We start from the raw sequence: 56,514 nt of genomic DNA, 5'->3' as shown, positions 1-56,514 counted from the left end.
GCCCGCAGGTCCGAGATCGACGTGGTGGGCTTGCGGGACGTCGGCCGGCTGCCGATGTTCAGCGCGCCGATCTCGCTGACGGGCGTGGACGCCTTGAAGTACTCGACGAAGCCCTCGGTGTCGTGCACCAGTTCGCCGTAGGCGCGCTGCGCACGGGCCGCGAGGTCGTCGAGCACCTCGTAGGCGGGTTCGGCGGTGTCGCCGAGTCCCTCGACGTCGAGCAGGGTGGACTCCAGCGTCGCCGCGAGCAGCGTCTCGAGGTTGCGGTGCGCGATCCTGGGTTCGGCGTACTTGGCGGCGATGATCTCGCCCTGCTCGGTGATCCGCAGGGACCCGCGCACCGCGCCGGGCGGCTGCGCGAGGATCGCGTCGTAGCTGGGGCCGCCGCCACGGCCGACGGTGCCGCCGCGACCGTGGAAGAGCCGCAGCCGGATGCCCGTCGTGCGGGCGCTCTCGACGAGGTCGAGTTCGGCCCGGTACAGCGCCCAGTTCGCCGCCAGGTACCCGCCGTCCTTGTTGGAGTCGGAGTACCCGAGCATCACCTCCTGCTGCTCCCCGCGGGCGGTGACCAGCGACCGGTACAGCGGCAGGTCCAGCACCGCCTCGAGGATCGCCGAGCCGCGCTGCAGGTCGTCGATGGTCTCGAACAGCGGCACGATGCCCACCGGGGCGTACGGCCGGTCACCCGACGCGTCGATCAGCCCCACCTCCTTGAGCAGGATGGCCGCCTCGAGCATGTCCGACACCGACTGGCACATCGAGATGATGTAGTTCGGCACGGCGTTCGGGCCGAACACCGTGACCGCGCGGGCGCCGGCGGCGACGATGTCGAGTTCCTTGCGGGCGAGGTCGGACAGCTCCGCGCCCGGGCCCACCAGCGGACGCCGGGTGGCCAGTTCGCCGGCCAGCAGCTCGACGCGCTCGTCCTCGGGCAGCGACGCATAGTCGGGGTGCACGCCCGCCCACGCCAGCAGCTCGGCGACGACCTCCTCGTGCACGTCGGAGTTCTGCCGCATGTCGAGGCCGGAGAGGTGGAAGCCGAAGACGTGCACGGCCTCCCGCAGCCGGGCCAGCCGGTCGTCGGCCACGACCGCGCTGCCGTTGGCGCGCAGCGACGCGTCGACGACGTCGAGGTCGGCGAGCAGCTCGTCGGGGGTCTCGTACCGTTCGAGACCCAGGTCGAGGATGCGTTCGGGCTGGCGGTCGAGGATCTCCCGGGCCGTGGCGGTGAGCCTGCCGTGGATGCCGCGCAGCGCCCGCCGGTACGGCTCGTCGGCGCGGGCGGGCTCGGCGCAGATCTCGGCCAGCGCGGCGAGGTCGTCGGTGACCGTTACCAGCCGCGCCGACATGGACAGCTCCTCCTCGAGCGTGCTGATCTCGGCGAAGTAGTGGTCGAGCGCGGTGAAGGCGGCGCTGCCGGTCGCGAGGCGCACCACCTCGGCGGTGACGTTCGGGTTGCCGTCGCGGTCGCCGCCGATCCACGAGCCGGGCCGCAGGATGGGCTCGGTGAGCACGTGGGCGTCGGGCCACCGCGCCTGCAGCGCGGTGCGGACCTCGGCGTTGACGCGCGGGATCACGTCGAAGAACGCCGACGGGTAGTAGCGCAGCCCGGTCTCGATCTCGTCCTGGATCTTCAGCCGCGACAACCGGATCAGCGCGGTCTGCCACAGCGTGAGGATGTGCCTGCGCAGTTCGAGTTCGATGCTGCGGCCGTCGTCGGTGGTGTCGTGGCCGTGGGCGCGCAGCCGCATCAGCTCGGTGATCCGGTGCTGGGTGTCGAACACGGTGCGGCGGCGGGTCTCGGTGGGGTGTGCGGTGATCACCGGCGACACCAGCGCGCCGGTCAGCGCGTCGGCGACGGTCGCCGAATCCAGTTCGGCCGATTCGAGTTTGAGGTAGGTGGCGGCCAGGCTGCTCGCCTGCGGGGGCTCCCCCGCCGCGACGTGCACGGCGCGGCGGCGTTCGCGGTGGATGTCCTCGGCCACGTTGGCCAGCAGGGCGAAGTGGGTGAAGGCACGGATGACGGGGATGGCCTGGCGGGCGTCGATGCCGTCGAACAGGCGGGAGACCTCCGCGCGCTCGATCTCGGAGCGGCGTACCCGGAACGATTCGACGCGGGCGTTCTCGACGAGTTCGAAGACCTCGTCACCGCTCTGCTCGCGGACGGTGTCGCCGAGGATCGTGCCGAGGAGGCGGATGTCCTCGCGCATCGGTTCGGTGGCCTCGCGGCCACCCTGGGTGCGGCGCACCGAGCCAATGGGTTCCAGCGCGGTGTCGGATGCGTCTGCCATGCCACCAGTATCGACGTGCGGTCACCGGCACGCAGGGTGAGGCGGCGGGTGTGCCCGCCGAAGCGCTAGACGCCGTACTTGATCTGCAGCGCGATGCCGATGATCGACACCAGCCAGATGCCCGTGATGAAGTACGTGAGGCGGTCGAGGTTCTTCTCGACGACCGTCGATCCGGAGAGGCTGGACTGCACACCGCCGCCGAACAGGGTGGACAGGCCGCCACCCTTCGCGCGGTGCAGCAACACCAACAGGACCACCAGGAGGCTGGTGACGATGAGGGTGATCTGCAGAGCCAGGAACATGGCGACCAGACTACCGTGCAGCAGCGGCGATCCCCGCCACGGGTCAGCCCGGGATCAGGGCAGCGGACCGCCCGCGGCGATGGCCGACAGGGTCGCGAACTGCTCGCCGTCCAGGGACGCTCCACCGACCAGCGCACCGTCCACGTCGTTCTGGCCGACGATCTCGCCGACGTTCTTCGCGTTCACCGATCCGCCGTAGAGCACCCGGACCGCGGCGGCGACGTCGATGGACGCCAGCTCGGCCAGCTCCGACCGGATCGCCGCGCACACCTCCTGCGCGTCGGCGGCACTGGCGACGCGGCCGGTGCCGATGGCCCACACCGGCTCGTAGGCGATGACCACCCGCGAGATCTGCTCGGCCGACAGGCCGGCCAGGGAGCCCCGCAGCGAGTTGACGTTGTACGCGACGTGATCGCCCGCCTCACGGACCTCCAGTGCCTCGCCGATGCACACGATCGGGGTGAGCCCGTGCTTGAGCGCCGCCGCCGCCTTCGCCGCGACCAGGGCATCGTCCTCGGCGTGGTACGTGCGGCGCTCGGAGTGACCCACGACGGCGAACGTGCAGCCGAGCTTGGCCAGGAACGTGCCACTGATCTCGCCGGTGTAGGCCCCCGAGTCGTGCTGGGAGACGTCCTGCGCGCCGTACGTCAGCCGCAGCTTGTCGCCGTCCACCAGCGTCTGCACGCTGCGCAGATCGGTGAAGGGCGGGATGACGGTGACGTCCACGTGGTCGAAGTACTTGTCCGGCAACGAGAATGCGATCTTCTGCACCAGGGCGATGGCCTCGAAGTGGTTGAGGTTCATCTTCCAGTTGCCGGCGATGAGCGGCTTGCGTGCCACGGGAGGGCTCCTAGCTCGAGGGACTGTCGGACGAGATGATCTGGATGCCGGGCAGCGTCTTGCCCTCGAGGTACTCCAGCGACGCTCCGCCGCCGGTCGAGATGTGCGAGAAGCCGTCCTCCGCCAGACCCAGCTGACGGACCGCGGCGGCCGAGTCGCCACCACCGACGACGCTGAACGCGCCCTTCGCGGTGGCGCCGATGATCGCCTCGGCGACGCCCTTGGTGCCCGCGGCGAACTCGGGGAACTCGAACACGCCCATCGGGCCGTTCCAGAACACCGTCTTCGCGTTCGACAGCAGCGCGGTGAAGCGCTTGACCGACTCGGGACCGATGTCGAGTCCCATGGTGCCGTCGGGGATGTCGGTGGCGGCCACCGTGCTGGGCGGCGAGTCGGCGGCGAACTTCTCGGCCACCACGATGTCGACCGGCAGGTGGATCACGTCGCCGTAGTCCTCCAGCAGCTTCCTACAGGTGTCGATCATCTCCTCCTGCAGCAGCGAGTTCCCGACCGAGACCCCTTGCGCGGCAAGGAAGGTGAAGCACATGCCGCCGCCGATGATCAGGCTGTCGGCCTTGGTGGCGAGGTTCTCGATGACCGCGAGCTTGTCGGAGACCTTGGACCCGCCGAGCACCACCGCGTACGGCTTCTCGGTGGAACTCGTCAGCTGCTGGAGGACCTCGACCTCGGCGGCCACCAGCGTGCCCGCGTAATGCGGGAGCAGCGTGGCGACGTCGTAGACCGACGCCTGCTTGCGGTGCACGACGCCGAAGCCGTCGGAGACGAATGCGCCGTCGTCACCGACGAGTTCGACGAGGGCCTTGGCCAGGGCGAGGCGTTCGCCGTCGTCCTTGCTGGTCTCGCGCGGCTCGAACCGGATGTTCTCCAGCAGCAGCACGTCGCCGTCGGTCAGTCCCTCGGCGCGCGCGAGCGCGTCGGTGCCCACGACGTCGCCGGCCAGCTGGACGTGCCTGCCCAGCTTCTCGCCGAGCGCGGCCGCGACCGGCGCCAGCGAGAGCTTCGGGTCGGGCCCGTCCTTCGGCCGACCGAGGTGGGCGGTGACGATCACCTTCGCGCCGGCCTCGGCGAGCGCCTTCAGCGTCGGCACCGAGGCGATGATGCGGCCCGGGTCCGAGATCTTCCCGTCGTCGTCGAGCGGGACGTTCAGGTCGGAGCGCACCAGCACGCCCCGACCCTCGACGCCGTCGGCCAGCAGATCTTCGAGCGTCTTGACAGCCATCGTCTTACAGCGACTTGCCCACCAGGGCGACCAGGTCGACGAGGCGGTTGCTGTAACCCCACTCGTTGTCGTACCAGGACACGACCTTCGCCTGATCGTCGATGACCTTGGTCAGGCCGGAGTCGAACAGCGAGCTGTGCGGGTCGGTGACGATGTCGCTCGAGACGATCGGGGCGTCGTAGTACTTGAGGATGCCCTTGAGCTTGCCCTCGGCCGCGGCCTTGAACGCGGCGTTGATGTCGGCGGCGCTGGCCGACTTCGCGAGGTGCGCGGTGAGGTCGGTGACCGAACCCGTGGGGATCGGCACCCGCAGCGCGTAGCCGTCGAGCTTGCCCTTCAGCTCCGGGAGCACCAGGCCGATCGCCTTGGCGGCACCCGTCGAGGTGGGGACGATGTTGATCGCGGCGGCGCGGGCGCGACGCAGGTCGCTGTGCGGGCCGTCCTGCAGGTTCTGATCCTGCGTGTACGCGTGGATCGTGGTCATCAGGCCCTTGACGATGCCGAACTCGTCGTTGAGGACCTTGGCCAGCGGGCCGAGGCAGTTCGTGGTGCACGACGCGTTGGAGATGATGTTCTGGCTGCCGTCGTACTTGTCGTCGTTGACGCCGAGCACGATGGTGATGTCCTCGTCGGTGGCCGGCGCGGAGATGATGACCTTCTTGGCGCCCGAGTCCAGGTGACCCTGGGCCTTGTCGCGCTTGGTGAAGATGCCGGTGGACTCGACGACCACGTCGACGCCCAGGTCGCCCCAGGGCAGTGCCGACGGGCCTTCCTTGACCGCGAGGGCCTTGATCTTGTGGTCGCCGACGACGATGGTGTCCTCGCCCTCGAGGCTCACCTCGTAGGGCAGGCGGCCGAGGATGGAGTCGAACTTCAGCAGGTGCGCCAGGGTCGCGTTGTCGGTCAGGTCGTTGACCGCGACGATCTCGATGTCCTGGTTGTTGCCTGCGGCCTTCTGCGCGTCGAGCGCCCGGAAGAAGTTTCGTCCGATTCGACCGAAGCCGTTCACGCCTACGCGGATGGTCACGCCATGTCTCCTTTAGTCGGTTGGACTAGCCGGTTTGAACACTCGCGACCAGCCTAGTGCCGCAGCGTCGCGCCGGTGCAGCCTGGTCAGGACACCCCGCGACGGGACCGGCCCGACCTTAGGCGTCGTCGAGCAGATCCGGGGTGACCGCCGACTCCGTGTCGGGAATCCCGTCCTGCTTGGCCTTGCGGTCGGCCATCGACAGCAGCCTCCGGATGCGTCCTGCCACCGCGTCTTTCGTCATCGGCGGGTCGGCGAGGCGGCCGAGTTCCTCGAGGCTGGCCTGCCGGTGCTCGACCCGCAGCCGGCCCGCGTTGGACAGATGGTCGGGCACGGTGTCGCCCAGGATGTGCAGCGCCCGCTCGACGCGTGCCGCGGCCGCGACGGCGGCGCGCGCCGACCGTCGCAGGTTCGCGTCGTCGAAGTTCGCGAGACGGTTCGCCGTGGCGCGCACCTCGCGCCGCATCCGGCGCTCCTCCCAGGTCAGTCGGGTGTCCTGCGCGCCCATCCGGGTGAGCAGCGCGCCGATGGCCTCGCCGTCGCGCACCACCACCCGGTCCGCGCCGCGGACCTCGCGCGCCTTCGCGCTGACGCCGAGCCGCCGTGCGGCGCCGACGAGTGCGAGCGCCGCCTCGGGTCCCGGGCAGCTCACCTCGAGCGCCGACGAGCGCCCCGGCTCGGTGAGCGAGCCGTGCGCCAGAAATGCTCCGCGCCAAGCGGCTTCGGCATCTCCGACACTGCCGCCGACCACCTGTGCGGGCAAGCCGCGCACCGGCCTGCCGCGCACGTCGAGCAGTCCGGTCTGACGTGCCAGTGCCTCGCCGTCCTGGGCCACCCGCACCACGTAGCGCGTGCTCTTGCGGATGCCGGTCGCCGACATCACGTGCACCACCGCGTTGTAGCCGTACAGGTCGTGGATGTCCTTGCGCAGTCGGCGCGCGATGATGCCCAGATCGACCTCGGCCTCGACGACCACGCGGCCCGCCACGATGTGCAGGCCACCCGCGAAACGCAGCAGCGATGCCACCTCGGCACGCCGCGCGCTCACGGAGTTGATCACCAGTCGGCTCAGTTCGTCCTTGACCTCGGCAGTCATCGCCACGTGATCGTCACCTCTCGTCGACCGACCGGAAGGCAGGCGTGGGGGTCGTCGGCTGGTGCGCGGGGCCTGCGGGTGCAGTCCCCCGCAGTCGCACCCGCTCCAGAGCCGCGGCCAGGCGCGCCGGGTCATGTAATGGTGTACCAGGTCGCGACACGTCAGCAAACTCGACCGATGCCTCGAGAGTGCCTGCCGTGCGCCTCAGTTGTTCGCGTTCGCGTTCGCTGGGAACGCTGGCCGCGTCGACGACGATGTCGTGCACCGTGAAGCCCGGTGCGTGTTGCGCGAGCACGTGCAGATGCCGCTCGGCGGAGAACCCGGCGGTCTCCCCCGGCTCGGAGACGAGGTTGAGGACGACCGCCCGCCGCGCGGTCGTCGCCTTCAGCGCCGCAGCGAGCTGCGGCACCAGGACGTGCGGGATCACGCTGGTGAACCAGGACCCCGGGCCGAGCACCACCAGGTCGGCCGCCATGATCGCGTCGACGGCCTGCCGGGTGGCCGGCGGGTTGCCCGGCAGCAGCCGCACGCGCCGCACCTTGCCGACGGTGGTGGCGATGCCGACCTGGCCGCGGATGACCCGGCTCATGCGCGGGTCCGACTCGAGGCCGCCCACGTCGGCCTCGATCTGCAGCGCGATCGGGCACATCGGCAGCACCCGGCCCTTGAGGCCGAGGACGCGGCCGAGTTCGTCGAGCGCAGCCACCGGGTCGGCGAGCACCTCGTTGAGGCCGGCCAGCAGGAGGTTGCCGATCGGGTGGCCCGCCAGCGCGCCGCTGCCGCCGAAGCGGTGCTGGATGATCGTGGCCCACAGCTGTCCGTGCGGGCTGTCGGCGGCCAACGCCGCCAACGCCATTCGCAGGTCACCCGGTGGCACCACGTCGAGTTCGTTGCGCAACCGGCCCGACGAGCCGCCGTCGTCGGCGACGGTCACCACCGCCGTCACGTGCGGGGTGAGCCGGCGCGCGGCCGACAGGGTCGCATACAGGCCGTGGCCGCCGCCGAGCGCGACGATGCGGGCACTCATTCGCGTCCCATGTCCCGGTGCAGCACCCGAACCGTGAGTTCGTCGGCCCCGCCGTCGAGGCGGGCGGCCAGCGCCTCGGCCATGGCGACGCTGCGGTGTTTGCCGCCGGTGCAGCCGATGGCGACGGTCATGTAGCGCTTCCCCTCCCGGCGGTATCCGTCGATGACGACCTCGAGAAGGCGATGGTAGGTGTCCAGGAAGTCCTCCGCGCCGGGTTGGCCGAGGACGTAGTCGCGGACCGCGGGGTGCTGGCCGGTGTGCCGCCGCAGTTCGTCGACCCAGTGCGGGTTCGGCAGGAACCGGACGTCCATCACGGTGTCGGCGTCCATGGGCAGCCCGTACTTGTAGCCGAACGACTCGACGGTGACGCTGGTGTGGGCCTTCGTCTCGCTGCTGAACGCGCGTTCGATGCTGGCCCGCAGGTCGTGCACGGACAGCTTCGAGGTGTCGATCACCAGGTCGGCCGCGGCGCGCACCGGGGCGAGCAGCGAGCGCTCGGCCGCGATGCCCTCCGCCAGGGTGTGATTGCCCTGCAGCGGGTGACTGCGGCGGTTCTGCTCGTAGCGGCGGACCAGGATGTCGTCGGACGCCTCGAGGAACAGCACGCGCGGCGCGATGTTGCGGGTGGCCAGGTCGCTGCGCACCCAGTCGAGGTCGCCGGTGAATCCGCGCGAGCGCACGTCCATGACCACCGCCAGCCGGGTGATCCGCGATCCGGCGGCCAGGCCGAGTTCGACCATCCGCGCGATCAGTTCCGGCGGGAGGTTGTCGGCGACGTACCAGCCGAGGTCCTCGAGGACCTTGGCGGCGGTGCCGCGACCGGCCCCGGACAGCCCCGTGACGAGGACGACGTCGATGCCGTCCCCCGACTCGCCGACCACTTCGCTCTGCACGTCCTCGCCCGTCATCCCGATGCCCGACTTGAATCATGGTCGATCAGCGCCTCGCCCGCGTCCGGTTCGACGGGTGCGCCCAGTGCGGCGAGGACCGCCTTGGCCGTCGCGACGCCGATTCCGGGTACCGAGGTGATCTCCTCGACGCTGGCGTCCTTGAGCTTCGCGACGCTGCCGAAGTGGGTGACCAGCGCCTTGCGCCGGTGCTCGCCGAGCCCACGCACCGAGTCCAGCGCCGAGGCGGTCATCCGCTTGGACCGCTTGCTGCGGTGGTAGCTGATCGCGAACCGATGCGCCTCGTCACGCACCCGCTGCAGCAGGTACAGCCCTTCGCTGTTGCGCGGCATGATCACGGGGTCGGCCTCGCCGGGCACCCAGACCTCCTCGAGGCGCTTGGCCAGCCCGATGATCGCGACGTCGGTGACGCCGAGGTCCTCGAGCACGTCGGCGGCGGCGTTGACCTGCGGGGCGCCACCGTCGACCACGAACAGGTTCGGCGGGTACGCGAAGCGGCGGGCCTTGCCGTCCTCGAGCAGCGGACGGTCGGCGTCGCTGACGTGGCGCAGGAACCGCCTGCGGGTGATCTCGGCGATCGACGCGACGTCGTCGGAGCGGCCGTCGCCCGCGGCCTCCCGGATCGCGTAGTGCCGGTAGTCGGACTTGCGGGGCAGCCCGTCCTCGAACACCACCAGCGATGCGACGACGTCGGTGCCCTGCACGTGGCTGATGTCGATGCACTCGATGCGCAGCGGCGCCTCGGCCAGCCCGAGGAACTCCTGGATGTTCTGCAGCGCAGCGGATCTCGCGTTGAAGTCGCCCGCACGCTTGAGCTTGTGCTGGGCCAGCGACTCCTTGGCGTTGCGGTGCACCGTCTCGGCCAGGGCACGCTTGTCGCCGCGGACCGGCACCCGCACCCGCACCCGGGACCCGCGCAGCGCCGTCAGCCACTCTGCGAGTTCGTCGACGTTGTCGGGCAGCACCGGCACCAGCACCTCACGGGGCACCGCGGCCGTGGCCTCGTCGGCCGAACCGCCGAGTTCGGCCTGATCGCCGTAGAACTGGGTGAGGAACTGCTCGACGAGGTGCTCCTGGCCGGATTCACCCGGCTCGCCGGACTTCTCGACCACCCAGCCGCGCTGGCCGCGGACCCGGCCGCCGCGGACGTGGAACACCTGTACCGCCGCCTCCAGGTCGTCGTCGGCGAAGGCCACGACGTCGGCGTCGGTGCCGTCGCCGAACACCACGGTCTGCTTCTCGAGTGCGCGCTTGAGTGCGCCGACGTCGTCGCGCAGCCGTGCGGCCCGCTCGAAGTCGAGGTCCTCGGCCGCCGCGGTCATCTGCTTCTCCATGTCGCGGACCAGACGGTCGGTCTTGCCGGCGAGGAAGTCGCAGAAGTCCTCGACGATCGCCCGGTGCTCGGCGGCGCTGACCTTGCCGACGCACGGCGCCGAGCACTTGTCGATGTATCCCAGCAGGCAGGGCCGGCCGATCTGGTTGTGCCGCTTGAGCACGCCGGCCGAGCAGGTGCGCGACGGGAACACCCGCAGCAGCAGGTCGAGGGTCTCGCGGATGGCCCACGCGTGCGAGTACGGACCGAAGTAGCGCACGCCCTTGCGGCGCGGCCCGCGGTAGACGAACAGCCGCGGGAACTCCTCGTTGAGGGTGACGGCCAGCACGGGGTAGGACTTGTCGTCGCGGTAGCGGATGTTGAACCGCGGGTCGAATTCCTTGATCCAGTTGTACTCGAGCTGCAGCGCCTCCACCTCGGTGGTGACGACGGTCCACTCGACGCTGCCCGCGGTGGTGACCATCTGCCGCGTTCGGGGGGCCAGCGCGGACAGGTCGGAGAAGTAGGAGTTCAGCCTGCTGCGCAGGCTCTTGGCCTTGCCGACGTAGATGACGCGGCCGCGGGGATCCCGGAATCGGTAGACGCCCGGCTCGACCGGGATGGACCCGACGGCGGGTCGGTACGTCTGCGGATCGGGCACGGGTTCCAGGTTAGTTCGCGGGTGAGACGGACCCCGGGGGGCCATCGGTGCCGGAACCCAGTGCGTCGATGAACGTGCAGTACGCCGCGCCCTTGGCGACGTAGTTGGCGAACAGGTCGTAACTCGCCGCGCCGGGTGAGAGCAGCACCACGTCGACACCGGGCACCGCGCCGGCGACCCGCACCGCCTCCTCGAGGCTGCCTGCCACGTGCGTGCGGTCCGGGTGGGCGGCCGCGAAGCGCGTGCCGATCCGGACGCCGTTGCTCGGCGACTGCACCAGCGTGACGTCCCGTTCACCGCTGCACAGGTAGTCGTCCACCTGGCCGTAGTCGAGGTGGCGGTCCATGCCGCCGACGATCAGCGCGACGGTCTCGTCGGTGCCGGTGGAGCGCAGCGCGGCCACCACGCTCTCCCCCGTGGTGGCCAACGTGTCGTCGACCCAGCGGACCGGCCTGCCGTCGACGTCGGTGACGCGGACGGTCTGCAGCCGGTGCGGCAGTCCCTCGAACGCCGCGGCGGCCGCGGCGACGACGTCGTCGCCCACGGTGCGGCCCGTGGCCTCCGCGGCGGCGGCGATGGCGAGTGCGGCGTTGACGGCGTTGTGCGCGAACGACATCACCGAGTCGCCCGGCAGGTCGGGGACATCCGCCGGGTCCACCAGGTGCAGCGCCGGCGGGAGGTCGGTCACGCCGATCGACGCGAGGCGCGCGACCACGTCGGGTGTGCACACCAGCGTGCGGGACCCGTGCCGGAAGACGTTGGCCTTCGCCGCGTAGTAGGAGGCGGTGTCGCCGTGCCAGTCGAGGTGGTCCTCGTAGAGGTTGGTGATCACGGCCACGGCGGGCGAGGCCGTCAGCAGTGCGGCCTGCTGGCTGGACAGCTCGGCGACCACGATCTCGGCGGGGCCAGGTGAGAGATCCGACAGCGGGGTGCCGATGTTGCCCGCGACCACGACGTCGACGCCCAACGCGGACAACACCTTTCCCAGGAACGACGCGGTGGTCGACTTGCCCTTGGTGCCGGTGACCCCGATGGTCTGCGCGGCGAACCGGGTGACGAACCAGTCGGCGGCACTGGAGATCCGCACGCCCGAGGACCGCAGGTCCTCGAAGGTCGGCTGATGCCATGGCACGCCGGGGCTGACGAACACGACGTCGCAGTCCCGCAGCCGCCCGAGGTGCTCGGGGCCGCGGTAGACCTCGAGCCGGTCGATTCCGTCGGGCGTCTCGTAGGGCAGCCGGCCGGCATCGTCGACCGCCTCGACGCGCAGAGCGCCTGCGGCCGAGGCCATCCGGGCCATCGAGATGCCCTCGCGGCCGAATCCCCAGATGCCCACCACCCGACCGTCGAGGTCGGGCTGTCGAGACTCGGTCACCGGGTGCTCACGGGCGCCGGATCAGTTCAGCACGCGGGAGTAGCGGGCGGGTACGTAGTTCACGGCGCCCGCGCCGCCGTCGTCGGTGCCCGCGACGGCGGTCAGCTCGTCGCGACGCGCCCGCACCGCCTCGACGACCGCGAGCCCCTGCCAGGCCGGGTCGTCGAGGATGGCGAGCATCGACTCGGCGGCCTCGTAGTACTCACCGACGCACTCGAACGGCTTGTGCGCGCCGAGCCCGACGATGTCCTCCACGCAGGCACGGTTCGCGTCGTCGTCGAGCGGGTCGCGGCCGAAGATCCCCTCCAGGCGGGGCCGGCCGAGGCGCGGTCCCATGAGCAGGAATACGAACAGGCACTTCGGGCAGTGTCCGCACCACGACGCCGCGCGGCGGGCCGGGTCGAGGGCGAACGGGCGGTTGCAGCTGATGAAGTCGTCGAAGTACTGCGGGCAGTCCCGGAAGCGGTCGGCGATCTCGGACTCCGACAGTGCGCGCAGCAGCGAGAAGTAGCGGTCGGGGTCGAGGCCGTATCCCGCGAGCGTGTCCCGCAGCAGCGTCTCGTAGCCGATGCTCTTGGACCACTGGTGGTTCACGTCGCGACCCATCCAGTGCACGTTGCCGACGTTGGACGACCGCTCGTTGGAGAACACGACCGGTCCGAGCCCGAGGGCGTCGGCGACGATCAGGCCGATCACGCTGTTGATGGCGGTGACGGGGACGTGGCCGTTGTGCGCGCCGAGGGCGTTGACCTCGATCAGCGTGCGGGAGATGGTCCGCCGCACCCGCGTGCTGGCCAGGCCGCTGATCGCGATGCACCGGTCGATCGGCGTGAACTCGTTGACGCTGAACAACATCGGATCGAAGCCGTGCCGCTTGAGCAGCTCGATGGTGACCACCGAGTCCTTGCCGCCGCCGACCGGCACCAGCGGCTCGGCCTCGGGGTCGAAGCGGTCGGGTGGGCGCGGCGGCGCGCCGTCGGCGGACGGTCCGGACACCTCCGGGGTGAGCGCCGCGGGCAGCCCGTTGGTGTAGGCGAACTCGCCGAGGCCGCCGGCGAGCAGTTCGCGCAGGTAGTCCTTCTCGAATTCGCCAGTGGGGAAATCGATCTCGATGCGGGCGGGCGCGGCGGCCTTGTAGTAGCTCGGCGAACACGTCAGCGCCAGCAGCCGCAGCAGCCGGTCGTCGACGGGTCCGGGCAGTTCGCGCCCGAAGTCGACGACCTCGGCGAACGTCACGTCGTCGGCGGGGTCGTCGCCCCGCAGCGTGTACTGGGCGGTGAACCTGCCCTCCGCGAACTCGTAGCCGTCGATGCCGAAGGCGCGGTACGCGGCCGGGTCGAACCGGTCGATCATGGGTGCTCCAGGAACGTCTGGGCGGCGGTCTCGTACGGGGTGCCGCCGATGTCCGCCACGGGATGCGTCTCGAAGCCCGGCGAGATCCACCAGGCCGCGGTGGCGTCGGCCGGACGGTGCTCGACCCGGGTGACGCCGACGACGAGGCCGACGGCCCCGAGTTGATCGAGGATCGACGCGGGCTCGAGGCGATCGAGACCCATCAGGCCGGTCGGGGTGCAGAAGACCAGCGCGCCGAGGTGGGGTGCGCCGGTCGGCGGGACGGCGTCGACGCAGCCGAGGTCGGCGAGCCGCCGGCCGAGGTGGTCGGTGCGGCCACGGCTGGTGGTGCGCGCGGCCATCCGCCGCCAGTGCGGTGCGTCGGCATCCGGCCGGTCGACGGGTGCGTCGAGGACCGCGATCCGCACCGGCTCGGGCCGCGACGGCCGGACGGCGTCCGCGCGCACGTGGACGAGCGTGGCCCGGCCCGCCACGGCGAACAGCGTGACCGTGACGGCGTGGACGTCGGACGGGCCGGACCCGCGGAGGCGCTCGGCCAGCGCCCCGCCCAGGTCGTCGCGGCTGGGCATCGGCACGCCGAAGAAGTCCGCGGGCTCGCTCAGGTGGCGCCAGACGACCTCGACGTCCGGTGCCGCCGCGCCCATAACGGGGACGACGAGCGTCGGATTGGTGCCCGGGTGGGCGATGAGTTGCGTCACCGGCAGAAGCGGAGTATCGATTTCGAGTATCCCGGGTGCCGAGGACACCGGGTCCGCGGTCTGCGTACTACGAAAATCGGTCACTGTCAGCAGATTCTATCGCACGCGACGCGAGGGGCAGACGGACACGGCATGAGCCCGACGACGGTGGTCCGACTGGCCGAGACCGACTGGCGCGCCTTCGCGACGCTGCGGTTGCGGGCCCTGCGAGACACCCTCGGCACCGACGATCTCCAGTACCGGACGGAGGTGGCGTTCACCGCCGCGCGGTGGCGCCGCCGGCTGCGCACGCACGCCCAGTTCGCCGCCGTGGTCGACGAGCGGATGGTCGGACTGATCGGCGCCCAGCGGGAGACCTCCGACACCGTCTACCTCTACTCGCTGTGGCTGGAGCCGTCCGCGCGGCGGCGCGGCCTGGCCCGGGAGCTGGTGACGTCGGCGGTCGGGTGGGCGCGCAGCGAGCGGGCCCGGTCGGTGACGCTGCGGGTGGAGGCGGCGAACGTGGCGGCGCTGGGCGTCTACGAGGGACTCGGCTTCACCCTCGACGGCGCCGCGACCTCCGGTCGGCCGCACGAGGTGACGATGCGGCTGAACGTCAGCTGACGTCGGTGCGGTAGCGGGTCACGAGGGCGCGCACCCGCTCCATCGCGTCGACGGCACGTTCCTTGTCGACGGCCTGGATGGCCATGGCCGGCACGTACTCGTAGTCGGGCAGGTCGACGCGGGCCCACCGGGCGCCCTTCGGGAACGAGACGTCGACGACGTCCCGCCACGGGATCACCTTCTCGACGACCAGGTTCCGCACGGCGATGCCCTCGGGCCCGACGCGCAGCCGGGGCCGCGCGAACAGCAGCACCAGGCCGCCGATGATGATGCCGAGGCATGCGATGGCCACCTGGTCGGCGGTCTGGAAGATGACGCCGCTCGACCCGACCTTGAGCAGGAAGCCGACCGCGATGTGGGCCGCGGCGATGAGGAAGGCCGCGGCGAACGCGAAGTACGGCGTGAGGTGCGGACGCACCTCGAGGTCCCAGCGGGTCTGGTCGGTCACGATGCGTTGATGTCGCGCAACGTCAGCGCCGTCGACAGCGCGGCGGCGGCGGCCTGGGCGCCCTTGTCCTCCGACGATCCCGGCAGACCCGCCCGGTCGAAGGCCTGCGCCTCGTCGTTGACGGTCAACACGCCGTTCGCCACCGGCGTCGACTCGTCGAGCGAGACGCGGGTGAGGCCCTGGGTCACCGCGTCGCACACGTAGTCGAAGTGCGGGGTCTGGCCGCGGATCACCACGCCGAGCGCGACGACGGCATCGTGCTTGGCGGCCAAAGCCTGTGCGACGACCGGGATCTCGATGGCACCGAGCACGCGGACCACCGTCGGCTCGGTGACGCCGCTGTCCTTGGCGGTGCGCAGGGCGCCGTCGAGCAGGGCGTTGCACACCTCGTCGTGCCACGTGCTCGCCACGATCGCCAGGCTCACCGTTGACGCGTCGACGACGGGCAGGTCCGGTACCCCGTGGCCGCTCACGGTGCCGCGCTCCCCGACTCGCCCGCGGTCGGCGGCAGCCGGTCCCCGAGGAGGTAGACGGCCTCGTCGTAGCCGTCCATGTCGACCGACTCGGCGTAGTCGTCGAGGCCGGTCAGGTCGTGACCCATGCGGTCGCGCTTGGTCATCAGGTAGCGGATGTTCTCCGAGTTGGCCCGCACCGGGAGCGGCACGCGCTCGATGATGTGCAGTCCGTAGCCATCGAGGCCGACGCGCTTGGCGGGGTTGTTGGTGAGCAGCCGCATCGACCGGATGCCGAGGTCGACGAGGATCTGCGCCCCGATGCCGTAGTCGCGGGCGTCGGCGGGCAGGCCCAGCTTCAGGTTGGCGTCGACGGTGTCGGCCCCGGCGTCCTGCAGCTGGTAGGCCTGCAGCTTGTGCAGCAGCCCGATGCCGCGACCCTCGTGGCCGCGCATGTAGAGCACCACGCCGCGTCCCTCCCGGGCCACCATCGCCAGCGCGGCGTCCAGCTGCGGGCCGCAGTCGCAGCGCCGCGAGCCGAACACGTCGCCGGTCAGGCACTCCGAGTGCACGCGCACCAGCACGTCGTGGCCGTCGCCGTCGGGTCCGGGGATGTCGCCGCGCACCAGTGCGACGTGCTCGACGTCGTCGTAGATGCTGGTGTAGCCGACGGCGCGGAACTCGCCGTAGCGGGTGGGGATGCGGGCCTCGGCGATCCGCTCGATGTGGCGTTCGTGCTTGCGGCGCCACTCGATGAGGTCGGCGATGGAGATCAGCGCCAGGTCGTGGTCGTCGGCGAAGACGCGCAGCTCGTCGGTCTGCGCCATCGAGCCCTCGTCCTTCTGGCTGACGATCTCGCAGATGGCGCCCGCGGGCTGCAGTCCGGCCAGTCGGGCCAGGTCGACCGCCGCCTCGGTGTGTCCGGGCCTGCGCAGCACGCCGCCATCCTTGGCGCGCAGCGGCACGACGTGCCCGGGCTTGGTGAAGTCATCGCTGACGACCGTCGGGTCGGCCAGGAGGCGCATCGTGGTGGCGCGGTCGGACGCCGAGATGCCGGTGCCGACACCCCGCCGCGCGTCGACCGTCACGGTGTAGGCGGTCTGGTGCTTGTCCTGGTTGACCGCGTACATCGGCAGCAGGCCGAGCCGGTCGCAGATCTCGCCCGACAGCGGCACGCAGAGGTAGCCGGAGGTGTAGCGCACCATGAACGCCACCAGTTCGGGCGTGGCCTTCTCCGCGGCGAAGATGAGGTCGCCCTCGTTCTCCCGGTCCTCGTCGTCGATGACGACGACGGCCTTGCCCGCCGCAATGTCGGCTATCGCCCGTTCGACGGAATCAAGCCTCGTCATCTCAGTCACCTACTTCGAAGGGGCGTGCTGCCCGGGACCATCACTCGACTTCAGTATGAACCACCGGCGGCCACGAGTTATTGCCGCTACCGACCGGTGGGTGGGTCAGCCGTCCCCCCGGGCGCCGAGGAGGCGCTCGACGTACTTGGCGATCACGTCCACCTCGAGGTTGACCGGCGTCCCGACCGGCGCGGTGCCGAGCGTGGTGAGCTGCAGCGTGGTGGGGATCAGCGACACCTCGAACCAGTCCGGTCCCAGCCCCGACACCGTCAGCGAGATGCCGTCGACGGTGATCGAGCCCTTCTCCACGACGTAGCGGGCGACCGCGTCCGGCAGCGCGATCCGCACCACCTCCCAGTTCTCCGAGGGGGTGCGCGCGATCACGTGTCCGGTGCCGTCGACGTGGCCCTGCACGATGTGCCCGCCGAGGCGGCTGTTGATCGCCGCCGCGCGCTCGAGGTTCACCCGGCTGCCGACGCCGACGCCGGCCAGGCTCGACCGGTCGAGCGTCTCGGCCATCACGTCCGCGGAGAAGGCGCCGTCGGCGAGCACCTCGACGACGGTCAGACAGACGCCGTTGACGGCGATCGAGTCGCCGTGGCCCGCGTCGCTGGTGACCACCGGACCCCGGATCACGAACCGGGCGGCGTCCACCAGGTCCTCCTTGGCGACGACCTCACCCAGTTCTTCGACGATTCCCGTGAACACCCGATCCAGGCTAGTCAGAGATGCTTCTCGCCGAAGAAGGTGGCCACGGGGTTGGCGTTGAAGTTGCCCACCTCGGCGTACCCCCGGGCGAGGTACATTCGCCGGGCGCCGTCCTGCCGGGGGCCGGTGTCCAGGCGGGCCACGGCGTAGCCGAGGGCGCGCGCCTCGTCCTCGAGCGCGTCCAGCAGCACCCGGGCGACTCCCCTGCCGCGGTGCTCGGGCACCACGTACATGCGCTTGATCTCGCAGGCGCCGTCGGGCAGGCGCTTGAGGCCGCCGCCGCACACCGCGGCCCCGTCGCGATATCCGACGAGGAAGACGCCGTGCGGCGGGCCGAGTTCGGCGGGCCCGGCCTTCGGCATGTCCGGGGCGTCGAGGTCCAGTCCGCCCGAGCCGGCGGCGGGACCGACGTCCCAGTACAGCTCGCGCATCTCGGCGACCATCGCCGAGACCAGCCGCAACGCGTCACCCTCGTCGACCTTTACCCGGCGAAACTCCAGCTCACGCGGCACGAGTCCACTTCTACCGGGTGCCCGGGGCATCCGTCCACCGGTCCGTACCCTCTACGATGCAAACATGCAGACGCGCCCCCGGCTTGCCGTCCTCTCCCTGTTCACCGCTCTCCTGACCGCCACCGTGCTGGTCGCCGGATGCTCGTCGTCCGAGAAGACGTCCGACGCACCGCTGCCCGAGGCGTCCACGTTGCTGACCGACTCCACCGCGACCACCAAGTCGAAGCAGAGCGTGCACCTGGAGCTGGCCGTCACCGGCACGATCGCCGAACTCCCCATCGAGACGCTGAGCGGTGACCTCACCAACGTCCCCGCCGTCGCCGCGCAGGGCAAGGCCAGCATCATCGCCTTCGGCCAGACCTTCAAGGACGTCGACTTCGTGGTCGCCGACGGCAACCTCTACGGCGCGCTGACGCCCGGCAGCTTCACCAACTTCGGCCCCGCCGCCGACATCTACGACGTGTCGAAGATCCTCAGCCCCGACGCCGGGCTGGCGAACCTGCTGGCCAACTTCACCCAGTCCAAGGCCGAGGGCCGCGAGAACGTCGGCGGCGTCGACACCGTCAAGATCACCGGCACGGTCAGCGCCGAGGCGGTCAACGGGCTCGTCCAGATCGGCGCCACCGGGGACGTCCCCGCGACCGCGTGGATCAAGGAGGACGGCGATCACGAACTGGTGCAGGCCAAGCTCGATCCCAGCGAGGGCAACAGCGTGCAGATGACGTTGAGCGAGTGGGGCAAGACCGTCAACGTCACCAAGCCCGCCGCGTGATGGCGGGGGCCCACGGCGCGGTCGAGCCGAAGGCGACCAACCGGCGGATCGCGATCAGCGCGGGCGGGCTCGCCGTGCTGCTCGGCGCACTCGACACCTATGTCGTCATCACGATCATCAACGACATCATGCGCGACATCGGAATCTCGCTGAATCAAATTCAGCGCGTCACCCCGATCATCACCATGTATCTGCTCGGCTACATCGCCGCGATGCCGCTGCTGGGCCGCGCATCCGACCGCTTCGGCCGCAAGCTGGTGCTGCAGGTGAGCCTCGCCGGCTTCGCCGCCGGCTCCGTGGTGACCGCGCTGTCCGACGACCTGTTCACGATGGTCATCGGCCGACTCATCCAGGGCACCGCCAGCGGCGCCCTGCTGCCCGTGACGCTCGCCCTGGCCGCCGACCTGTGGGCCGCGAAGAGCCGGGCCACCGTGCTCGGCGGCATCGGCGCCGCGCAGGAACTCGGCGCCGTCCTGGGCCCGCTCTACGGCGTGGCCGTGGTCTGGGCGTTGAGTTCGTGGCGCGACGTGTTCTGGATCAACGTGCCGCTCGCGATCATCGCGATGGTGATGATCCACTTCAGCCTGCCGTCCAAGGACAAGGACGCGCCGCGGGAGAAGATCGACGTCGTGGGCGGACTGCTGCTCGCCGTCGCCCTCGGCCTGATGGTCTTCGGCATGTACAACCCGTCGCCCGACGGCAAGCAGGTCTTCCCGAGCTGGGGACTGCCGGTCCTCGGTGCGGCGCTCGCGGCGGCGATCGCGTTCTTCGTGTGGGAGAAGTTCGCCAAGACCCGCCTGATCGACCCGGCCGGCGTGCGGTTCCGGCCGTTCCTCGCCGCCCTCGGCGCATCGCTGTGCACCGGCGCCGCGCTGATGGTCACGCTGGTCAACGTCGAACTGTTCGGCCAGGGCGTGCTCGGCAAGGAGCAGAACGAGACCGTGCTCCTGCTGCTGTGGTTCCTCGGCGCGCTGCCGATCGGCGCGGTGCTCGGCGGCTGGATCGCCACCCGTGTCGGCGATCGCATCGTCGCGTTCGTGGGCCTGCTGATCGCCGGGTTCGGCTACTGGCTGGTGTCGCACTGGACCGTCGACGTCCTGTCCGCACGCCACGACCTCGGGCTGTTCTCGCTCCCGGCGTTCGACACCGACCTGGTGCTCGCCGGCATCGGGCTCGGCCTCGTCATCGGGCCGCTGACCTCGGCGACGCTGCGGACCGTTCCGGGCGCCCAGCACGGCATCGCGTCCGCGTCGGTGGTCGTGGCACGCATGATCGGCATGCTCATCGGCCTGGCGTCGCTGAGCGCGTGGGGACTGTACAAGTTCAACCAGTACCTCGCCGAGATGCCGAAGCCCACCGGCACCAACCTGCTCGAGATCGGTGCGCAACTCGCCGCCAACGTGCGGGCCGCCTACACCATGCAGTACGGGCAGATCTTCTTCATCACGATGGTCGTGTGCGTCGTCGGTGCGTTCCTCGGACTGCTGATCGCCGGCAAGGACGAGCGCGCCGAGGAGCCGGACGTGGCGACCGAGACGGTCGGCGCCCAGAACTAGCCGAACGCGGGACCGGCGTCGGGCGTCAGCAGCGCTCGATGCCGGGACGCTGCAGCGTGAACTCCAGCGGTGCCAGATCGGCGCCGGTGCGCCGGCCCGCCGTGGCGGGGGTGGCGAGGACCGCGCGGAACGGGCGGCACACCATGTCCCGGATCCCCTGGTCGACTGGTTTGAGGGTGAGCCAGTCCTGCAGTGCAGTCATGCTCGATCGTCCTTTGCTCGTGCTTACCCGCGCAGACGTCGTCGGTAAGGCGCGATGTGGGCGGTCGGGTCGTGCGACCCGAACATGTCTTCGATTCTACGGGCGTGGATCAGCCCGGCGCGGGCCACGAGACCGCTTCGGGGTCTCGAACCGGTAACGAGTGGCCCAACTCCCGGTGGCCCGAGTGACGCCAATCACTCTGCGGCACAGGTGAGATCAGTTCGGCACCAGACTGAGCCGGAGGTCCGGCCCCAGGCGCTCGCTGCCGTCGAAGCGCCAGCGCATGGCCTGCGCGATGCTCAGCACGCCCACGTCGTCGACCGCCGTCACCGGTCCGCCCAGCAGGATCGGGGCCACGTAGGCGAGGATCCGGTCGATCGCACCGGCGCGCAGGAACGCCCCCGCGAGCGTGGGACCGCCCTCGATCAGCACGTCGGTGCGGTCGGACAGGGCGCGCACCACCTCGTGCGGGTCGCGGGTGCGGATCACCATCGTGCGCGAGTCGTCGTTGAGCACGCGCGCATCCGAGGAGATCTCGCGCTCGCCGACCACCACCCGCAGCGGCTGCCGGTCGGCGAGGCTGCCGTCGGGGAGCCGGGCGGTCAGGGCGGGGTCGTCGGCGAACACCGTGCCCGTGCCCACCACGATGGCGTCGATCACCGCGCGCCGCCGGTGCACGTCGGCACGCGCGGCCTCGCCGGTGATCCACTGGCTGGTGCCGTCGGCCGCGGCGCTGCGACCGTCGATGCTGGCGGCGTACTTCCACGTGACGTGCGGCCTGCCGGTGCGCTGCTTGTGCAGCCACTCGCGCAGCGGCCCGCCCGACACGTCGTCGGCCAGCAGCCCGCTCTCGACCGACACGCCACCGTCGGCGAGCCGCGCGGAGCCGCCCGCCGCGACCGGGTTGGGGTCGGCGACGGCGTACCGGACGGCCGCGACGCCGGCGGCGAGGAGCGCGTCCACGCAGGGCGGGGTGCGGCCGTGGTGGTTGCAGGGTTCGAGGGTGACCACGGCGGTGCCACCGACCGCCCGCTCCCCCGCCCGCCGCAGTGCGAGCACCTCGGCGTGCGGCCCGCCCACGGGTTCGGTGGCGCCGACGCCCGCGATCTCGCCGTCGCGGTCCAGGATGACGGCCCCCACCGGCGGATTGGGGTAGGTGGTGCCCTTGACCCGGTCGGACAGCTCGACGGCGCGCCGCATGGCGGCCTCGAGCGACGTCACGACAGGTGCGGGGAGGCCGCGGCCGCCTGCCTGCGCAGCGACGCGACCGCCTCGGCGGGGTCGGCGGTGCTGTAGACGGCGGACCCTGCGACGAAGCAGTCGACACCGGCCTCGGCGGCGGCCTCGATCGTGTCGGCATTGATGCCGCCGTCGATCTCCACCACCACGGTCAGCTCACCGGCGTCGACGAGCCGGCGGACGGCCGCGACCTTGGCGAGGACCTCGGGCATGAACTTCTGCCCGCCGAATCCCGGCTCGACCGACATCACCAGCAGCGTGTCGAAGTCCCGCAGGATCTCCAGATACGGCTCGATCGGGGTACCCGGCTTCACGCTGAGGCCCGCGCGCGCCCCCGCGGCCCTGATGTCACGGGCCACCGCGCGCGGATCGTCGGCGGCCTCGGCGTGGAAGGTGACGTTGTAGGCGCCGGCCTCGGCGTACGGCGGCGCCCACCGTGCCGGGTCCTCGATCATGAGGTGACAGTCCATCGGGATGTCGGTGACCTTCAGGAGGCTCTCCACCACGGGCAGCCCGAGCGTCAGGTTCGGCACGAAGTGGTTGTCCATCACGTCGACGTGGAGCCAGTCGGCGCCGTGCACGGCGGCGGTCTCGTCGGCCAGCCGGGCGAAGTCCGCGGAGAGGATGGACGGCGCGATCAGAGGGGCCGAAGCGACGGGAGAGTGGCCTGCCATGGCGGTCACCCTACTTGCAGGGCCGCGGCGAACATCGCGTCCGTCCCGTGCCTGTGCGGCCACAGTTGGACGTGCGGACCGGAACCGGCGGGCACGGGATCGAACAGCGGCCAGGTGTCGAGCGCGGTGACGGGCTGCCTGCGCAGCGCGTCGGCCACCACGCCGACCGTCTCGGCGAGGTGCGGTGAGCACGTGGCGTACAGCACGACGCCGCCCGGCCGGGTGAGGGCGATGGCCGAGGCGAGGAGTTCGCGCTGCAGCTTCGCCAACGGCGGCACGTCACCGGGGACGCGCCGCCAGCGCGCCTCGGGCCGGCGCCGCAGCGCGCCGAGGCCGGTGCACGGGGCGTCGACGAGGACACGGTCGAACGACGCCGCGGGCAGCCCGGTGTCGCGACCGTCGACGCGCAGCACGTCGACGTCGAGGCCGCGCACGTTCCGTTCGACCAGGTCGGCCCGGTGCGGGGTCGGTTCGACGGCGGTCACCTTCCCGCCGGACGACGCCGCGATCGAGGCCAGCAGCGCCGTCTTGCCGCCCGGACCCGCGCACAGGTCCAGCCAGCGGCCGCCGTCGTCGGCGACCGGCGCCAGGGTCAGCGCGCGGGCGACCAGCTGGCTGCCCTCGTCCTGCACCTGCGCGGCGCCGTCGCGCAGCGGCACCAGGTCGCCGGGATCGCCGCCGGACAGGTACACCGCGTACGGCGAGTAGCGGCCGGGTGTGCCGTCGACCGCGGCGGCGAGGTCGTCGGCGGTCATCGCCCCCGGCCGGGCCGCCAGATGCACCAGCGGCCGGGAGTCGTCACTGGTGAGCAGCGCGCCGAGTTCACCGGCGTCGGTGCCGAGTGCGTCGGAGAAGGCCTGCGCGATCCACCGGGGATGGGAGTGCGTGAACGCGAGGTGGCCCACCGGATCGGCGGTGGCCGACGGCGCCAATTCCGCGACCCAGGCCGCCTCGTCGCGGCCCGAGATGGTCCGCAGTACGCCGTTGACAAATCCCGCACGCGGAGTGTCGAATTCGAGACCCGCCTGCTCGACGGTGGTGTCCACCGCGGCGTGCGCGTCGACGCGCGTCCGCAGCAGCTGGTAGGCCCCGAGCCGCAGCAGGTCCAGGAGCACGGCGTCGATCTGGTCCACCGGGCGGTTCGCCGCGCGGGCGATGACGGCGTCGAGCAGGCCAAGACTGCGACAGGTGCCGTAGGCGAGTTCGGTCGCGAACGCCGCGTCGCGGCCGGTGATCCCGCGTTCGCGCAGCAGCGCCGGCAACGTCAGGTTGGCGTAGGCGTCGCGCTCAGCGACCGCGCGCAGGACGTCGAAGGCGGCCCGACGCGCCGGGTCCAGCGGCGTCCGGCGGGGCTGCGGCCGGCGCGGCCGGTTGCCGTGGGGCCGGTCGCCACCGCGGGGACGGGTCACGATGCGCTCGCCGTCTCGTCGAGGCGGGCGCCGCGGGCCCAGTCCGACGCGGCCATCGGCTTCTTGCCCGGCGGTTGGATCCAGCCGAGCGTCACGGGTGCGGTCGCGGTGCCGACGCGGACGCCGTCGCGATCGGCGGCGATCCTGCCCTGGGGCAGCGCCTCCCCGTCCGACACCGTCACCGGTCCCAGCTTCACCCGCAGGTCCCCGATCATCGTCCAGGCGCCGGGGTTGGGCGTGACCGCGCGGATCCGCCGGTCCACCACGTGGGCCGGCAGGTCCCACCGCACGCGCGCCTCCTCGACGGTGATCTTGGGGGCCACGGTGACGCCCTCGGCGGGTTGGGGCACCGCGGTCAGGGACCCGTCGGCGATGCCGTCGAGCGTGCTCTCCAGCAGTAGCGCCCCCGACGCCGACAGCCGCCCGAGCAGGTCGCCGGCGGTGTCGTCCGGACGGATCCGCTCGGTCACCACGCCGTACACCGGCCCGGAGTCGAGGCTGGGCTCGATCAGGAACGTCGTGGCGCCGGTCACCTCGTCGCCCGCGGCGATGGCGGCCTGCACGGGCGCGGCGCCCCGCCAGGCCGGCAGCAGCGAGAAGTGCAGGTTGATCCACCCTGCGGGCGGCACGGCGAGCAGTCCGTCGCGCAGCAGCGCGCCGTAGGCGACCACCGCGCAGCAGTCGGGCGCCAGCGCGGCCAGCTCGGCGACGAACTCCTCGCCGTTGGGGCGATCGGGCCGCAGCACGGGGATGCCCGCGTCGAGGGCCAGCGCGGCGACCGGGGAGGGCGACGGCCTGCCACGCCGCCCGGACGCGGCGTCCGGCCGGGTGAGCACGGCGATCACCTCGTGCTCGGTGGAGTCGACGAGGCGCTGCAGGGAGGGCAGGGCGGGCTCGGGTGTGCCCGCGAAGACGATGCGCATGATCCTGTCCAGGGGTTGGCCTACTGGGGAAGCTGGTAGTACTCCCGCTCGGGCACCCCGGCGAGCGGGGCGACGAACATCCACGGGATGGTGCCGACCACCCTATTCAATGTCGCGACGGCGTCGTTGTAGTACTGCCGGGCGAACGCGAGCTTGTCCTCGGTGTCGGCCAGGTTGTCCTGCAGGTCGAGGAAGTTGCGCGACGAGGCGAGTTGGGGGTGGTCCCGGCCGAGTTCCAGCACCCGTCCCAGCGCGCCGTCCAGGTCGCGCTCGGCGGCGCTGCGCTGGGCGACCGATCCGCCCGCGGTCGCCGACGTCAGCGCGCCGCGCGCCTGGTCGACGCGATCCAGGACTGCCCTCTCGTGCGCCGCGAACGTCGCCACGACGTGCATCAGCGACGCGCGCCGGGTCAGCTCGACGTCGATGCCGGCCAACGCCTCGGACACGCGCACGTCGGCGGAGCGAATCTTGTTGTAGCCCACCACGAAACCGACCAGCACCAGTACCAGGAGCACCAGCACCAAGACCAAGACCGCCGTCACCACGAACCTCCTCCTCCGCCACCGCCGCCGCCACCACCGCCGCCGCTGGATCCGCCACTGCTGCTACTGCTGCTCGATGACGACGACTGCGACGCGGTGTACGCGCCGATCGACGACGACAGCGCCGACTCGAAGCCGTCGAAGTCCGGCCCCGACGAGCCGCCGCCGCCATACCCCGAGTTCGACGTCGACGAGGACTGGTACCAGTCGGGTTGCGGCGCAACGTCACCCGTCTCGTCGCGGTACTTCTTGGCCCACAGCGCCGCGGTGCCCGCGGCGACCGCGAACGGCACGTAGGCGGTGTAGAGGTCCTTGCGGGCCGCGAAGTCGAACCGCGTCTCCGCCGACTCGGTGGCGAGCATGCGGTGAAATCCCCCGGCCTGCGACCACAGGCGGCGGCCGGCGTCGGTGCGCCTGGTGCCGACGCCGTCGGCCCACGAGCCGATCGTGACGACGAAGACGGCGGCGAACGGCAGACCCCACATCGTCGCCGGGAAGCCCCAGCGGAAGAAGCCGCACACCGCGAGGATCGCGGCGAGCGCGTTGGCCGAGCGCACCCACAGTTCCTTGCGGCGCGTCACGATCAGGCCCTCGTCGACGGCCCACTTCTTGACCGCGGCGGCCATGTCGGTCTTCGCCGACGTCAGCTTCTTGCCCGCGCCGACCGACTTCTTGGCCGCGAACTCCCGGCCGGGCCCCGTCACGCCGAGCGCGGAGCCCACGGCGGCGCTCACCGGGTCCACGTCGATCCACGCCTTGCGTTCGGCGGTGCCGGTGACGTTCCACTGGTCGTCGTTCACCTGGCGCAGGTCCACCAGCTTGCGCTCGGCGAGGTAGAACAGCGTCGCGGTCAGGCCGTCCCTGGGCACGCTCTCGGTGCGCACGTACTCCGTCTGCACGGGGCCGAGCCCGGGGGGCGGCGCGTACTGCACGGGGAAGCCTGGCTCGGGTTCGACGGTGGTCCGGTAGTAGGCATACGCGAGCGCGCCCGCCGCCACGGTGAGCCCGAGCGCCCACACGACGCCGATCACCGACTGGCCGGCGATGCGGTCCCAGTGCTGCGCCCACGGCAGCGTCGCCCGCGGTGGCGTCGGCACGTCCACCCCGGCGCGCAGCGTCACCGGCGTGCGCGGCGGCAGGTCGGCCGCCGCGAGTTCGATCGTGTCGCCGGTGACCGTCAGACCGGTGCACGCGGATCCGACGCCGACCCCCACCGAACACTGCGCACCGGTGACGGCGTCGGGCAGCGTGACCCGCACGCGGACGCGGTCGATGCGGTTGTTCCACGACGGCGCGATCACGTTCCAGTAGAACGCCGACGTCGAGTTCGGGTCGCCGACCTGGCTCGCGAACCGGCGGTCCGCGCCGGTGGCGCCGGGGTCGAGCACGCCGGGGATCGAGTAGCGGAGTTCATAGGTGTGCGATCCCGTCCACAGCGTGCTGTCGGGGTCGCCGATCTTGGCCACGCGGAACCGGCCGCCGTCCTCGGAGAGCAGCTCGTACGGGACCGGTTCCCCGTCGAGCAGGATCGAGGTGACCTCGGGGCGCTGTCGCACGCCGGGGCTGTTGCGGTTGGCGACGTCCCAGTACCGGAAGATGCCGTGCCGGCCGGGCGGGAACTCACCGGTGATGGTCTCGACGGCGTCGAGGGTGCCGTCGGGTGACACGGTGAGGTCGGCGCGGTAGTCGGTGATGACGACGGGGTCCTCGGCCGTGCCTCCGCCCGAGGTGCCGGAGAACATCAGCGGCCACAGCAGACCGGCGGCGACCAGCCCGATCAAGATCAACCACTTCAGGGCCCGTCGCACGTCACCCTCCTGCTCGAGCACGTCGCGCCCCCGACGAGGGCAGACCTACCCTATGTGCAACGGGTCGATCTGGACGCGAACCGGCTCGTGATCATGACGCGCGCTGAGCGAACCGGTGGCCCTGCGCAGCGCGGCCGCGAGGTCCAGCCCGCTCTCGCGCGGCACCCGCACCAGCATCCGCAGCACCGGCTCGCCCGTCGGCTCGCCCGCGGGCCTGCGGGCACCCGGCGGCAGGTCCACCGGCCCCAGCACCTCGGCGCCCTCGGGCAGCGCGGCGGCGTCGATCAGCGCGGCCGCCGCCTCCGGTGCGCCGTCGATCGCCGCCATGTGCGCGGCCGGCGGGAGGCCGACCTCCGTGCGGGCGTCCAGTTCCGACTCGGCGTGCGCCACCGGATCCCACCGGATGAGCGCCTGCACCGTGGGAATCGCCGACTCGGCGACCACCGCGACCACCCCGCCGTCGGCCTGCGGCCGGACCAGCGCGGTGGCGGCCATCCAGCGGCGCAGCGCGTCCTCGGCGGCGCGCAGGTCCTGCCTGCCGAGCAGCGCCCACCCGTCGAGCAGCAACGCGGCGCCGTAGCCGCCGTCGGCGACCGGCTCCGCACCCGGCGTCGACACCACCAGCGCCGCCGACCCCGGCACCGTCCCCAGCACGCCCTCCCCGCTCGAGGTCAGCACGCTGACGCCGGGGAACGCGCGGCCGATCTCCTCGGCGGTGCGCCGTGCGCCGACCACCACCGCGCGCACGGTGTCCGAACCGCAGCGGGAGCAGCGCAGCGCGGCCTCGTGCCTGCCGCACCACCGGCAGACCGCGCCGGCGGTGTCGCGGTCGGGCAGCGACAGCGGCCCCGTGCAGTGCCTGCATCGGGCGATCGCGCGGCACCGCCCGCAGGCCAGCGCGGGCACGTAGCCGCGGCGCGGCACCTGGACCAGCACCGGGGTGTCGGCGGCCAGGGCGCGTCGCGCGGCGTCGAGCGCCATCGACGGCAGCCGTGCCGTGCGGGCGGCCGGGTCGCGCTCCTGGGTGAAGGCGCTGTCGTCGATCGCGATGACGCGGGCGGCCCGGGAGCGCACGACGGGGCGGGTGGCCACCAGGTCGTGCGCCCACCGCGACCGGACCAGCGCCTGCGCCTCGGCGGTGCGCGCGTACCCGCCGATGATCGCCGCGCACCGCATCTGGTGGGCGCGCAGCATCGCCACCTCCCGGGCGTGCGGGTAGGGCGAGCGCGGTTCGGCCAGGGAGTCGTCGCCGTCGTCCCACACCACCACCAGACCGAGGTCGGCCACGGGCGCGAATACCGCACTGCGCGTACCGATCACCACGCGTGCGTCGCCCCGCAGCACCGCGAGCCACCGGCGGTACCGCTCGGCGGGGCCCAGGCCCGCGGACAGCGCGACCACCCGGTCGGCCTGGACGTGGCGGACAGCCGCAGCGTGCACCGCGTCCACGTCGCGCTGGTCGGGCACGACGGCCAGCACCGAGCGCCCGGCGTTCACCACCACCGCCGCGGCCTCGGCCAGCCGGTCGGCCCACGCCTCCCCCGGCAACGCCTGCCACACGGCCCGGGCGGCGCGGCCCTCGGCGAGCGCGCCGAGGAACCCCGCGGCGCCGCGGTAGGTGTCCCACGCGGCGGGGTCGACGTCGATCGGGGTCAGCGGTGCGACGTCGGGCGGCGGCTTCTTCTCGACATTGGCGTGGCGCGGCGGGACCGCCAGCCGCAGCACGTCGGGCCGCGTGCCGGCGTACCGCGACGCGACGGCCTCGACCAGGCGGCGGACGTCGCCGGTGAGCACCGGCTCCGGCGACACCACCCGGTCGAGCCAGCCCAGCTTGCCGACGTGGTCGGTGTCGGAGCGGCGCTCGAGGATGAACGCGTCGACGAGCCTGCCGTGGAAGCGCACCCGCGCCCGGACGCCGGGCTGCGCGTCGTTGGACTGTTCGGCCGTGACCAGGTAGTCGAACTCGCGGTCGAGGTGTGGGACCGACAGCATCGGCAGCACGCGCGCGATCGGCTCGTGGTCCGGAGCCTTGCGCTGGATGACGGTCACGTCGCCGGTGTAGCAGCGCCCACCGACGCCGCGGGCCCGCGACCGAAGAGGAAGCCCGCGGTGATCAACAGGATCGAGGCCGCGTACGCCCACCAGATCGGTACGGCGAGCACCTCGGACCGCAGGACGAACGTGCCGATGCCGATCATGCCGTCGGACACCGCGAAGCACACCGCGCCGAGCGCCGTCCACGGCGTGGGCAGGTCGGCGAGCAGCGCGGCGCACGCCATCGCACCGAGTACCGCGATGTAGACGGTCACCGGCAGCGCCATGCCGTCGGACACCAGCCGGGGCCACATCCAGACGAGCAGGCCCGCGCAGACGACGACGAGGACCCCGCACGCGACCACCCGCGACGTGCGCCGCCGGACCAGCGGCACCAGGGCGGTCAGGAAGCAGAGGTGGGCGATCAGGAACGCGGCCAGGCCCAGCACGAAGGACGGTTCCCACCACGGCAGCGCGAGCAGCACGTCACCGGCGGCCGAGAAGACCAGCGCGCCCACCAGCCAGCGGCGCTCGCGGGCAATCGGGTGGCCGAGCACGGCCACGGCGAGCAGCACCGCCGTCAACGCCTTCGCCGCAGGTTGCAGCGCGAACCGGCCGGTCAGTTCGGCACCGGCGGGCAGTCCCGCCGCGGTGACGATCAGGAACGTCCCGTACGCCGCGCCCGCCACGGCGGCGGCCACCCAGGGAGCGCGGACGGCCGTCCCCGTGACGTGGTCCGCGGTCGTCGCCATCTGAGAGAACGTACTAGACGCCGCCGCGGCCGTCGGCGGCCAAATCCGCTCCGCCTGGGCGTCGTTGGCCACGGTCATACCCGCACCCCGGCCGGCCGGTCCGGCTGCGTACCGTCGGGGCATGTCCGACAGTGATGCACGGCCCGGTCTCGATCCGATCCTCGAGAAGGTCCTCGAGGCGGTCCCGTTCAAGTTGACCGTCGACGGCGGCGCCGAGGCGGCGCGGCAACGATTCCGCGACCTGCCGCGCGGCGAGGTCCACCCCGAGGTGCGCACCGAGGACCGCACGATCGACGGACCCGGCGGCGCCATCCCCATCCGGCTGTACTGGCCCGCCGAACCGCTCGACGACCCGCCGCCGGTCGTGATCTTCCTGCACGGCGGCGGCTGGGTGGTCGGCGACCTCGACACCTATGACGGCACCGCCCGCAACCACGCGGTCCACACCGGCGCCCTGGTGGTCGCCGTCGACTACCGGCTCGCCCCCGAGCACCCGTATCCCGCCGCGGTCGACGACGTGTGGGCCGCCACGCAGTGGGTGGGCACCCACGCCGCCGAACTCGGCGCCGACCCGGACCGGATCGCGGTCGCAGGTGACTCCGCGGGCGGCAACCTGGCCGCGGTGGTCGCCCTGCTGGCCCGCGACGCCGGCGCCCCGGCCCTGCGGTTCCAGCTGCTCTGGTATCCCGCCACGACGTGGGACATGTCGCTGCCCTCCTTCACCGAGAACGCCGACGCGCCGATCCTGGACACCGCCTGCGTCAAGGGCTTCTCGCGCTGGTACGCCGGGCACGTCGACCTGTCGGCGGCGCCGGCCACCCTGATCCCCGGTCGGGCCGAGTCCTTCGAGGGGTTGCCGCCGGCGTACGTGGCCGTCGCGGGTCACGATCCGCTGCGCGACGACGGCATCCGCTACGGCGAGCTGCTCGCCGCGGCGGGAGTGCCCGTCGAGGTGCACAACGCGGAGACGCTCGTCCACGGGTACCTCGGCTACACCGACATCGTCCCCGCCGCCACCGAGGCCGTCCGGACCGCCCTCGCGGCGTTGCGCGCCGCGCTAACGTGACCGGCATGGCGGACACCTCCTCCACCCGGCCCGGCATCGACCCCGCGCTCAAGGCGCTCCTCGATCTGGTCCCGCTCAAGTTCACCGTCGACGACGGCGTCGAGGTGGCGCGGGAGAAGTTCCGTGCGGTCACACCGCCGCCGGAGATGTTGCCCGCCATGCGGATCGAGGACCGGACCGTCGGCCACGGCGCGGTCACCGACGTCCCCGTCCGGGTGTACTGGCCGCCGGTCGACCGGCACGACGACCTGCCGATCGTGGTGTATTACCACGGCGGCGGCTGGTGCATCGGCGACCTCGACACCCACGATCACGTCGCCCGGGCGCACGCCGTCGGCGCCGAGGCCATCGTCGTCTCGGTCGACTACCGGCTGGCACCCGAACACCCCTTCCCCGCGGGCGTCGAGGACGCCTGGGCGGCACTGCTGTGGGTGGGCGAGCACGCCGCCGAACTCGGCGGCGACCCGACCCGCATCGCGGTCGCGGGCGACTCGGCCGGCGGCAACCTGTCGGCCGTCGTGGCGCTGCGGGCCCGCGACGCCGGCGGTCCCCCGCTGGTCTTCCAACTGCTCTGGTACCCGTGCGTCATCGGCGACATGACGGCACCGTCGTTCACCGAGAACGCGCACGCGCCGATCCTCGATCCGGACGTGATGTCCGCGTTCCTGGCCTGGTACGCGCCGGGCACCAGCGTGGCCGACCCGCGGACGCTGCCCACCGACTTCGCCCCCGCCAACGCCGAGACGCTCGCCGGGCTGCCGCCCGCGTTCATCGGCACCGCCGAACACGATCCGCTGCGCGACGACGGCGGTCGGTACGCCGAGATGCTCGCCGAGGCAGGGGTTCCCGTCCAGCTGAGCAACGAGCCCACGATGGTCCACGGGTACGTCAGCCTCGCCCTCGCGTCCCCCGTGGCCGCGGCGGCCACCGACTCGGGCATCGCCGCACTCCGGGCCGCCCTGCACCCCGGTGCGGTCGCGTGACGGCCCCGCAGCACCACACCGTCGTCATCGGAGCCGGCTTCTCGGGCATCGGCGCCGCGATCCAGCTGGACCGCGCCGGTCTGCGCGACTACGTGATCCTCGAGGCCGGCGACGAGCCCGGCGGCACCTGGTACTGGAACACCTATCCCGGCATCGCCGTGGACATCCCGTCGTTCTCCTACCAGTTCTCGTTCGAGCAGAGCACCGACTGGTCCCGCACCTACGCCAAGGGCCGCGAACTCAAGGGCTACGCCGACCGCTGCGTCGCGAAGTACGGCCTGCGCGACCGGATCCGGTTCGGCACCCAGGTGACCGCCGCGACGTTCGACGACGACACCAGCACGTGGCGGATCGACCTCGCCTCCGGCGAGTCGTTGACGGCGCGGTTCGTGGTCAACGCCAGCGGCGTGCTCACCGTGCCCAAGCCGCCCGACATCGCCGGCGTCGAGGACTTCGCCGGCGTCACGATGCACACCGCCCGGTGGGACCACGACCAGGACCTGACCGGCAAGCGCGTCGCGATCGTCGGCACCGGCGCATCGGCGGTGCAGGTGATCCCCGAGATCGCCCCGATCGTCGAGCGCCTCACCGTGTTTCAGCGCACTGCGATCTGGTGTCTGCCGAAGTTCGACGTCCCGCTGCCCACCGTCGCCCGCTGGGCCATGCGCATCCCGGGCGGCCGGACACTGCACCGGCTGCTCAGCCAGGCCTACGTCGAGCTGACCTTTCCCATCTCCGCGCACTACTACACCACCCTGCCGCTCGCCGACCGCGCCGAGAAGCTGGGGCGGGCGTTCCTCGAGCGCGAGGTCCGCGATCCGGTGGTGCGGGACAAGCTGACCCCGCGCTACGCGGTGGGGTGCAAGCGGCCCGGCTTCCACAACACCTACCTGTCGACGTACAACCGCGAGAACGTCGACCTGGTCACCGAACCCATCGAGCGGGTCACCGCGTCGGGTGTCGTCACCGCCGACGGCGTCGCCCACGACGTCGACGTGCTCATCCTCGCCACGGGATTCAAGGTGATGGACGTCGACGCGGTCACGTTCGACGTGACGGGCAGCGGCGGCCTTGCCCTCGCGGACTTCTGGGAGAGCAACCGCATGCAGGCCTACGAGGGCGTGAGCGTGCCGGGGTTCCCGAACTTCTTCTCCGTCATGGGGCCGTACGGCTACGTGGGGTCGTCGTACTTCGCGCTGATCGAGGCGCAGACCCACCACATCGTCCGCTGCCTCACCCAGGCCGGCGAACGGGACGCGGCCCGCGTCGAGGTGTCCGCCGAGGCCAACGACCGCTACTTCGCGGAGATGATGCGCAAGCGGCATCGTCAGATCTTCTGGCAGGACAGCTGCAGCCTGGCCAACAGCTACTACTTCGACCGCAACGGCGACGTCCCGCTACGGCCCGGCACGACGTTCGAGGTGTACCTGCGGAGTCGCCGATTCCCGTTGCGCGACTACGAGTTCACCGGCTGACGTCAGAACTGGACGCCGCGCGTGAGCGCTCCGTCGACGAGCAGGTTGGTGCCGGTGATGAAGCTGGCCGCGCCGCTGCTGAGGAACACGACGGCGTTGGCGACCTCCTGGGCGGTGGCCATGCGCCCCGTCGGGTTGAGGCCCAGCGCCGTCGCGAACAGCTCGGGGTCGTTCTGCTCGATGGACGGCCACACCCCGCCGGGAAAGTAGGTGTTGCCGGGGCTGACGGTGTTGGCGCGCACGCCCTTGCCGGCCAGCTGGTACGCCAGCCCCTGGGTGTAGTGGATGATCGCGGCCTTCATGGTGCCGTACGGCCCTGCGGCGAAGTCGATCTCGCGTCCGGAGACACTCGATATCGTCACGATGGACCCGGCGTCGGCCTCGAGGAGGTGGGGCAGCGCCGCCTCCACCAGGCCCACGGTGCCCATCAGGTCGACGTCGAAGCTGCTGCGCCAGTTCTCCTGGCTCTCGGGGATGGCCAGCGCGCTCACGTTGGCGACCACGCCGTCGATCCCGCCAAGGGCGGTCGCGCTGGCCGCCACCCACGCCGCGAGCGCGCCGGCGTCACCGACGTCGACCGCGGTGCCGATCGCGGTGGCTCCGGCCGCGGTCAGCTCGCCCTGCGCCGCGGTGACCGCGTCCTGGGTGCGGGCGCAGTAGGCGACGGCCGCGCCCTCGGCGAGCAGTCCCTCGACCACCGCCCTGCCGATGCCGCGGGTCCCGCCCGAGACCAGGAAGCGCTTGCCCTGCAGTCCGAGTTCCATGGTGTCCGTTCGTCAGTAGCCGATGGTGCCGAGTGATCGTGCGGCGCTGCGCATCCGGTCGTGCATGCCACCGAAGACCGATGCGGCGGGCAGCAGTCGCTTGTCGACCTTGGTGACGGCGCTGTAGTTGGTGTCGACCACGTTGGCGATCGGCACCTCGGAGATCTGGCTGAGCAATTGGTAGGCGTCGAGGCGGTCGAGCCCGTACAGCTCCCCCAGCCAGTCGATCATCTCGACCTGACCGGCCCGCCACGCCTCCTCCAGCGGACGGCCCGACCCGATGCACATCAGGTGGGTGTCGGACTCGATGCGCGGCCAGGCCGGCGCGGCGCCGCCCTTGACCAGGTCGACGATGGCCGTCACGTTCATCGCGCCCTCGACCGCCGTGCCACACGACTCGCCCTCACCCTGCCGGTAGTGGCCGTCGCCGAGCGAGAACAGCGCACCCTCGACGTTGACGCGCAGGAAACACGTTGCGCCCGTCGTCATCTCGGGGGTGTCCATGTTGCCGCCGAAGTAGTCGGGCACCAGGGACGTGCGGACCTCGCGGTGGGCGGGTGCGACGCCGACGGTGCCGAGCATCGGGTTGGCCGGCAGCCGCAGCTCGAAGTCGCTGGCGTGGGCCGAGAAGCCGACGGTGTGGGTGCCGGCGTCGTAGTCGTAGATGTACGTGCGCTCGGGCAGCGGGTCCTGCAGCGTGGGGCTGGCCGGGATGCTGGTGAGGCCGCCGAAGAACGGGATCAGCGTCGACGCGCCCCACGTGCGGGACGGCGTGAGGTCGACGAGGTGCACGGCGAGCGTGTCACCGGGCTGGGCACCCTCGATCCAGAACGGCCCGGTCTGCGGGTTGAGGTCCTCGGTGTCGAGCGAGGTGGTCGCCACGTCGTCGCGGCTCGTGATCCGTCCGCCGTAGGCGTCCTCGGTCCACAGCGTCAGCGCGGTGCCGGGCCGGATGCGCATCACGGGGTCCGCCCCGCCGAACGTGTAGTTCATCTGGTCGACCGTCGGAACGAACGTGACGTGGTCCATGCGTCCATCCTGCTGGATGCACGCCGTCCCCGCGACCAGACGCAAACGTGCGACCGGACCCGACTCGCGAACAGACGCGAAATCCCCTGTTTCGCGGGGAAACAGGGGACTTGGCGTCTTCTCGCCGAAGCGGGGTTACACGGCGTTCTTGAGTGCGTCCGCCTTGTCGGTGCGCTCCCAGGGCAGGTCGATGTCGGTGCGACCGAAGTGCCCGTACGCCGCTGTGGGCGCGTAGATCGGGCGGAGCAGGTCGAGGTCGCGGACGATGGCGCCCGGACGCAGGTCGAAGACCTCGGTGATGGCCTTCTCGATCTTCTCCGGGTCGACGGTCTCGGAGCCGAAGGTCTCGACGAACAGACCGACCGGGGCCGCCTTGCCGATCGCGTAGGCGACCTGGACCTCGGCGCGCTCCGCGAGTCCCGCGGCCACGACGTTCTTGGCGACCCAGCGCATCGCGTAGGCGGCCGAGCGGTCCACCTTCGACGGATCCTTGCCGGAGAACGCGCCGCCGCCGTGGCGGGCCCAGCCGCCGTAGGTGTCGACGATGATCTTGCGGCCGGTCAGACCGGCGTCGCCCATCGGCCCGCCGAGGACGAACTTGCCGGTCGGGTTGACCAGCAGGCGGAAGTCGGAGGTGTCCATGGTGTCGTGGTTCAGGTCGGCCAGGACGCTGTTGACGACCTTCTCGCGGATGTCCGGGGTCAGCGTGCCGTCGAGGTCGATGCCCTCGGCGTGCTGGGTGGACAGCACGACGGTGTCGAGCCGGACCGGGGTGTTGCCGTCGTACTGCACGGTGACCTGGGTCTTGCCGTCGGGACGCAGGTAGTCGAGCGTGCCGTTCTTGCGGACCTCGGTCAGCCTGCGGGCAAGCCGGTGCGCGATGGCGATCGGCAGCGGCATCAGTTCGGGGGTGTCCTTGATGGCGTAGCCGAACATCAGGCCCTGGTCGCCGGCGCCCTGAGCGTCCAGCGGGTCGCCTGCGCCCTCGACGCGGGTCTCGTGTGCGGTGTCGACGCCCATGGCGATGTCGGGCGACTGTGCGCCGATGCCGATGTTGACGCCGCAGGTGGCGCCGTCGAAGCCCTTGTCGGACGAGTCGTAGCCCACCTCGAGGATGCGGTGGCGGACGGTGTTGGTGATGTCGGCGAAGGCCTCCTTCGCCGTGGTGGTGACCTCACCCACGACGTGCACCTGTCCGGTGGTCACCAGCGTCTCGACGGCGACGCGCGACTTGGGATCCTGGGCGAGCAGCGCGTCGAGTACCGAGTCGCTGATGGCGTCACAGATCTTGTCGGGGTGGCCCTCGGTTACCGACTCACTGGTAAACAGCCGAGCTTTGCTCACGGTTCAGTCCCTTTCACTTGCTTCGTCGTGAAGATCACGTGGTCGTCCCGGTGCAGCCAAGCTGGCCGCACTGTGTCGTGCAACCCTTACACGCAGCGTGTCGGGTGGTTCGAGTCACCCGTCACGGTGGTGGAGGAACGCTCCGATCGCGTCCACGATACGGCTGGCCATCAACGTCTTCGAACCGTGCTCCAGTGCGACCTCGTTGCCATCGGCGCCGAGGAGCCACCCGTCGTTGTTGTCGACCTCGAAGGCGCGACCCTCGCCGACGGCGTTGACCACCAGCAGATCGCATCCCTTGCGCTGCAGTTTGGACCTCGCGTGGAACAGGACGTCGCCGTTGGCGTCGCCCGTCTCCGCGGCGAACCCGACGATGGCGCGCATGTTGGGCAGCTGGCCGTCGGCGCGGGCGCGCACGGTGGTGGCGAGCACGTCGTCGGTGCGGGTGAGTTCGATGGCGGGCGCGTCCGCGGTGTGTCCCGGCTCGTGGGACTTCTTGATCTTGCTGGTGGCGACGTGGGTGGGCCGGAAGTCGGCGACCGCGGCGGCCATCACCAGCACGTGGGCCTCGGGCGCGTGCTTGGACACCGCGTCCTGCAGCTGGTGGGCCGACCCGATGTGCACGACGTCGACGCCGGCCGGGTCGATCAGGCCGACGGTGTGGCCCGCGATGAGGGTGACGTTGGCACCGCGTTGTGCGGCGACCCGGGCCACGGCGTAGCCCTGCTTGCCGGAACTGCGGTTGCCGATGAAGCGCACGGGGTCGATGGGCTCACGGGTGCCGCCCGCGGTGACGAGGACGTTGACGCCCGCGAGGTCGTGCGGCAGCGCGTCGGTGCGCTCGAGCAGCAGGTTCGCCAGCGTGCTGATCTCCTCGGCCTCGGGCAGCCGGCCCGCGCCGCTGTCGGCGCCGGTGAGCCTGCCGGAGGCGGGTTCGAGCACGATCGCGCCGCGACGGCGCAGCGTCGCCACGTTCTCGACGGTGGCGGCGTGGTGCCACATCTCGGTGTGCATGGCCGGTGCGAAGAGCACCGGACAGCGCGCCGTGAGGAGCGTGGCGGTCAGCAGGTCGTCCGCGCGGCCCGCCGCGGCCCGCGCGAGCAGGTCCGCGGTGGCCGGTGCGACGACGACGAGGTCGGCCTCCTGGCCGATGCGGACGTGCAGCACCTCGTCGACGTGCTGGAACACCGTCGTCTGCACCGGGTGACCGGACAGCGCCTCGAACGTGGCCGCGCCGACGAAGTTCAGCGCGGACTCGGTCGGCACGACGCGGACCGAGTGACCGGCCTCGGTCAGCTGCCGGATCAGGGTGCACGCCTTGTATGCGGCGATGCCGCCGGCGACGCCGACGATGATCCGCTTGCGCTCGCCCATGACCGCGCCGGTGACCGCTACTCGCCGCCCTCGGAGTGTTCGAGGAGGTCGGCGTGGATCTCGCGCATGGCGATCGACAGGGGCTTCTCCTGCAGACCGGGCTCGACCAGCGGTCCGACGTACTCGAGGATGCCGTCGCCGAGCTGGTTGTAGTAGTCGTTGATCTGCCGGGCGCGCTTGGCTGCGTAGATCACCAGCGCGTACTTGCTGGAGGCGCGGCTCAGCAGCTCGTCGATGGGCGGGTTGGTGATGCCCAGCGGCGTGTCGTAGGCGTTGGCGGCGTCGGAGTCAAGGCTCTCGACAGGGGTGCTCACGAAGAATTCTCCTGAAGTGTCAGTCTGGGCTGGGTGTTCGGTTGGCCGGTCCGGGCACCTTTTGAGCCCGGACGGTCAACGGCCCACCAGCAAGGATACCAATTCGGCACAAGCCGACTCCAATTGCGCGTTCACGACCACCGTGTCGAAGGTGTCCTGCGCCGCGAGTTCGGTGCGTGCGGTGTCGAGTCGGCGGGCCATCACCTCCGCGCTCTCGGTGCCGCGGCCGGTGAGCCGGCGCTCCAGCGCCTCCCAGTTCGGCGGGGCGAGGAACACCGAGACGGCCTCCGGCATCGCGGCCTTGACGGCCCTGGCGCCTTCGAGGTCCACCTCGATCAGGACGGGACGACCCGCTGCGGCGGCCTCCCGGACGGGAGCCGCCGGGGTGCCCGAACGGTGCAGCCCGCCGTGGATGTCCGCCCACTCGAGGAGGGCGCCGTCGTCGATCAGCCGTTGGAACCGTTCTGCGGTGACGAAGGTGTAGTCGACCCCGTCCACCTCGCCGGGGCGCGGGGCCCTGGTGGTGGCGGAGACGCTGAAGTGCAGGTCGGGGATCCGCTCGCGCAGACATCGCACGACGCTGGACTTACCGACGGCAGAGGGACCGGACAGCACCACGACGCGTGTCATGGGCGTCCGGCCCCTCGGCCGGCGAACACGTATTGCCTAATCGCTGGTGAAGTCGAACTTCTCCAGCAGCGCCTTGCGCTGACGATCGCCGAGGCCGCGCAGGCGGCGGGTCGGAGCGATCTCCAGTTCGGTCATGATCTCCTGCGCCTTGACCTTGCCGACCTTGGGCAGTGCCTCCAGAAGTGCGGAGACCTTCATCTTGCCCAAGACCTCATCGGACTCGGCGTCCTTGAGAACCTGCTTGAGGTTGGTGCCGCCGCGCTTGAGCCGATCTTTGAGCTCAGCTCGTGCTCGACGTGCGGCAGCAGCCTTCTCCAACGCTGCCGCGCGCTGCTCGTCGGTCAACTGGGGAAGGGCCACGGTTTCCTCCGTCTCTCGCCGTACAAATGTTGTGTCTTGACTGGTAGAACCAGCCAGCGTGGACGACCGTACCCACGCTGGCTGACGAAAGCTAACCCCACCCCCGCTTCGGAAGGCCGTTTTCCCAGCGTGTAAGGCGCGAGTGGGCGACGTCGGACCATTGCGAGCAGTGCCGACGTCGCGGTGCCGGTCCCCCGCCGACTGCCGACATGCCTGTTCATCTGGGGTTTTCGGGAATTCGCCGGGAAATCCCGACGACCGGCGAGGTTGCCGGGGCGGCCGCGGCGCGTCCGGGCGACCTCGCATTTCATAATTTTCGCTGGTCACCGCGTGTCGGGCGTGTCGTGACCGTGATCGGACACGGCGTCACGTCCCGTCCGTCACAGCCGTTACTCCGGTCACGTCGGCCACTCGCAATCCTCCGCGCCCCCGGCAGCGCGCGGCGGTGACCGATCCGAGACCGGACGCACAGCGGCCACCTAAGCAGTACACGGGGCGGTCCCATCGGCCGTTCCTAGCGTTCCGAGTGTGCGGCGAACTCGCGCCGCACGGACGAAGACGGAGTACCAGGACATGACCTTCACGCGAGCGCTGGGCGCATCGACGATCGCACTCGGAGTCGGCCTCGGCGCCGTCCTCGGCATCGGGTCGGCCGCCGCCGATCCGGGCCGGCCGTGCAACGCGCCGGGCGCCCCGACCTGCCAGGACCAGGGTCAGAACCGTGGCGGGCAGAACGACCAGAACCGCAACGACCGGGGCCCCGCGCCCGCCGGCTGGCAGAACCGCGGCGTCGACCAGGGTCGTCAGGACCACCAGCCGTTCAACTGGAACGGCCAGCAGGTCACGCCCATGCCGGCCGGCAACGGCGCGGGTTGGGGCTTCTGGTTCCTCGGCCTGTGGATCCCGCTGTGACCGCGGGTTAGGGCCGCAGGTGGGCCACGGCGTCGCGCATGCGCTCACCGGCAGCACGCAGCGCGGCGACGTCGGGGCCCGCCCGCAGCACCTCGCGTGACACGGCGGGCAGCAGCGTCCCCGTGGTCGCTCCCCCGAGGCCCGCCAGCGCGTCGGGCCGGCCGCCCTGGGCGCCGACGCCGGGGATCAGCACCGGGCCGCCGAGATCGCTCAGGTCGGGCACGTCGGTCAGCGTCGCACCCACCACCACGCCGACGGATCCGGTGCCGGTGCGCGCGTTCTCCGCGGCGGCGTGGTCGACGATCGTCTGCGCGACCGTGCGTCCGCCCGCGACGGCACGCTGCACCTCGGCGCCCTCGGGATTCGACGTGGCCGCGAGTACGAACACGCCGCGGTCGTTCGCCTCGGCGGTGTCCAGCAGCGGCCGCAGCGACCCGAAGCCGAGGTAGGGCGACGCGGTGACGGCGTCGCAGGCCAGTGGCGACGCACCGGCCCAGGCCGTGGCGTAGGCGGCCATCGTGGTGCCGATGTCGCCGCGCTTGGCGTCGGCGAGCACCAGCACGCCGTCGCGGCGCAGCGCGGCCATGGTCTCCTCGAGCACCAGGAAGCCCGCGGCGCCGTAGGTCTCGAAGAACGCGACCTGCGGCTTGACGACGGCGAAGCCCGCGAAGGCCTCGATGCACGCCTGGCTGAACGCGCGCAGCCCGCGGGCGTCGGCGGTCAGTCCCCATGCTTCGAGGAGTTCGGGATGCGGGTCGATGCCGAGGCACAGCGGCCCCCGTGCCGCGGTCGCCGCGGCCAACCGCGTCCCGAACGCCGTCACTGGTGGGCGCCGAGTGAGCTGTGCAGCTCCTGCAGCGACCGCACCCCGATGTCACCCCGGATGCCGGCCTCGATGCCCTGCACCGCCGCCGACGCGCCCTGGACGGTGGTCACGCAGGGGATGTTCATCGCGACGGCGGCCGAGCGGATCTCGTACCCGTCGATGCGCGGTCCCGAGTTGCCGTACGGCGTGTTGATCACCATGTCGACCTCGCCGGCGCGGATCGCCTCGACCGCCGACATCGCGGGCCGGTCGGGGGTGGCCTCCTCGAAGTGCTTGCGCACCTCGTCGCAGGGAATGCCGTTGCGGCGCAACATCTCCGCGGTCCCCTCGGTGGCCAGCACGCGGAAGCCGAGGTCGGCGAGCCGCTTCACCGGGAACACCAGCGACCGCTTGTCGCGGTTGGCCACCGACACGAACACGGTGCCGCTGGACGGCAGCGATCCGTAGGCGGCGGTCTGGCTCTTGGCGAATGCGGTGCCGAAGTCCCGGTCGATGCCCATGACCTCGCCGGTCGACTTCATCTCGGGGCCGAGCAGCGAATCGACCTGCGAGCCGTCGGTCTTGCGGAACCGGTTGAACGGCAGCACCGCCTCCTTGACCGCGATCGGCGCGCCGGGCGAGATGCTGGCCCCGTCGCCGCTGGCGATCAGCACGCCCTCCTCGCGGAGCTGGGCTATGGTCGCGCCGAGCATCACGCGGGCGCACGCCTTGGCCAGCGGCACGGCCGTCGCCTTCGACACGAACGGCACCGTCCGGCTCGCCCGCGGGTTGGCCTCGAGGACGTAGAGCACGTCGTCCTTGAGCGCGTACTGGACGTTGAGCAGGCCGATGACGCCGACGCCGTGCGCGATGGCCTCGGTGGCCCGTCGCACCGACTCGATGTCCTGGCGGCCCAGCGTGACCGGCGGCAGCGCGCACGCGGAGTCGCCGGAGTGGATGCCCGCCTCCTCGATGTGCTCCATCACGCCGCCGATGTAGACCTCGGTCCCGTCGCACAGCGCGTCGACGTCGATCTCGATGGCGTCCTCGAGGAACCGGTCGACGAGCACGGGATGCTCGGGCGACAGCTCGGTGGCGCGGGTGATGTAGCCCTCGAGCGTCTCCTCGTCGTACACGATCTCCATGCCGCGCCCGCCGAGCACGTACGACGGGCGGACCAGGACCGGGTAGCCGATCTCGGCGGCGATCTTGCGGGCCTGGTCGAAGCTGGTGGCCGTGCCGAACCGCGGCGCGGGCAGCCCGGCGGCGTTGAGCACCTCGCCGAACGCCCCGCGGTCCTCGGCCAGGTCGATCGCCTTGGGCGGCGTGCCGACGATCGGGACGCCGGCCCGCTCGAGCTTCTCGGCGAGGCTGAGCGGCGTCTGCCCGCCGAGTTGCACGATGACCCCGACCACGCCAGGACCGCCCTCGCCAGAGGCCTGTTCGGCGCGGTACACCTCGAGGACGTCCTCGAACGTGAGCGGCTCGAAGTACAGCCGGTCGGCGGTGTCGTAGTCGGTGGACACCGTCTCGGGGTTGCAGTTGATCATCACGGTCTCGAAGCCGGCCTCGCTGAGCGTGGTCGCGGCGTGCACGCAGCTGTAGTCGAACTCGATGCCCTGGCCGATGCGGTTGGGCCCGGAGCCCAGGATCAGCACCTTGGGCTTCTCGGTCTGCGGCGCCACCTCGGTCTCGGCCGACGGGTCGAGTTCGTAGCTGCTGTAGTGGTACGGCGTCTTCGCCTCGAACTCGGCGGCGCAGGTGTCGACGGTCTTGTACACCGGGTGGATCCCGAGCCGCTGACGCAGTGCGCGCACGCCCATCTCGCCGGCGAGTTCGTCACGCAGCGCGGCGATCTGGCGGTCGGACAGCCCGCTGTGCTTGGCCCGGCGCAGTAGCTGCTCGTCGAGGACGGGTGCCACCCGCAGTTCGTCGCCGAGCGACACCAGGCCGTCGATCTGGTCGACGAACCACGGGTCGACGCCGGACGCCTGCGCGACCGCCTCCACGCTCGCGCCGAGCCGCAGCGCCATCTCGATGTCGTAGAGCCTGCCGTCGGTGGGCGTCCGCAGCCGGGTCAGCAGCTCCTCGACGCCGACGTCGGGATCGGGCTTGGTCCAGAAGCCGGTGCGGCCCGCCTCGAGCGACCGCATGACCTTGCCGAGCGCCTCGATGAAGTTGCGGCCCAGCGACATCGCCTCGCCGACCGACTTCATCGTGGTGGTCAGCGTGGGGTCGGCGCCGGGGAACTTCTCGAACGCGAAGCGGGGCGCCTTCACGACCACGTAGTCGAGCGTCGGCTCGAAGCAGGCCGGCGTCTCCTTGGTGATGTCGTTGACGATCTCGTCGAGGGTGTAGCCGATCGCCAGCTTGGCAGCGATCTTCGCGATCGGGAAGCCGGTGGCCTTGGACGCCAGCGCACTCGACCGCGACACCCGGGGGTTCATCTCGATGACGATCAGGCGGCCGTCGGCGGGGTCGATCGCGAACTGGATGTTGCAGCCGCCCGTGTCGACGCCGACCTCGCGCAGGATCGCGATGCCGAGGTCGCGCATCGTCTGGTACTCGCGGTCGGTCAGCGTCATCGCCGGGGCGACGGTCACCGAGTCGCCGGTGTGGACGCCCATCGGGTCGAAGTTCTCGATCGAGCACACGACGACGACGTTGTCCTTGCCGTCGCGCATCAGCTCGAGTTCGAATTCCTTCCAGCCGTAGATGGATTCCTCGATCAGCACGTTGGCCGACGGCGAGGCGGCGAGGCCGTCGCCGGCCATCCGGTCGACGTCCTCGGCGGAGTAGGCCATGCCCGAGCCCAGGCCGCCCATGGTGAACGAGGGCCGCACGACGACCGGCAGGCCGAGTTCGACGACGGTCTCGCGGACCTCGTCCATGGTGAAGCAGACCCGCGACTTGGCCGACTCGCCGCCGACCTTAGCGACGATGTCCTTGAACTTCTGCCGGTCCTCACCGCGCTGGATGGCCTCGAAGTCGGCGCCGATCAGCTCGACGTCGTACCGCTCGAGGGCGCCGTTCTCGGCGAGGGCGACGGCGGTGTTGAGCGCCGTCTGGCCGCCCAGGGTGGCGAGCAGCGCGTCGATCTTGTTGCCCCGCTCGGCCTGCTGGGCGATGACCTTCTCGACGAAGGTCGCCGTGATGGGCTCGACGTAGGTGTTGTCGGCGTATTCGGGGTCGGTCATGATCGACGCCGGGTTGGAGTTGATCAGCGTGACCTGGAGCCCCTCCGCGCGCAGCACGCGGCACGCCTGGGTGCCGGAGTAGTCGAACTCGGCCGCCTGCCCGATCACGATGGGTCCCGATCCGATCACCAGGACGTGGTTGATGTCCGTACGGCGTGGCATCTAGTTGCCCTCCCCTGCCATGAGTTCGACGAACTGGTCGAAGAGATAGTTCGCATCGTGCGGACCGGCCGCCGCCTCCGGGTGGTACTGCACCGAGAACGCGCGGCCGTCGATCAGCCGGATCCCCTCCACCACGCCGTCGTTGGCGCAGGTGTGGCTGACGATGGCTCGGCCGAACGGCGTGTCGAACTCCTCGCCGGCCTCGCCCTCGAGCGCGAACCCGTGGTTCTGCGCGGTGACGGCGACGCGGCCGGTGAGGTGGTCCATCACCGGGATGTTGATGCCGCGGTGGCCGAACGTCATCTTGTAGGTCGAGCGGCCCAGCGCGCGGCCGAGCAGCTGGTTGCCGAAGCAGATGCCGAACAGCGGGATCCCTGCGTCGAGCACCGCCTGGGTGACGGCGACGACGTGGTCGGCGGTGGCGGGGTCGCCGGGGCCGTTGGACAGGAACACCCCGTCCGGCTTGATCTCCGCGATCTGCTCGAACGTCGCGCTCGAGGGCAGGATGTGGCTGCGGATGCCGCGTTCGGCGAAGTTGCGCGGGGTGTTGGTCTTGATGCCAAGGTCCACCGCGGCGACGGTGAGCCGGTGCCCGCCTTCGGGTTCCACCACGTAGCCGGCGTCGGTGCTGACCGCGCCCGCGAGGTCGGCGCCCAGCATCGACGGCTGGCGGCGCACCCGGTCGACCAGTTCGTCGATCGGCGCGTCGGCGGCGTCGCCGCTGAAGACGCCCGCCTTCATCGATCCGACCGTGCGCAGGTGACGGACCACGGCCCGGGTGTCGATGCCCGCGATGCCGACGATGCCCTGGCGGGTGAGTTCGTCGTCGAGGGTGCCGGTGGCGCGCCAGTTGGACGCGCGCGGCGAGGGATCGCGCACCGCGTACCCGGACACCCAGATCTTGTCGCCGCGGCTCTCGGCGTCCTCGTGATTCCAGCCGGTGTTGCCGATCTGGGGTGCGGTGGCCACCACGATCTGGCCGTAATAGCTCGGATCGGTGAGCGTCTCCTGGTAGCCGGACATGCCGGTGGAGAAGACGGCCTCGCCGAGGGTCTGGCCGACGGCGCCGAACGCGGTGCCGGTGAAGACCCGTCCGTCGTCGAGCACCAGTACGGCCCTCGGCCCGCGTGGTCCGATGCGCGATCCGCTGCGCTGCTCGCTCATGCGGCGTCCTCCTGTACCCAGTTGGCGAGTTCGCGGCGGTCGTCGCTGCGGAACCCGGTGTCGATCTCGGTGCCCGAGGGCAGTGTCCAGCGGATGGCTAGCACGCCCTCGTGGGTGAGCGCCTTGCCCGCGATGCCGCGTTCGGTGCGGATGGCGGTGATGGACTCGTCGGGGATCCAGATCGGGCTGGCTCCCGTGCGCTGCAGCATGATGCCCTCCGGGTAGCGGGTGAGCACGGCCTTGCTGCGGAAGCCGAGGTCTCCCACGGCGATCCGGTCCTGCCAGCTCGGTGCGAGCGTGCTGCCGACGTAGAGCCCGCGGGTCGCGGGGATCAGTGCGGGACCGACGGTGTCGGGCATCGCCGGGAGCCTGCCCACCAGTTCCACCTGGCGCTGCGCGCGTCGCAGCCAGCCGCGCATCATCTGCCGGATGAAGAACGCGATCAGCACCGCGAGGACGGCGGCCAGGACCAGCGACGCGACCAGTGTGGGCGTGTTCACGGGGCCATCACCTTGCCGTCCCGCGCGGTCACCCTGCCGCGCAGCGTCGTCAACGTGACGACGGCGGGCAGCGTCATCGACTCGTAGGGCGTGTTGTCCGACCGGCTGGCGAGGTCCGAACCGGTGACGGTCCACGTCGCGTCGGGGTCGACGACGGTGAGGTTCGCCGGCTCGCCCACCGCCAGCGGGCGCCCCTGGTCGGGGAGGCCGACGATGGCGGCGGGCGCCTCGCTCATGACCCGTGCGACGTCGCGCCACGTGAGCAGGCCGGTGCCGACCATGGTCTCGGCGATCACCGACAGCGCGGTCTGCAGGCCCAGCATTCCCGGTCGCGCCGAGGCGAATTCGCACATCTTCTCGTGTTCGGCGTGTGGCGCGTGATCGGTGGCGACGCAGTCGATCACCCCGTCGGCGAGCGCCTGCCGCAGGGCCAGCACGTCGCTCGCCTCGCGCAGCGGCGGGTTGACCCGGTTGCGGCCGTCGTAGTCCGACAGCCGCGCGTCGTCGAGCAGCAGGTGGTGCGGGGTCACCTCCGCGGTGATCGCGATGTCCTGCTCCTTGGCCCACCGGACGAGTTCGACGGTGCCCGCGGTCGACGCGTGGCAGATGTGGACGCGCGCGCCGGCGTCGCGGGCCAGCAGCGCGTCGCGCGCGACGATCGACTCCTCGGCCGCGCGCGGCCAGCCCATCAGTCCGAGGCGTGCGGCGTGGGGTCCCTCGTGGGCGACGGCGCCGACCGTGAGCCGCGACTCCTCGGCGTGCTGCGCGATCAGGACCCCGAGGCCGGTGGCGTATTCGAGGGCGCGGCGCATCACCAGCGGGTCGTCGACGCAGATGCCGTCGTCGGAGAACATCCGGACCTTGCCGACGCCCGCGGCCATCAGGCCCATCTCGGTGAGCTGCTTGCCGCCCAGACCCACCGTCACCGCGCCGACGGGGTGCACGTCGACCAGGCCGACCTGCTGGCCGCGGTGCCAGACGTGGTCGGTGACGACGGCGGTGTCGGCGACGGGGTCGGTGTTGGCCATCGCGAACACGGCGGTGTATCCGCCGAGTGCCGCTGCCGCGGAACCGGTCTCGATGTCCTCGGCATACTCGCGGCCGGGTTCGCGCAGGTGGGTGTGCAGGTCCACGAAGCCGGGCAGCAGCACCTGGTCGCGGGCCTCGACGACGTCGACGCCGTCGGCGGCGGTCAGGTCCGGCCCGATCTCGGCGATCTGGCCGTCGGACACCAGCACGTCGACGGGGTCGCCCTCGCCGTAGAGCCGGACGCCCCTGATGATCAGGCTGGTCATGCACTCACCTCCGCGCCGCTGCCCACGAGCAGGTGGAACAGGACTGCCATTCGCACGTGTACTCCGTTCGAGACCTGTTGCAGCACGGCCGATCGTGAGGAGTCGGCCACCGCGGAGGCGATCTCCATGCCCCGCAGCATCGGCCCGGGGTGCAGTACGACGACGTCGTCGGACAGCCCCGCGAGCCGTCGGTCGGACAGCCCGTACCGCACCGAGTACTCCCGCGCCGAGGGGAAGAACCCGCCGTTCATGCGTTCGGCCTGCACCCGCAGCATCAGGACGACGTCCGCCCCCGGCAGTTCGGCGTCGAGGTCGTGCGACACCGTCACCGGCCACGTGGAGACGCCGGTCGGCAGCAGGGTCGGTGGGGCGACGAGGACCACCTCGGCGCCGAGGGTGGCCAGCAGCGAGACGTTGGACCGGGCGACGCGGCTGTGCAGCACGTCGCCGACGATGACGACCCGCCTGCCCTCGACGGAACCGAGGCGCTGCCGGATGGTCAGCGCGTCGAGCAGGGCCTGCGTCGGGTGTTCGTGCATCCCGTCGCCGGCGTTGATGATCGAGGGACCCGCACCGTTGGGCTCGGCCGTCCACTCCGCCAGCTGCTGCGCCGCTCCGGACGCCGGATGGCGGATGATCAGCGCGTCCGCACCCGCCGCGCGCAGCGTGAGTGCGGTGTCGCGCAACGACTCTCCCTTGGCGACCGACGATCCCGACGAGCTGACGTTGATGACGTCGGCGCTCATCCACTTCCCCGCGACCTCGAACGACACCCGGGTGCGGGTCGAGTTCTCGTAGAACATCGTGATGACGGTGCGGCCGCGCAGCGTCGGAAGTTTCTTCACCTCGCGGCCGAGCAGCGCCTCGCGGAAGCGGTCGGCGTCGTCGAGGATCGCGGTGGCCTCGTCGCGGCCGAGGTCGGCGGCCGCCAGCAGGTGTCTAGTCACGGGTGGGCCCTCCGGTGCTCGCGATCGTCACGCCCTCGTGCCCGTCCTGCTCGGCCAGCCGCACCTTGACGTTGTCGTGGCGCGACGTCGGCACGTTCTTGCCGACGTAGTCGGCGCGGATCGGGAGTTCGCGGTGGCCGCGGTCGACGAACACGGCGAGCTGCACCGCCCGGGGCCGGCCGACGTCGCGGAGCGCGTCGAGCGCGGCGCGCACGGTCCGCCCGGAGTACAGCACGTCGTCGACGAGCACCACGATCGCGCCGTCGACGCCGCCGTCCGGGATGGTGGTCACGGCGAGCGCGCGCGGCGGCTTGGACATCAGGTCGTCGCGGTAGAGCGTCACGTCGAGGGCACCCGCCTGGACCGGCACGCCGGAGAACTCGGCGATGTTGTGGGCCAGGCGCGAGGCGAGCGTCACACCGCGGGTGGGGATGCCGAGGAGCACGACGCGCGGAGCGTCGGGACCGCCGAGTGCGGTCTTCTCGATGATCTGGTGTGCGATACGGGAAATGGTGCGGCTCACGTCCGCCGCGGACATCAATTCCCGGTCTGCGTCGGCAGGGCCGGTCGAGGTGGGCATGGGCGTACCCGGACCTCCTTCTCCGCCTCTCTGGACGGATCGTTAAAGGACGTCGAACTGCCGGGACTCTATCACCACCGGGGCGGGGCACCACGATCGGCGAGCACTGCCGCGGACGCCCGGTGCGGGTGGGCCTCGCTAGGCTGGCGGGGATGAATCTCGACGGTAACCACGCGTCCATCCAGGAGGTGATCGACGCCGGTCTGCTGGCCGGTGCCGTCACGTTGGTGTGGCAGGGCGGTCGCGTCCTGCAGGTCGGTGAACTCGGTCACCGCGACGTCTCGGCGGGGCTGCCGATGCAACGCGACACGATCTTCCGCATCGCGTCGATGACGAAGCCGATCACGGTGGCCGCCGCCATGTCGCTGCTCGAGGAGGGCCGGTTCGCGCTGACCGACCCGGTCACGCCGTGGCTTCCCGAACTCGCGGACCTGCGCGTGCTGGCCGATCCCGGCGGCCCGCTGGACAGGACGGTGCCCGGCCGCCGGCCCATCACGTTCGACGACCTCATGACCCACCGCAGCGGACTGGCCTACGCGTTCTCGGTCGGCCCACCGCTCAACCGCGGCTACGGCAGGCTGATGTTCCGCCAGGACCAGGACCGCTGGCTCGCCGACCTCGCGGCGCTGCCGCTGGCGCATCAGCCCGGGGAGCGGATGACCTACAGCCACGGCACCGACGTGCTCGGCATCGCGGTGTCGCGGATCGCGGGCAAGCCGCTCGCGGAGGTGCTGTCGGAGCGCGTCTTCGGGCCGCTCGGCATGTCGGACACCGGCTTCGCCGTCACCCACGAGGGCCGCCGTCGCGCCGCGACGATGTACAAGCTCGAGGAGACCGAGGCCGGCCTGACGCTCAGCGACGACGCGATGGGCCCCGCCCCGGTGACGCTGCCGACCTTCTGCGCGGGCGGCGCAGGTCTGTGGTCGACGGCCGACGACTACCTGGCCTTCGCCCGCATGCTGCTCGGCGGCGGCGCGGTGGACGGCGTCCAGGTGCTGTCCGAGGAGTCGGTCACCGCGATGCGCACCAACCGGCTCACCGACGAGCAGAAGCGGGTGCCGTTCCTGGGCATGCCGTTCTGGCGCGGCCGCGGCTTCGGCCTGAACCTGTCGGTGGTCACCGACCCGGCGCAGTCCCGCCAGTTCTACGGCCCGGGCGGGCTCGGCACGTTCAGCTGGCCCGGCGCGTACGGGACGTGGTGGCAGGCCGATCCGTCGGCGGACCGCATCCTGATCTACCTGATCCAGAACCTGCCCGACCTGAGCCCGGACTCCGCGGCGGCGGCCGTGGCGGGCAACACGTCGATGCAGAAGATGCAGGCCGCGCAGCCCAAGTTCGTCCGCCGGACCTATCGCGCGCTGGACGACTGAGACCCGCGGGTCCCCGCGTGGCGGCGCTGCACGATGAGCCCCGCCGCGACGATGAACGCCGCCGAGATGGCCGACAACAGGATCGCCTGCTGCTGGTCGGCGTCGAAGGCCATCAGGACCAGGATCGCGACGATCACCACGATCGTGACCATCGTGAGCCCCGGGAACAGCCACATCGCCACCGGCGCACGCTCGCCGGCGGCACGCATCTTGCGCCCCAGCACCAGTTGGCTGGTGGCGATCGCGAGGTAGACGAACAGTGCCACCGCGCCGCTGGTGGCGAGCAGGTAGCCGAAGATCTTCTCCGGCAGCAGGTAGTTGCCCGCGACCGCGACGAAGCCGACCACCATGGACGCCAGCACCGCCACCCAGGGCGCACCGTTGTTCGCGACCTTGCGGACGGCCCGTGGCGCGTCGTGCCGCTCGCCGAGCGAGTAGAGCATCCGCGACGCGGTGTACAGCGAGGAGTTCAGGCAGGACGCGACGGCGGTGAGGATCACCAGGTCCATGATCAGCTTGGACCCGGGGATGCCGATGGCCTCGAGCGTCGACTGGTAGGACCCGTCGGACAGCTGGTCGTAGGGCATCAGCGCGACGATCACGAAGATGGATCCGACGTAGAACAGCGAGATGCGCCAGATCACGGAGTTGACGGCCTTGCCGATGCCCTTGACCGGGTTCGGCGACTCGGCCGCGGCGATGGTGACGATCTCGGTGCCCATGAACGAGAACATGGTGACCAGCAGACCGGCGATCACCGCGCCGAAGCCGTTGGGCATGAAACCATCGGGCTGCCACAGATTCTCGATGCCGCTGACCTGGCTGTCCGGGATCAGGCCGAGGATCGCGGCCACGCCGATGCCGATGAACGCGACGATGGCGACGACCTTGATCAGCGCGAACCAGAACTCGAACTCTCCGTAGTTGCCGACGCTGACCAGGTTGGTGATGGTCAGCAGCAGCGTGACCGCGAGCGCCCAGATCCACTGCGCACCGCCGACCAGGTCGGTGAGGATCGCCGCGGCCGCCGTCGCCTCGACCGGGATCACCAGCACCCAGAACCACCAGTACAGCCACCCGACGGAGAAGCCGGCCCAATGCCCAAGCGCCCGTTCGGAGTACACCGAGAAGGATCCGGTGTCTGGGTTGGCGGTGGCCATCTCGCCGAGCATCCGCATGACCAGCACCACCAGCGTCCCGGCCAGGATGTATGAGATCAGGACCGCGGGCCCCGCCTCCTTGATCGCGTTGGCCGAGCCGACGAACAGGCCGGCCCCGATCACGCCGGCGATCGAGATCATGGTGATGTGGCGTGGTTTCAGACTGGTGCCCAGGCCGCGCTGATCGCCCGCCACCGGATCGGATCCCACCGTGGTGTCGTCGGTCATCGTCGTGCCCCCATTTCGTGCCGAAGGTGCCTCGACGGCCCCGGGATACCTAGACTTCCCACGGCCGAGGGATGGATACCATACAGGGAGTGGCTGGCAATGGGCGTGCTGAGGACTCCGGACGAACGCTTCTCCGGGCTACCGGGTTTCGACCACCCGCCGCACTACGTCGAGGTCCGCACGCGCGGCGTCGAACCGCTGCGCATGCACCACGTCGACACCGGTCCCCCGGACGCCCCCGTGGTGCTGCTGCTGCACGGCCAGCCCACGTGGTCCTACCTCTACCGCACGGTCATCCCGGTGCTCACCGCCGCGGGCCTGCGCGTCGTGGCGCCCGACAACATCGGCTACGGCCGCTCCGACAAGCTCACCGAGGCAACGGACTACACGTTCGCCCGGCACGTCGACTGGCTCGCGGACCTCGTCACCGGCCTCGACCTGCGCGACGTCACGCTGGTCGTGCAGGACTGGGGTGGGCCGCTGGGGCTGAGCGTGCTGGCCAGGCACCCGGACCGCTTCGCCCGGGTGGTGGCGACCAACACGATCCTGCACACCTGCGACCCGGCACTGGCGGGGCTGCTCGCGTGGCCGCACCACGGCGTCGGCGACCACCAGGTGTTGCACGACGAGACGCTGCTGGACTACGTGAGCTACTACCAGCGCGCCCCCGACATCACGCCGAGCTTCTTCGTCGACGCGGTCGCCGGACCGCTCGACCCCGGGGTGCTCGCAGCCTACGACGCCCCGTTCCCCGACCGCTCGTACACGGCGGGGTTGCGGCAGATGATCGCGCTGGTGCCGCTGACGCGCAACGACCCCGGTGCGGCGATCGGCCGGGCCACCATGGCCGTCCTCGAGCGGTGGGAGCGGCCGTTCCTGACCGCCTACTCCGACGGCGACCCCGCCACCCGCGGCTGGGAGACCGTCTTCCGCACCCGGGTGCCGGGCGCCCGCGGCGTCGCGCACCACGAGATCAGCGGCGCGGGTCACTTCGTGCAGGAACAGCGTGGCGAGGAACTCGGCGAGGTGATCGCGCGGTTCGTGCGCGACACCTAGGGACCTGCGACCGCCGCTACTGCTCCGACGTTCCGCCGCGGACGGCGGCGGCCGCCGCGCGGATCTGCGGCGTCACCAGCATCACCTGACCGAGGACGCCGTTGACGAATCCCGGCGAGTCGTCGGTGGACAGCTTCTTGGCCAGCTCCACCGCTTCGTCGACGGCCACCGGCTCGGGGACGTCCTCGGCGTGCAGCAGCTCCCACACCGCGACGCGCAGGATCGCACGGTCGACGGCGGGCAGGCGTTCCAGCGTCCAGCCCTGCAGGTGCGCGGAGATCAGATCGTCGACATGGGCGGCGTGCTCGGTGACGCCGTTCGCGACGGTCACCGTGTACGAGTTGAGCGCCGAGATGTCGGAGTCCGTCTCGGCGAACCCCTTCTGCGCCTCGGCCACCTCGGCGGCGGTCATCCCGCGGGCCTCCGCCTCGAACAGCAGGTCGACGGCACGCTTGCGGGCCTGATGCCTGCCGCGGTCGGGTCGGCGGGCCTTGTCGTTGCTCCACTCGCCCCGGGTGGAGTTGCCGTCGTGTCGTTCCGACCGATGGTCAGGCATTAACCCTTCCCAGGTAGTTGCCGTCACGCGAGTCGACCTTGAGCTTGTCGCCGGTGTTGATGAACAGCGGCACCTGGATCTCGGCGCCGGTCTCCATCGTGGCGGGCTTGGTGCCCGCGCTGGACCGGTCGCCCTGCAGGCCGGGCTCGGTGCTGGCGACCAGGAGTTCGACGGTGACGGGGAGTTCCAGGTACAGCGGCACCCCGTCGTGGAACGCGATCTGGACCGGCATGCCCTCGAGCAGGAAGTCCGAGAGCCGGCCCACGAGCGGCTCGGGCAACGGGTGCTGCTCGTAGTCCTCGGAGTCCATGAACACGAAGTCGCTGCCGTCGCGGTACAGGTAGGTGGCGTCGCGGCGGTCGACCGTCGCCGTCTCCACCTTCACGCCGGCGTTGTAGGTCTTGTCGACGACCTTGCCCGTCAGCACGTTCTTGAGCTTGGTGCGCACGAACGCGGGGCCCTTGCCCGGCTTGACGTGCTGGAACTCGGTGATCTGCCAGAGTTGGCCCTCGATCTGCAGGACGAGCCCGTTCTTGAAGTCTGCGGTCGATGCCACGGTGGGTGGTACTCCTAGCCTCTTTAGATGATCGCCAGTTCCTTGGGGAACCGGGTGAGCAATTCGGGTGCGGGTGTCTCATCCCCGCCGACGACCAGCGTGTCCTCGATCCGGACACCGCCGTGGCCTGGCAGATAGACACCGGGTTCCACGGTGACCGTGGAGCCAGCAAGCAGTGTACCGGCGGACGAGGCGCTGATTCCCGGCGCTTCGTGGATCTGCAGGCCGACGCCGTGCCCGAGCCCGTGGCCGAAGTGCTCGGCGTGGCCCGCGTCGGCGATGACCTGCCGCGACGCGGCGTCGACGTCGCGCAGCGCCGCGCCCGCGTGCAGGGCCTCCCGGCCGCTGCGCTGAGCGGTCCGAACGAGGCCGTAGAGGTCCTGCTGCCACTGTGCGACCGGGGCGAGGACGAACGTGCGCGTCATGTCGGAGTGGTAGCCCGCGACGAGGGCGCCGAAGTCGATCTTGACGAAGTCGCCCGCGGCCAGCGTCGCCTCGGTCGGCCGGTGGTGCGGGATCGCGGAGTTGGCGCCGGCGGCGACGATGGTCTCGAAGGAGACGCCGTCGGCGCCGTGGTCGAGCATCCGGGACTCGAGGTCGCGCGACACGTCCTTCTCGGTGCGCCCGGGACGCAGTCCGCCCGCGGCGACGAGGTCGGCCAGCGCCGCGTCGGCCGCCTCGCAGGCCAGGCGCAGCAGCGCCACCTCCCCCGCGTCCTTGATCTCGCGCAGCGACTCGACGGTGCCCGCGGCGCGGACGAACGCGACGCCGTCGCCCGCGGCCTTCTGCAGCAGCGCGTATCCGTCGACCGTGACGACGTGGCTCTCGAAGCCGAGCCTGCGCACGCCACTGCCTGCCGCGAGGGCCGCCAGGTGCGGCCCGCACGCCCGCTCGATGACCACCTGGGCGTCGGGCGCCTGGGCCGCGGCCTGCGTGACGTATCGGCCATCGGTCGCCAACACGGGCACGTCGTGATCGGCGCGGACCAATAATGCGGCGTTCGATCCGGTGAAACCGGACAGGTATCGGACGTTGACCAGGTCCGTTACCAGCATCGCGTCCAGGTCGACGGCCGCCAGACGACGACGCAGCAGGTCCCTGCGGTGGGAAATCGTCACGGCGCATGACGCTACTCGCTACGCTGTCGCCTCATGAGTAAGTGGTTGCTGCGCGGATTGGTGTTCGCGGCGTTGATGGTCGTGATCCGACTGCTGCAGGGTGCGTTGATCAACGTGTTCGAGACGCAGGCACTCCTGATCAGCATCGCGCTGGTCGTGCTGTACGCGATCGGCGCCCTGGTCTGGGGTCTCTCCGACGGTCGCGGCGACGCCCGCGCCAACCCGGACCCGGACCGCCGCAGCGATCTCGCGATGACCTGGCTGCTCGCCGGCCTGTTCGCGGGCGTCGTCAGCGGCTTCGTCGCGTGGTTCATCTCGCTGTTCTACGACAACGTGTACGCGGAGTCGATCCTCAACGAGATCACGACGTTCGCCGCGTTCACCGCGCTGTTGACGTTCGTGTTCGCCATCGCCGGCGTGGCCGTGGGCCGGCTGCTCGTCGACCGCAAGGCGCCGCCGCAGCAGCGCCGCAGCGCCGAGGACGACCGTGCCGACACCGACGTCTTCGCCGCCGTTGGGGCGCGCGACTACCCGGACGACGCGAACGAGCGGGAGGGCGTGGAGTCCGCCAGGACCGAGTCGGTCACCTCGACCGTCACGCAGCCGCGGACGGCGGAGGAGTCCGGCGCCGAGCCGGCCACCGACAAGGGTTACAAGCAGCCCTGACTCAGGCCGCGGCCGCCAGGTAACGCAGGGCCAGCAGGTACCCCTGGACGCCGAGGCCGAAGATCACGCCGGTGGCCACCGCGCTCAGGTACGAGTGGTGCCGGAACTCCTCGCGGGCGTGCACGTTCGAGATGTGCACCTCGATCAGCGGCGCCGTCAGCTGCGAGCAGGCGTCGCGCAGCGCGATCGAGGTGTGCGTCAGCGCCCCCGCATTGAGGATCACCGCCTCCCCCGCGTCGGCCGCGTCGTGGATCCACCCCATCAGGTCGGCCTCGCTGTCGGACTGGCGCACGCGGACAGACAGGCCCAGTTCGGCGGCCTCCCGCTCGATGAGGGCCACCAGGTCGTCGTGGGTGGTGCTGCCGTAGACCGCGGGTTCGCGGCGGCCGAGCCGGCCCAGGTTCGGGCCGTTGATGACGTTGACGGTCGCGGCGGTGGTCACTGGCGGGTCCCGATCTCCGAGTAGGCCGCGGCCACCAGCGCCGGATCGGGTCCCTCGAGGCGGCCCGGCTTGGCCAACCCGTCGAGCACCACGAAGCGCAGCATGCCCGCGCGGTTCTTCTTGTCCCCCGCCATGTACTCCAGCAGCTGCGGCAATGCGTCGGCGTCGTAGTCGATCGGCAGGCCCAGCGACGTCAGCACGGTGCGGTGGCGGTCGGCGGTCTCGTCGTCGAGACGTCCTGCCAGGCGGCCGAGTTCGGCCGCGAACACCAGCCCCACCGACACGGCGGCACCGTGGCGCCACCGGTAGCGCTCGCGGCGCTCGATGGCGTGGGCGAGGGTGTGGCCG

At 71.3% G+C, this 56,514-nt stretch carries 55 protein-coding genes and 1 pseudogene (2 of these 56 cut by a window edge); 10 read left to right on the top strand and 46 right to left on the bottom strand.

The window, feature by feature from the left end:
* From ppc to AC1MEY_RS07725, 12 genes and pseudogenes are all read right to left on the bottom strand, one after another.
* Nucleotides 1-2,291, bottom strand: partial view of a phosphoenolpyruvate carboxylase gene (gene ppc / locus AC1MEY_RS07780; protein ID WP_480230100.1) — the 5' portion only. Its footprint begins 517 nt before the window's first position; 2,291 of the gene's 2,808 nt are visible here — the first part of the coding sequence; the start codon lies at nt 2,289-2,291; its stop codon lies beyond the left edge, outside the window.
* Nucleotides 2,292-2,356: 65 nt separating this feature from the next.
* Nucleotides 2,357-2,593: a preprotein translocase subunit SecG gene (gene secG / locus AC1MEY_RS07775; protein ID WP_480230099.1), complete on the bottom strand. Its 237-nt coding sequence runs from the start codon at nt 2,591-2,593 to the stop codon at nt 2,357-2,359.
* A gap of 54 nt (nt 2,594-2,647) precedes the next feature.
* Nucleotides 2,648-3,433, bottom strand: a complete 786-nt coding sequence (gene tpiA / locus AC1MEY_RS07770) for a triose-phosphate isomerase (protein ID WP_480230098.1) — start codon at nt 3,431-3,433, stop codon at nt 2,648-2,650.
* A 10-nt stretch (nt 3,434-3,443) separates the two neighbouring features.
* Complete coding sequence (locus AC1MEY_RS07765) at nt 3,444-4,673, bottom strand: phosphoglycerate kinase (protein ID WP_480230097.1); 1,230 nt, start codon at nt 4,671-4,673, stop codon at nt 3,444-3,446.
* A gap of 4 nt (nt 4,674-4,677) precedes the next feature.
* Nucleotides 4,678-5,700: a type I glyceraldehyde-3-phosphate dehydrogenase gene (gap, locus tag AC1MEY_RS07760; protein ID WP_480230096.1), complete on the bottom strand. Its 1,023-nt coding sequence runs from the start codon at nt 5,698-5,700 to the stop codon at nt 4,678-4,680.
* A gap of 118 nt (nt 5,701-5,818) precedes the next feature.
* On the bottom strand, nt 5,819-6,796 hold the full coding sequence (gene whiA / locus AC1MEY_RS07755; protein ID WP_480231356.1) for a DNA-binding protein WhiA: 978 nt from the start codon (nt 6,794-6,796) through the stop codon (nt 5,819-5,821).
* Between the two features lie 9 nt (nt 6,797-6,805).
* A pseudogene (gene yvcK / locus AC1MEY_RS07750) lies at nt 6,806-7,823 on the bottom strand (uridine diphosphate-N-acetylglucosamine-binding protein YvcK); the annotation flags it as partial.
* Entirely contained in the window at nt 7,820-8,716 is an 897-nt protein-coding gene (gene rapZ, locus AC1MEY_RS07745; RefSeq protein WP_480230095.1) for an RNase adapter RapZ, read from the bottom strand. The pseudogene yvcK and the gene rapZ, both read right to left, overlap by 4 nt.
* A gap of 11 nt (nt 8,717-8,727) precedes the next feature.
* Nucleotides 8,728-10,704 carry an excinuclease ABC subunit UvrC gene (gene uvrC / locus AC1MEY_RS07740; RefSeq protein ID WP_480230094.1) on the bottom strand — a complete coding sequence of 659 codons (1,977 nt, stop codon included), beginning with the start codon at nt 10,702-10,704 and terminating at the stop codon, nt 8,728-8,730.
* A 10-nt stretch (nt 10,705-10,714) separates the two neighbouring features.
* Complete coding sequence (gene murD / locus AC1MEY_RS07735) at nt 10,715-12,079, bottom strand: UDP-N-acetylmuramoyl-L-alanine--D-glutamate ligase (protein WP_480230093.1); 1,365 nt, start codon at nt 12,077-12,079, stop codon at nt 10,715-10,717.
* A 21-nt stretch (nt 12,080-12,100) separates the two neighbouring features.
* Nucleotides 12,101-13,432: a MurL-like N-terminal domain-containing gene (locus AC1MEY_RS07730; protein ID WP_480230092.1), complete on the bottom strand. Its 1,332-nt coding sequence runs from the start codon at nt 13,430-13,432 to the stop codon at nt 12,101-12,103.
* The gene (locus AC1MEY_RS07725) at nt 13,429-14,130 is read right to left on the bottom strand and encodes a hypothetical protein (protein WP_480230091.1); all 702 of its coding nucleotides are present in this window, start codon (nt 14,128-14,130) and stop codon (nt 13,429-13,431) included. Before AC1MEY_RS07725 ends, AC1MEY_RS07730 begins: the two co-directional genes overlap by 4 nt.
* Nucleotides 14,131-14,262: 132 nt before the next feature.
* Here AC1MEY_RS07725 and AC1MEY_RS07720 point away from each other — a divergent pair, with 132 nt between their 5' ends.
* Nucleotides 14,263-14,733 carry a GNAT family N-acetyltransferase gene (locus AC1MEY_RS07720; RefSeq protein WP_480230090.1) on the top strand — a complete coding sequence of 157 codons (471 nt, stop codon included), beginning with the start codon at nt 14,263-14,265 and terminating at the stop codon, nt 14,731-14,733.
* Here AC1MEY_RS07720 and AC1MEY_RS07715 read toward each other — a convergent pair.
* From AC1MEY_RS07715 to AC1MEY_RS07695, 5 genes are all read right to left on the bottom strand, one after another.
* Nucleotides 14,726-15,181, bottom strand: a complete 456-nt coding sequence (locus AC1MEY_RS07715) for a PH domain-containing protein (protein ID WP_480230089.1) — start codon at nt 15,179-15,181, stop codon at nt 14,726-14,728. The two genes, AC1MEY_RS07720 and AC1MEY_RS07715, sit on opposite strands and share 8 nt — an antisense overlap.
* Nucleotides 15,178-15,654, bottom strand: a complete 477-nt coding sequence (gene ribH, locus AC1MEY_RS07710; RefSeq protein ID WP_480230088.1) for a 6,7-dimethyl-8-ribityllumazine synthase — start codon at nt 15,652-15,654, stop codon at nt 15,178-15,180. Before ribH ends, AC1MEY_RS07715 begins: the two co-directional genes overlap by 4 nt.
* Complete coding sequence (locus AC1MEY_RS07705; RefSeq protein ID WP_480230087.1) at nt 15,651-16,982, bottom strand: bifunctional 3,4-dihydroxy-2-butanone-4-phosphate synthase/GTP cyclohydrolase II; 1,332 nt, start codon at nt 16,980-16,982, stop codon at nt 15,651-15,653. The genes ribH and AC1MEY_RS07705 overlap by 4 nt, the downstream gene beginning before the upstream one ends.
* Before the next feature lie 105 nt (nt 16,983-17,087).
* Nucleotides 17,088-17,690, bottom strand: a complete 603-nt coding sequence (locus tag AC1MEY_RS07700) for a riboflavin synthase (RefSeq protein WP_480230086.1) — start codon at nt 17,688-17,690, stop codon at nt 17,088-17,090.
* Nucleotides 17,691-17,704: 14 nt separating this feature from the next.
* Complete coding sequence (locus tag AC1MEY_RS07695) at nt 17,705-18,202, bottom strand: GNAT family N-acetyltransferase (RefSeq protein WP_480230085.1); 498 nt, start codon at nt 18,200-18,202, stop codon at nt 17,705-17,707.
* A 64-nt stretch (nt 18,203-18,266) separates the two neighbouring features.
* On the opposite strand from AC1MEY_RS07695, the gene AC1MEY_RS07690 reads away from it, so the two are divergent.
* Both AC1MEY_RS07690 and AC1MEY_RS07685 read left to right on the top strand, forming a co-directional pair.
* The gene (locus AC1MEY_RS07690; protein WP_480230084.1) at nt 18,267-18,974 is read left to right on the top strand and encodes an LppX_LprAFG lipoprotein; all 708 of its coding nucleotides are present in this window, start codon (nt 18,267-18,269) and stop codon (nt 18,972-18,974) included.
* On the top strand, nt 18,974-20,530 hold the full coding sequence (locus AC1MEY_RS07685; protein ID WP_480231355.1) for an MFS transporter: 1,557 nt from the start codon (nt 18,974-18,976) through the stop codon (nt 20,528-20,530). The genes AC1MEY_RS07690 and AC1MEY_RS07685 overlap by 1 nt, the downstream gene beginning before the upstream one ends.
* Nucleotides 20,531-20,555: 25 nt before the next feature.
* Here AC1MEY_RS07685 and AC1MEY_RS07680 read toward each other — a convergent pair whose 3' ends face one another.
* From AC1MEY_RS07680 to AC1MEY_RS07640, 9 genes are all read right to left on the bottom strand, one after another.
* Entirely contained in the window at nt 20,556-20,732 is a 177-nt protein-coding gene (locus AC1MEY_RS07680) for a hypothetical protein (RefSeq protein ID WP_480230083.1), read from the bottom strand.
* A 216-nt stretch (nt 20,733-20,948) separates the two neighbouring features.
* The gene (gene ribD, locus AC1MEY_RS07675) at nt 20,949-21,932 is read right to left on the bottom strand and encodes a bifunctional diaminohydroxyphosphoribosylaminopyrimidine deaminase/5-amino-6-(5-phosphoribosylamino)uracil reductase RibD (protein ID WP_480231354.1); all 984 of its coding nucleotides are present in this window, start codon (nt 21,930-21,932) and stop codon (nt 20,949-20,951) included.
* A 17-nt stretch (nt 21,933-21,949) separates the two neighbouring features.
* Nucleotides 21,950-22,654 (bottom strand): ribulose-phosphate 3-epimerase, encoded by a 705-nt coding sequence (rpe, locus tag AC1MEY_RS07670; protein ID WP_480230082.1) that lies wholly within the window; start codon nt 22,652-22,654, stop codon nt 21,950-21,952.
* Entirely contained in the window at nt 22,651-24,054 is a 1,404-nt protein-coding gene (locus AC1MEY_RS07665) for an RsmB/NOP family class I SAM-dependent RNA methyltransferase (protein WP_480230081.1), read from the bottom strand. The genes rpe and AC1MEY_RS07665 overlap by 4 nt, the downstream gene beginning before the upstream one ends.
* On the bottom strand, nt 24,051-24,977 hold the full coding sequence (fmt, locus tag AC1MEY_RS07660) for a methionyl-tRNA formyltransferase (protein ID WP_480230080.1): 927 nt from the start codon (nt 24,975-24,977) through the stop codon (nt 24,051-24,053). The genes AC1MEY_RS07665 and fmt overlap by 4 nt, the downstream gene beginning before the upstream one ends.
* A 20-nt stretch (nt 24,978-24,997) precedes the next feature.
* Nucleotides 24,998-25,522 carry a LemA family protein gene (locus AC1MEY_RS07655; protein WP_480230079.1) on the bottom strand — a complete coding sequence of 175 codons (525 nt, stop codon included), beginning with the start codon at nt 25,520-25,522 and terminating at the stop codon, nt 24,998-25,000.
* Nucleotides 25,516-27,327, bottom strand: coding sequence for a DUF2207 domain-containing protein (locus AC1MEY_RS07650; RefSeq protein ID WP_480230078.1), 1,812 nt, complete (start codon nt 27,325-27,327; stop codon nt 25,516-25,518). Before AC1MEY_RS07650 ends, AC1MEY_RS07655 begins: the two co-directional genes overlap by 7 nt.
* Nucleotides 27,328-27,372: 45 nt before the next feature.
* Nucleotides 27,373-29,319, bottom strand: a complete 1,947-nt coding sequence (locus tag AC1MEY_RS07645) for a primosomal protein N' (RefSeq protein WP_480231353.1) — start codon at nt 29,317-29,319, stop codon at nt 27,373-27,375.
* A gap of 53 nt (nt 29,320-29,372) precedes the next feature.
* Nucleotides 29,373-30,113 (bottom strand): lysoplasmalogenase, encoded by a 741-nt coding sequence (locus AC1MEY_RS07640; protein ID WP_480230077.1) that lies wholly within the window; start codon nt 30,111-30,113, stop codon nt 29,373-29,375.
* A 121-nt stretch (nt 30,114-30,234) separates the two neighbouring features.
* On the opposite strand from AC1MEY_RS07640, the gene AC1MEY_RS07635 reads away from it, so the two are divergent.
* From AC1MEY_RS07635 to AC1MEY_RS07625, 3 genes are read left to right on the top strand one after another with little or no spacing between them, the layout of a single operon-like run.
* Nucleotides 30,235-31,179 (top strand): alpha/beta hydrolase, encoded by a 945-nt coding sequence (locus AC1MEY_RS07635; protein WP_480230076.1) that lies wholly within the window; start codon nt 30,235-30,237, stop codon nt 31,177-31,179.
* A gap of 5 nt (nt 31,180-31,184) precedes the next feature.
* Nucleotides 31,185-32,162, top strand: a complete 978-nt coding sequence (locus tag AC1MEY_RS07630) for an alpha/beta hydrolase (protein WP_480230075.1) — start codon at nt 31,185-31,187, stop codon at nt 32,160-32,162.
* Complete coding sequence (locus AC1MEY_RS07625; protein WP_480230074.1) at nt 32,159-33,637, top strand: flavin-containing monooxygenase; 1,479 nt, start codon at nt 32,159-32,161, stop codon at nt 33,635-33,637. The genes AC1MEY_RS07630 and AC1MEY_RS07625 overlap by 4 nt, the downstream gene beginning before the upstream one ends.
* A gap of 2 nt (nt 33,638-33,639) precedes the next feature.
* Here the strand turns inward: AC1MEY_RS07625 and AC1MEY_RS07620 are convergent, their stop codons facing one another.
* The 7 genes from AC1MEY_RS07620 to mihF all read right to left on the bottom strand — a co-directional run bounded on the left by AC1MEY_RS07620 (nt 33,640) and on the right by mihF (nt 39,452).
* Entirely contained in the window at nt 33,640-34,401 is a 762-nt protein-coding gene (locus AC1MEY_RS07620) for an SDR family NAD(P)-dependent oxidoreductase (protein WP_480230073.1), read from the bottom strand.
* Between the two features lie 12 nt (nt 34,402-34,413).
* Nucleotides 34,414-35,430 carry an acetamidase/formamidase family protein gene (locus AC1MEY_RS07615; protein WP_480230072.1) on the bottom strand — a complete coding sequence of 339 codons (1,017 nt, stop codon included), beginning with the start codon at nt 35,428-35,430 and terminating at the stop codon, nt 34,414-34,416.
* Between the two features lie 135 nt (nt 35,431-35,565).
* On the bottom strand, nt 35,566-36,774 hold the full coding sequence (gene metK / locus AC1MEY_RS07610) for a methionine adenosyltransferase (RefSeq protein WP_480230071.1): 1,209 nt from the start codon (nt 36,772-36,774) through the stop codon (nt 35,566-35,568).
* A 114-nt stretch (nt 36,775-36,888) separates the two neighbouring features.
* Nucleotides 36,889-38,148: a bifunctional phosphopantothenoylcysteine decarboxylase/phosphopantothenate--cysteine ligase CoaBC gene (gene coaBC, locus AC1MEY_RS07605; RefSeq protein ID WP_480230070.1), complete on the bottom strand. Its 1,260-nt coding sequence runs from the start codon at nt 38,146-38,148 to the stop codon at nt 36,889-36,891.
* A 17-nt stretch (nt 38,149-38,165) separates the two neighbouring features.
* On the bottom strand, nt 38,166-38,462 hold the full coding sequence (rpoZ, locus tag AC1MEY_RS07600; protein ID WP_480230069.1) for a DNA-directed RNA polymerase subunit omega: 297 nt from the start codon (nt 38,460-38,462) through the stop codon (nt 38,166-38,168).
* A 75-nt stretch (nt 38,463-38,537) separates the two neighbouring features.
* Complete coding sequence (gene gmk, locus AC1MEY_RS07595; RefSeq protein WP_480230068.1) at nt 38,538-39,092, bottom strand: guanylate kinase; 555 nt, start codon at nt 39,090-39,092, stop codon at nt 38,538-38,540.
* A 36-nt stretch (nt 39,093-39,128) separates the two neighbouring features.
* On the bottom strand, nt 39,129-39,452 hold the full coding sequence (mihF, locus tag AC1MEY_RS07590; RefSeq protein ID WP_029116997.1) for an integration host factor, actinobacterial type: 324 nt from the start codon (nt 39,450-39,452) through the stop codon (nt 39,129-39,131).
* Between the two features lie 573 nt (nt 39,453-40,025).
* On the opposite strand from mihF, the gene AC1MEY_RS07585 reads away from it, so the two are divergent.
* Nucleotides 40,026-40,364: a hypothetical protein gene (locus AC1MEY_RS07585; protein ID WP_480230067.1), complete on the top strand. Its 339-nt coding sequence runs from the start codon at nt 40,026-40,028 to the stop codon at nt 40,362-40,364.
* A 7-nt stretch (nt 40,365-40,371) separates the two neighbouring features.
* Here AC1MEY_RS07585 and pyrF read toward each other — a convergent pair whose 3' ends face one another.
* The 7 genes from pyrF to pyrR are packed head-to-tail and all read right to left on the bottom strand — an operon-like array spanning nt 40,372 to nt 49,014.
* On the bottom strand, nt 40,372-41,187 hold the full coding sequence (gene pyrF / locus AC1MEY_RS07580; protein WP_480230066.1) for an orotidine-5'-phosphate decarboxylase: 816 nt from the start codon (nt 41,185-41,187) through the stop codon (nt 40,372-40,374).
* A complete protein-coding gene (gene carB / locus AC1MEY_RS07575; protein ID WP_480230065.1) occupies nt 41,184-44,528 on the bottom strand; it encodes a carbamoyl-phosphate synthase large subunit in 3,345 nt (1,114 codons plus the stop codon). Before carB ends, pyrF begins: the two co-directional genes overlap by 4 nt.
* Entirely contained in the window at nt 44,529-45,692 is a 1,164-nt protein-coding gene (gene carA / locus AC1MEY_RS07570; protein WP_480230064.1) for a glutamine-hydrolyzing carbamoyl-phosphate synthase small subunit, read from the bottom strand.
* Complete coding sequence (locus AC1MEY_RS07565; protein WP_480230063.1) at nt 45,689-46,192, bottom strand: PH-like domain-containing protein; 504 nt, start codon at nt 46,190-46,192, stop codon at nt 45,689-45,691. Before AC1MEY_RS07565 ends, carA begins: the two co-directional genes overlap by 4 nt.
* The gene (locus AC1MEY_RS07560) at nt 46,189-47,487 is read right to left on the bottom strand and encodes a dihydroorotase (protein ID WP_480230062.1); all 1,299 of its coding nucleotides are present in this window, start codon (nt 47,485-47,487) and stop codon (nt 46,189-46,191) included. Before AC1MEY_RS07560 ends, AC1MEY_RS07565 begins: the two co-directional genes overlap by 4 nt.
* Entirely contained in the window at nt 47,484-48,434 is a 951-nt protein-coding gene (locus AC1MEY_RS07555) for an aspartate carbamoyltransferase catalytic subunit (protein ID WP_480230061.1), read from the bottom strand. The genes AC1MEY_RS07560 and AC1MEY_RS07555 overlap by 4 nt, the downstream gene beginning before the upstream one ends.
* Nucleotides 48,427-49,014: a bifunctional pyr operon transcriptional regulator/uracil phosphoribosyltransferase PyrR gene (gene pyrR / locus AC1MEY_RS07550; protein ID WP_480230060.1), complete on the bottom strand. Its 588-nt coding sequence runs from the start codon at nt 49,012-49,014 to the stop codon at nt 48,427-48,429. Before pyrR ends, AC1MEY_RS07555 begins: the two co-directional genes overlap by 8 nt.
* Nucleotides 49,015-49,166: 152 nt before the next feature.
* Here pyrR and AC1MEY_RS07545 point away from each other — a divergent pair, with 152 nt between their 5' ends.
* Nucleotides 49,167-50,384 carry a serine hydrolase domain-containing protein gene (locus AC1MEY_RS07545; protein WP_480230059.1) on the top strand — a complete coding sequence of 406 codons (1,218 nt, stop codon included), beginning with the start codon at nt 49,167-49,169 and terminating at the stop codon, nt 50,382-50,384.
* Here the strand turns inward: AC1MEY_RS07545 and AC1MEY_RS07540 are convergent.
* Nucleotides 50,363-51,772, bottom strand: coding sequence for an amino acid permease (locus AC1MEY_RS07540; RefSeq protein ID WP_480230058.1), 1,410 nt, complete (start codon nt 51,770-51,772; stop codon nt 50,363-50,365). The two genes, AC1MEY_RS07545 and AC1MEY_RS07540, sit on opposite strands and share 22 nt — an antisense overlap.
* Before the next feature lie 99 nt (nt 51,773-51,871).
* Here AC1MEY_RS07540 and AC1MEY_RS07535 point away from each other — a divergent pair, with 99 nt between their 5' ends.
* Nucleotides 51,872-52,828: a haloalkane dehalogenase gene (locus AC1MEY_RS07535; RefSeq protein WP_480230057.1), complete on the top strand. Its 957-nt coding sequence runs from the start codon at nt 51,872-51,874 to the stop codon at nt 52,826-52,828.
* Nucleotides 52,829-52,844: 16 nt separating this feature from the next.
* Here the strand turns inward: AC1MEY_RS07535 and nusB are convergent, their stop codons facing one another.
* The 3 genes from nusB to AC1MEY_RS07520 are packed head-to-tail and all read right to left on the bottom strand — an operon-like array spanning nt 52,845 to nt 55,058.
* Nucleotides 52,845-53,384, bottom strand: coding sequence for a transcription antitermination factor NusB (gene nusB, locus AC1MEY_RS07530; RefSeq protein ID WP_480230056.1), 540 nt, complete (start codon nt 53,382-53,384; stop codon nt 52,845-52,847).
* Nucleotides 53,377-53,940, bottom strand: a complete 564-nt coding sequence (gene efp / locus AC1MEY_RS07525) for an elongation factor P (RefSeq protein ID WP_480230055.1) — start codon at nt 53,938-53,940, stop codon at nt 53,377-53,379. The genes nusB and efp overlap by 8 nt, the downstream gene beginning before the upstream one ends.
* 23 nt (nt 53,941-53,963) lie before the next feature.
* Nucleotides 53,964-55,058, bottom strand: coding sequence for an aminopeptidase P family protein (locus AC1MEY_RS07520; RefSeq protein WP_480230054.1), 1,095 nt, complete (start codon nt 55,056-55,058; stop codon nt 53,964-53,966).
* A gap of 33 nt (nt 55,059-55,091) precedes the next feature.
* On the opposite strand from AC1MEY_RS07520, the gene AC1MEY_RS07515 reads away from it, so the two are divergent.
* Complete coding sequence (locus AC1MEY_RS07515; protein WP_480230053.1) at nt 55,092-55,724, top strand: B-4DMT family transporter; 633 nt, start codon at nt 55,092-55,094, stop codon at nt 55,722-55,724.
* Between the two features lies 1 nt (nt 55,725).
* Here the strand turns inward: AC1MEY_RS07515 and aroQ are convergent, their stop codons facing one another.
* Nucleotides 55,726-56,166 carry a type II 3-dehydroquinate dehydratase gene (gene aroQ, locus AC1MEY_RS07510; protein WP_480230052.1) on the bottom strand — a complete coding sequence of 147 codons (441 nt, stop codon included), beginning with the start codon at nt 56,164-56,166 and terminating at the stop codon, nt 55,726-55,728.
* Nucleotides 56,163-56,514 carry the end of a 3-dehydroquinate synthase gene (gene aroB, locus AC1MEY_RS07505; RefSeq protein ID WP_480230051.1) on the bottom strand. It continues 731 nt past the right edge of the window, so the window shows 352 of its 1,083 coding nt (coding positions 732-1,083); the start codon falls outside the window, past its right edge; it ends in the stop codon at nt 56,163-56,165. Before aroB ends, aroQ begins: the two co-directional genes overlap by 4 nt.

Source organism: Mycobacterium sp. PTI7 (genome assembly GCF_056679845.1).
Note: the sequence above shows the minus strand (reverse complement) of the source record. Positions and strands in the feature narration are given on the sequence as shown.

What these genes read in the sequence shown, in the direction of transcription:
- AC1MEY_RS07515 (WP_480230053.1), top strand. Translation starts at nt 55,092, where the DNA reads ATGAGTAAGTGGTTGCTGCGCGGATTGGTGTTCGCGGCGTTGATGGTC.
- AC1MEY_RS07630 (WP_480230075.1), top strand. Translation starts at nt 31,185, where the DNA reads ATGGCGGACACCTCCTCCACCCGGCCCGGCATCGACCCCGCGCTCAAG.
- AC1MEY_RS07765 (WP_480230097.1), bottom strand. Translation starts at nt 4,673, where the DNA reads ATGGCTGTCAAGACGCTCGAAGATCTGCTGGCCGACGGCGTCGAGGGT.
- carB (WP_480230065.1), bottom strand. Translation starts at nt 44,528, where the DNA reads ATGCCACGCCGTACGGACATCAACCACGTCCTGGTGATCGGATCGGGA.
- AC1MEY_RS07705 (WP_480230087.1), bottom strand. Translation starts at nt 16,982, where the DNA reads ATGACGAGGCTTGATTCCGTCGAACGGGCGATAGCCGACATTGCGGCG.
- AC1MEY_RS07640 (WP_480230077.1), bottom strand. Translation starts at nt 30,113, where the DNA reads ATGGCGACGACCGCGGACCACGTCACGGGGACGGCCGTCCGCGCTCCC.
- secG (WP_480230099.1), bottom strand. Translation starts at nt 2,593, where the DNA reads ATGTTCCTGGCTCTGCAGATCACCCTCATCGTCACCAGCCTCCTGGTG.
- AC1MEY_RS07620 (WP_480230073.1), bottom strand. Translation starts at nt 34,401, where the DNA reads ATGGAACTCGGACTGCAGGGCAAGCGCTTCCTGGTCTCGGGCGGGACC.
- pyrR (WP_480230060.1), bottom strand. Translation starts at nt 49,014, where the DNA reads ATGCCCACCTCGACCGGCCCTGCCGACGCAGACCGGGAATTGATGTCC.
- nusB (WP_480230056.1), bottom strand. Translation starts at nt 53,384, where the DNA reads ATGCCTGACCATCGGTCGGAACGACACGACGGCAACTCCACCCGGGGC.
- AC1MEY_RS07540 (WP_480230058.1), bottom strand. Translation starts at nt 51,772, where the DNA reads ATGACCGACGACACCACGGTGGGATCCGATCCGGTGGCGGGCGATCAG.
- AC1MEY_RS07615 (WP_480230072.1), bottom strand. Translation starts at nt 35,430, where the DNA reads ATGGACCACGTCACGTTCGTTCCGACGGTCGACCAGATGAACTACACG.
- AC1MEY_RS07685 (WP_480231355.1), top strand. Translation starts at nt 18,974, where the DNA reads ATGGCGGGGGCCCACGGCGCGGTCGAGCCGAAGGCGACCAACCGGCGG.
- ribD (WP_480231354.1), bottom strand. Translation starts at nt 21,932, where the DNA reads ATGCGGCGCGCCGTCGAGCTGTCCGACCGGGTCAAGGGCACCACCTAC.
- AC1MEY_RS07585 (WP_480230067.1), top strand. Translation starts at nt 40,026, where the DNA reads ATGACCTTCACGCGAGCGCTGGGCGCATCGACGATCGCACTCGGAGTC.
- AC1MEY_RS07720 (WP_480230090.1), top strand. Translation starts at nt 14,263, where the DNA reads ATGAGCCCGACGACGGTGGTCCGACTGGCCGAGACCGACTGGCGCGCC.
- AC1MEY_RS07730 (WP_480230092.1), bottom strand. Translation starts at nt 13,432, where the DNA reads ATGATCGACCGGTTCGACCCGGCCGCGTACCGCGCCTTCGGCATCGAC.
- whiA (WP_480231356.1), bottom strand. Translation starts at nt 6,796, where the DNA reads ATGACTGCCGAGGTCAAGGACGAACTGAGCCGACTGGTGATCAACTCC.
- coaBC (WP_480230070.1), bottom strand. Translation starts at nt 38,148, where the DNA reads ATGGGCGAGCGCAAGCGGATCATCGTCGGCGTCGCCGGCGGCATCGCC.
- AC1MEY_RS07645 (WP_480231353.1), bottom strand. Translation starts at nt 29,319, where the DNA reads ATGCTGTCGGTCCCACACCTCGACCGCGAGTTCGACTACCTGGTCACG.
- AC1MEY_RS07690 (WP_480230084.1), top strand. Translation starts at nt 18,267, where the DNA reads ATGCAGACGCGCCCCCGGCTTGCCGTCCTCTCCCTGTTCACCGCTCTC.
- gmk (WP_480230068.1), bottom strand. Translation starts at nt 39,092, where the DNA reads ATGACACGCGTCGTGGTGCTGTCCGGTCCCTCTGCCGTCGGTAAGTCC.
- fmt (WP_480230080.1), bottom strand. Translation starts at nt 24,977, where the DNA reads ATGCGCATCGTCTTCGCGGGCACACCCGAGCCCGCCCTGCCCTCCCTG.
- carA (WP_480230064.1), bottom strand. Translation starts at nt 45,692, where the DNA reads ATGAGCGAGCAGCGCAGCGGATCGCGCATCGGACCACGCGGGCCGAGG.
- AC1MEY_RS07635 (WP_480230076.1), top strand. Translation starts at nt 30,235, where the DNA reads ATGTCCGACAGTGATGCACGGCCCGGTCTCGATCCGATCCTCGAGAAG.
- AC1MEY_RS07535 (WP_480230057.1), top strand. Translation starts at nt 51,872, where the DNA reads ATGGGCGTGCTGAGGACTCCGGACGAACGCTTCTCCGGGCTACCGGGT.
- AC1MEY_RS07545 (WP_480230059.1), top strand. Translation starts at nt 49,167, where the DNA reads ATGAATCTCGACGGTAACCACGCGTCCATCCAGGAGGTGATCGACGCC.
- AC1MEY_RS07680 (WP_480230083.1), bottom strand. Translation starts at nt 20,732, where the DNA reads ATGACTGCACTGCAGGACTGGCTCACCCTCAAACCAGTCGACCAGGGG.
- AC1MEY_RS07560 (WP_480230062.1), bottom strand. Translation starts at nt 47,487, where the DNA reads ATGACCAGCCTGATCATCAGGGGCGTCCGGCTCTACGGCGAGGGCGAC.